The organism is Catenulispora sp. EB89 (assembly GCF_041261445.1).
GTDB lineage: Bacteria > Actinomycetota > Actinomycetes > Streptomycetales > Catenulisporaceae > Catenulispora.
In genome coordinates this window covers 1-54873 of sequence record NZ_JBGCCU010000017.1, presented here as the reverse complement: position 1 = coordinate 54873, position 54873 = coordinate 1, and the positions used below count along the sequence as shown (strand labels likewise).

Here is a 54873-nt window from a genome sequence, read left to right as displayed (position 1 = left end):
CCTCGGCCGCAGCAAGCCGCCCTCCGACGGCGCGACGTGCCTCCAGCTCACCGACGCGGCGACCGCCGTCTCCGGCGTGGCGGCGGGGTACTGGCTGAACGTTGACGCGTATTCGAGTCAGGTGCGGCCGATGATCTGCTGCCTGAAGAAGCTGGGGTTCTGAGCGGGAGCGACCCGCGTGACCTGCTCGGGGCGGGCAGCCTGGCCGCCGCGACGCGCCGCCTGCTCGACGAGCGCCGCTTCGACGAGCTAGCGGCGCGAGCAGCGCAGTGGACACCGGCGATCTCGCTGCCGCACTCACCTGGCTCGGCGAGCGGCTGTACTACCTGGCGGCGATCGGGGTCGAGCCGTTCGCTGACGAGGAGGCCCTGGTGGACGTGCTCACCCACATCTGGATGAGCGTCCTGCACCCCGGAAGCTTCAGCCGCCGCGCGTGAGGTTCTCGATGAGCAGCGACAGCGTGAAGTCGAACCGCTGGTGGCCGTGGCCGGACGTCAGCTCGGTCGCATAACGCCGGGTCTGCGGGAACGTGTCCTCGGGCAGCGCGGTGAGCCGGCCGACCATCTCGTCCTGGCTCAGAACCCACGTCGCGTCCTGGTCCTTCCGCCGCTGCTGCACCAGCGAGACCTCCAGCGCGTAGCCGGCGACGTAGAGCGTCATGCCGTCCATGGCCCACGCCGCGGTCTGCGGCTCGATGCCGCCGGCGAGCAGGATCGCGAAGATGCCCTCGCCGACGCGCAGGATCTCCAGGTTCGTCGAGACCATCGCCAGCGCGGCCTTGGAGACCCCCGGGTACTCCAGGTACAGGTCGCGCATCTGCGCGTAGACGTCCCGCAGTTGCTCCTGCCAGCGCGCCGGGTCCGGTTTCGGCAGCACGATCTGCGAGCACAGCCGGCCGATGATCAGGTCGTCGATGTCGGCCTTGTTGACGATGTGCGCGTACAGCGACGACGGACCGGTGTTCAGCACGTTCGCCACGCGCCGAATGGTCAGCGCGTCATAGCCCTCCGTGGCCACGACCTGCAATGCGGCGTCCGTGATGCGCCCGACGGTGATCGGCGTCCGGGGCTTCGCGGCGGTCGCGTTCTCGGCCGCGTTCTCAGTCGCGTCCTCAGGCTGGGCGTGGCGGGCGGCGCGGCGCTGCTTGGGGTCGGGGGCCATGTGCTCCACTCTACCTCGGTACGAACTAAGTTCGTCACGAGCGGGGCGCCCCTGCCGGTGCTGCCGTCCGCGTCCCGGTGCCACGGCGATTCCCCTTCACCGGATCGTCGCCGCACTGACCGGTCGCAGGGCTTGTCAATACGCCTCGGACGGTTAGGTTACTGACGCGTAGCGCAGCCATCGGAACCGTCTTCACCGGAGGAACCCATGAGCGACCAGTCCGCACGTCCGGAACCCGCACGTCCGGAGCACCACGACGTCAGCCGCCGGGAACTGATAGCCGGATCGGCGGGGGCGCTCGGTGCGGCCGCGCTGGCTGGCGTCGGGGCGCACAGCGGGGAGCCCACCGACGCGCAGAAGAAGATCCTGGACACGGCGCTGGCGGCGTCGGCGAGCGGCGCGGCGAGTCTGAGCGACGTCGAGCACGTCGTGGTCCTGATGCAGGAGAACCGGTCCTTCGACCAGTACTTCGGGACGCTGTCCGGGGTGCGCGGGTTCTCCGACCCGGCGGTGCCGACGCAGACCGTCGGCGGCACGCAGTACCCGGTCTTCAACCAGTTCGGCTTCGCGCCCGGCATCGGCGCCTCCGCGAGCGGGTACCTGCAGCCGTTCCGGCTGGTGAGCAACCCGCCGCTGGAGAACGGGCAGACCACGAACGACGTCTCGCACAGCTGGGCCACGCAGCACCAGAGCTGGAACGACGGCGCCATGGACTCCTTCGTCACCGCGCACCTGGCCGCCGACGGCGCCAGCAACGGCCCGGTGACCATGGGCTATTACACGCGCTCGGATCTCGCCTTTTATCACGCGCTGGCCGACGCCTTCACGATCTGCGACGGCTACCACTGCTCGGTGCTCGGACCGACCGACCCCAACCGGCTGATGCTGATGTCCGCCTCGATCGACCCCGAGGGCACGCACGGCGGCCCGGTGGTGGAGACCTTCAGCAACCGGATCGGCGAGACCGGCAAGCTCAGCTGGGAGACCATGCCCGAGCGGCTGCTGGAAGCCGGGGTCAGCTGGAAGGTCTACAACGACCCGATCGGCCTGCTGGCGCTGAGCCCGCTGCTGTACTTCAAGAACTACGACAACCCCTTCTCCATCACCGGTCTGGAGCTGATCGGGCGCGGCCTGACGCCGAACTACCCCGACGACTTCAAGGCCGACATCGCCTCCGGCCATCTGCCGGCGGTGTCGTGGATCATCCCGCCGGTCGCGCTGTGCGAGCACCCGGCCGCGCCGCCGTACTACGGCGAGTACTTCGTGCAGGAGGTGCTGGCCGCGCTGGTGTCGAACCCGGAAGTGTGGGCCCGCACGGTCGTGTTCGTGGTCTACGACGAGAACGGCGGCTTCTTCGACCACGTCGCCCCGCCGACCGCGCCGCAGGGCACGGCCGGGGAGTGGCTGGCGTCGCTGCCCGCGGCGGCCGGCGGCGTGGACGGCCCGATCGGCCTGGGCTTCCGCACCCCGGCGCTGGTGATCTCGCCGTTCAGCGCCGGCGGCTACAAGTACTCCGGCACGCTGGACCACACCTCGGTGCTGCGGTTCATCGAGTCCCGCTTCGGCGTCGAGGTACCGAACCTGACGGCCTGGCGGCGCGGCGTCACCGGCGACTTCACCGGCGCGCTGAACCTGACCGCGCCGCCGGACACCGGCTTCCCGACGCTGCCGGTGGTGAACATCGGCGACACGTCGGTGGCCGAGCAGGCGGTGCTGAACGCGCTGACGGGGACGTTGGATGTGGGGATCCCGTATCCGCTGCCGACGTCGAACAGCATGCCCGCGCAGGAGAGCACGCCTGCTCGGCCCAGCGTTCCCTAGGTTCTGACTTCCCTAGGTCTTAGAAGCGGCTCCGCGCCTCGCTGCGCGGATCCGCGACCACCCGGTGCGCGTCGTACAGTCCGCTCCGCGCCTCGCGGCGCCACGGTCGCGCGTACCGCACCGCGATCTCCACGGCCGTCGCGCCGTCGTCGATCTCTCCGACAGCGACCGCGGCGGCGGTGGAGGCGGCGCAGCGTGCCGACCAGGTGCCGTCCGGGGCGATCAGGCCCGAGGGGGTGATCGGGCCCTGCGACGCCGCCGCCGCGAAGGCCACCCACATGCCGTTCGCCGCCGCGAGGCCCTGGGCTTCGGTCGCGAAGGCCTTCTCCCAGTCGTCGGTGCCGCTGCCGGTCGTCGCGAACAGGACGCAGTCCACGCCCTGCTGCTCGTACGCCGCGAACAGTTCCGGGTAGTGCACCTCCATCCCGAGCAGGCAGCCGAAGCGGACGCCGTCCACGTCGAAGGTCACGGTCGTCGCGCCGGGCGCGTACATGTGCGTCACCTTGGTCTTCGACAGCAGCCGCTCGTCGTAGCGGCCCTCGACCGTGCCGCGGTCGGAGATCACGTACAGGCTGTTGTGCGGCCGGTTCGGCGGCGTCAGCCGGTGCACGGCGCCGAGCACCGTCCACAGCCGCAGCTCGCCGGCCAGCTTCGCGACCGCCGTCAGCTCCTCGCGCTGCACGTCCCACTCGAAGCGGGACCAGTCCGAGGGGCCGACCTCGTCCGGGAGCGACGACATCACCCGCTTGTTCGGCGCGCACATCGCGCCCTCGGGGAAGAGCACGAGCCGCGCGCCGGCCCCGGCCGCCTCCCGCATCAGGTCCCGTACTTGCGCGCCGGCGGCCCGCAGCGCCGCGACGTCCCGTGGGTCGTCCGCGACGGTGGTCTGCGCCACCGCCACCGAAACGCGCTTCCCGTTGCCTGCCGTTGTTTCTGATCGCTGTTGCGACACCTCAGCTCCTCCTGAAGCTGTACGGAAGTGCCGGAGGGCAGCGGTGTAGGACTCGCCGGTTTTGGCGGCGCGGGAACGCACCCGCTTCTTGAACCTCTTGTTCGCTGTCATCTCGGCCTTCCACGCCCCGAACGGTGATCCCCCAGCGATCCGCCCGGAACGGCGGCACCTCGACAGCGACCTGAGACGGTGGGTCCCTTTGCCTCCGGTGGTCAGGCCGTGCTGGGGACGGCCGCAGGAGGTTCGGCGTAGGTCACGCGCGATCCATGATAGCGACTCACATCCGTGCGTCCATGCTTTCGCAGACGCCGTGCACGTCCTTCACTTCGACGACCGTGCCGTCGGCGGTGCCACCGCCGTCCTTGCCAGCGCTACCACCCCCGGTGCGTAGGGTGCCGGTGTAGCTGCCGAACATCTGGAAGTAGTCGATCGCCACCACACCGAGGTGGTGCTTGACCGTCTTGCGTCCCTCGGGCGTGAAGACGACGTCCAGCCGCCCGTCGGCCGACGCGATCCGCCACGGCGCGCTCGTGCCGCCGGCCTGCTTGGTGAAGCTGATGTTGGACAGCGGCTCGCAGGAGCCCGGCGCCCACAGGCAGGACTCCTCGGGCTGGCCGATGATCTCCGGCCGGTTGACGAAGTTCGCGCCGACCGGTCCGTCCTCTGTCGGGAGCGCGAACGTGCCCCAGACCCAGCGCGTGCGGTAGGGGAGCAGCGAGCGGTGTTCGTCGAGGACGGCGAGATCGCGCTCGGGGAAGAAGGTGACTTTCGTGTCGCCGACGCAGAGCGTGCCCGACACCGGGTACAGGGCTTTGTGCGTGTACATCTGCCCGCCGGGCAGGAGCGAGCTCACCGAGAGCGGCGCACTCGACGCGGTCGCGTCCAGCGTGAGATCGGCGGTGATCGCCGGGGCCTGGGCGGACGCGGCTATGTCGACCTTGATGTGGTGCCGGCCGGTCTGCTCGGAGAAGTCGTAGGCGATCTGGTAGCCGCGTTGGGCGATCGCGCAGCTGTTGTCCATCAGGTTGTGCGGCAGGTTCAGCGAGCCGCCGAGGGCGTTCGCCGCGTGTTGGTGCAGGCGCGCCGAGGCCCGGTCGTAGACGTAGATCTCGGAGCTGGCCAGATAGTGCGCGTCCTGGAGGATCAGCGAGGAATAGATCTCAGGGTGCAGCAGCGTGAAGCCGACCCACTCCTTCAGCCGCAGTCGGCGGCGGGCCCGGGCCAGGCCCTGGTACTCGGCGAGCGGGTCGACGACGGCCGGACGGCTCGGCAGTCGGCCGTACCGTCGGGTGCCGGCGACGACCAGGCGGTCATGATCAGCAGCCATGGGCGCTACTCTCGCCCCGCTCACGAGCTGCGTCAAGGGTCGGGGCGATCACTGTGGCGGGACTATGACCGAGGCGGGAAAGTGTGAGTGCCGCCAACTCCTGGACACCGACTCCCGAGCCCCTACTCCTGCGCGGCCAAAGCCAGCTGCCGCAGCGCCCGGAACTCCGCCGGCCGGTTCATCGCCACGACCCCGACCACCTTGTCCCGTCGCCGGAACACCACCGAGGCGTCGCACGCCGCCGGGTCGCCCTGCACCTCGTGCTCGGTGCCGAGCTCCGGCCGGCCGCAGACCTGGATGGTCACGCCGTGCTGGTCGGACCACGACCAGGGCAGCCGCGGGTAGGGCGTCAGCTGCCCGGCGATCGTCCTGGCCACCGCCGCGCCCTGCTCCATCGCCTCGTTCCAGTGCTCGCCGCGGTGCCGGCCGCCGTGCAGCGTGTCAGGGAGGTTCGCCGCGTCGCCCGCGGCGAAGACGCCGGAGGCGGAGGTGCGGCCGTATTCGTCCACGACGATACCGTCCGCGACCAGCAGCCCCGCGGCTTCGGCCAACGACGTTTCGGGGACGGTGCCCACCGCCGCGACGACGACCGCCGCATGCCATGCGCGGCCGTCCGAAGCGGTCACGCCGTAGCTGCTGCCACGGCGCGCGTTGCGCTCGATCCCGGTGATGGCGACGCCGGTGTGGATCTCGACACCGCGGTCCCAGTGCAGAGCGGCCAGCGGGTCCGCGAGCCAGGCCGGGAGGACGCGGCTCATCGGCCGATCAGCCGCTTCCAGAACGGAAACCGAGCAGCCGAGGCTTCGCGCCGAGGCGGCGATTTCGAGACCGACCAGGCCGCCGCCGATCACCACCACCGAGGGGTGATCGGCCAACGCGGCCGCCAGCGCCTTCGCTGATGCCAGGCTCCTGAGATGGTGCACACCCGGCACGCCGGCCGCCTCCGACAGTTCGCGAGGCTTGCTGCCGGTGGCCAGGACGAGGTTGCGGTAGCCGAGGCCAGTGCCGTCGGCCAGCGTGACGGTCGCCGTGTCGGTGTCGATCGCGGTCACCGTGGTACCGGTGCGCAGGTCGATGTCGTGGTCGCTCCAAAAAGCGTCGGGCTTGAGCCGGATGCGTTCGGTCTTCACAGTGCCGCGCAGCACGTCCTTCGACAGCGGCGGACGCCGATAGGGGGCCTCGGGCTCGGCGCCCACGAGGGTGATCCGGCCCTGATATCCCTCGGTACGCAAGGTCAGTGCGGCGGTCGCCCCGGCGACGCCGGTGCCCACGATGACCGTGTGCTCGGGACGGGCGAAGCGTGCCGGTCGCTGCTGCCCGGGCCGCTCAGGCACGGCTCGTCTCGACCATCGCGAAGTCCGCCTTGGCCGCACCGCAGTCCGGGCAGGACCAGTCGTCCGGGATGTCGGCCCACCGGGTGCCCGGCGGGATGTCCTCGTCCGGCCAGCCCACCGCCTCGTCGTAGACGAAGCCGCAGACCTGGCACTCCCACACTTTGTACGCTTCCTGGTTCATGCCTCGTCCCGCCGCTCGAAATCGATCTTCTCCCGGACCCCGCAGTCCGGGCAGGTCCAGTCGTCCGGCACCTCGGACCAGGCGGTCCCGGCCGGGAAGCCCTCGCGCGGGTCGCCCCGGCGCTCGTCGTAGACGTAGTCGCAGACCGGGCACTGATACGCGCTCATGCCCGGGCCCCGGAGCGTGCTCCAGCCGTCGCCCCGTACTTCGCGATCAGCTTCTCCCGCTTGCGCGGCTGGAGATTCGCCAGCCGTACGTCGCCGTCGAAGTGCGCCACGACCTTCGGGTCCATCACCTTGCGCCACAACGGCGGCACGTACGCCAGCACGATCATCGTCGCGTAGCCGCCGGGCAGCTCCGGCGCGTCGTCGAAGTGCCGCAGCGCCTGGTAGCGCCGGGTCGGGTTGGCGTGGTGGTCGCTGTGCCGCTGCAGGTGGTAGAGCAGCACGTTCGAGGCGATGTTGTTGCTGTTCCAGCTGTGCCGGGGCGCGCAGCGCTCGTAGCGGTCGCCGTTCTTCTGCCGCAGCAGACCGTAGTGCTCCAGGTAGTTCACGACCTCCAGCAGCGAGAACCCGAACACCGCCTGGATCAGCAGGTACGGCACGATCCGCACGCCGAACACCGCGATCAGCGCGGCGAACACCGCGACCGACATCGCCCAGGCGTTGAGCACGTCGTTGCGCAGCGTCCACGGCCGGCGGTCCGAGCGCTCCAGCCGGGCCTTCTCCAGATGCCATCCGGAGCGGAAGCTGCCGGCGACCGAGCGCGGCCAGAAGCGGTAGAAGCTCTCGCCGAGCCGCGAGCTCGCCGGGTCCTCGGGAGTGGCCACGCGCACGTGGTGGCCGCGGTTGTGCTCGATGTAGAAGTGCCCGTACAGGGTCTGCGCCAGCGCCACCTTCGACAGCCAGCGCTCCAGGTCGTCCTTCTTGTGGCCGAGCTCGTGCGCGGTGTTGATGCCGATGCCGCCGACCGTGCCGACGCTGACCGCCAGCCCGATCGCGTCGACGGTGTCGAGGCGGCCGGTGGACCAGATCCAGGCCGCCGTCACCAGCCCCGCGTACTGGAGCGGCAGGTAGAGGTACGTGCACCAGCGGTAGTAGCGCTGGCTCTCCAGGAACGCCAGCACCGAGTCCGGGGGATTGTCGGAGTCCTTGCCGATCGCCCAGTCGAAGAACGGGAAGATCCCGAACACCAGGATCGGTCCGGCGAACCAGGCGACGCCCAGGCCGGTGGCCGCGGCCAGCCCCCAGGCGATCCACGGGATCATCGGGACCAGCAGGCCCAGCGGCCAGAGGTATTTCTTGCCGTCCCGCCAGGAGCTCTCGGCGGGTCCGGACACGGCGATCGCCGTCATGGTCCGCTCCCTCGTGAATCGAGAAGTGCCTTACAAAAGTGCGAGCAGTGTCCAGAAACTAGACAGAAACATTGGGAGTGTCAAGCAGTCGGCGACGGCCCGGAGGCCGGGGTTGAATACAATCGCCAGGGATGACTCGCTACACCGAATCGGTCCGCACCAGCCTGCGGGACCGCGTGCTCGACGCCGCGTACGGCCTGGTCGCCGACGCCGGCTGGGCCGGGCTGCGCATGGCGCACGTCGCCGAGCGGGCCGGGGTGAGCCGGCAGACCTGCTACACCGAGTTCGGCAGCAAGGACGCGCTGGGCCAGGCGCTGGTGATGCGCGAGGTCGACCGGTTCCTGGACGGCATCCGCGAGGTGCTCGACGGACACGGCGCGGACCTGCGTGCCGGGGTCACCGCGGGCATCGAGTTCACGTTGCGCACCGCGGCCGACAACGAGCTGCTGAAGGCGGTCATCACCAGCCAGCGCGGCGGCGACGGCGAGCTGATCGCACACCTGACGACGCGGTCGGAGCCGTTGCTGGACACCGCGACCGCGATGCTCGGCGCCTACGCCGCGCACGCCTGGCCCGAGGTCGACGACTACTCGCGGGAGCTGGCCGTGGAGTGCGTGGTGCGGCTGACGGTCAGCAACATCGTGCAGCCGGTCGACTCCCCGGAGCGGACCGCCGAGCGGATCGCGCGGATCGTCACGCGCGTGGCGCTGCTTCCCGACCGCGAGTAGGTCCGGAGCTTCCGGGCTCTTCTCTTCCTGCCGTTCGCGCCTCTACCCTGCTCGCCAATCATTACCGGTCGGTAGGGAGGGGATTCATGCGTGCCTTGAGAATCGCCGGGGCCGTGGTCGGCGTGCTGGTGGTGCTGCTGGTCACGGCGGTCGGGGCGCTGGCCACGCAGAGCCGGACCGTGGACGGCCACAGCATGGAGCCGACGCTGCGCAACGGCAGCCGGTTCCTGGTCACGCCGGGGTCGGCGGATCAGGTGCACCGGTTCGACGTCGTGGTGTTCAACGAATCGGTCCGGAACACGACGATCGTCAAGCGGGTCATCGGGGTGCCCGGCGACAAGGTCGAGATCCGTTCCTCGACCGACGACGCCTACCAGGTGCTGCTTCAGGAAGCCGGATCAGGCCCCTGGTATCGGGTGCGGGTTCCGGCGTGGGCCGGGCAGGACGCGTTCGGCGGTACGTGCTGCAAGGCCGACGGCTCGGGGTCGACGGTCGCGCAGGTGCAGACCGTGCCGGCCGGGCACTTCTTCTACCTCGGCGACAACCCCGACGGCTCGGCGGACTCGCGGAAGTTCGGGTGGGGCGAGGTCCCGAAGGTGATCGGGCGGGTCTCGATGCACACCTGGCCGCTCTCGCTGTCGTGGGGGATCGGCGGCCGGCCGACGCTCACTGAGACCACGGCTCCGATGTGACACTCGGCAAAGGGAGAGTAAATCGATCTTTTGTTCGTTGGCGGCCTGAAACGCCGGTGACATCGTCCTCTCACCACGCCGGCGGTGGTTCTTCATGGGTCACACGTCTAGGGAGGACCAAGCAATGAGCTCCGAAGCAAAGGGCGTCACCAGATGGCGCCGCTCGGCGATCGTCGGCATGCCGGCGATGGCCGCCGTGATCGGGATGACGCTCGCGATGTACGAGGGCGTGCTCGCCTCGAGCATCTCGCTGACCACCGACTCGATGAACATCAGCTCCGGCCACATCGCCGCGCCCGGCGGCATCGTGGCGCTGCCGGACACTGTCGGCTCGGGCAACGCGGCCAGTAGCGAAGTCGGCATCCCGACCGCGTACATCGAGGGGCTGTGCGTGCACGCGTCGCACACCTTCACGATCGGGACGCTGAGCGTGCCGGTGAACCTGTACATCTACACGCCGAACGACGGCAACACGACGTACGCGACGGTCAACAACGACGCGAACATCGCGAAGTTCTCCGGGCTGGCGCTGAACACCACCAGCCTGAGCCTGCCGTCGGTGACGCTGACGCCGAACTCCAACACCAGCGCCGTGTACCTCGGCGAGGCGGCGGCGAACAACGCGGCGGCCGGCGTGCAGGACGGCGCCGGGCAGTTCGAGCTGGACGCGACCCAGGCGGCCGCGGACGTGAGCGGGCTGAACGCGACGCCGCAGCAGGCCGCGATCACGACCACGACCACGCTGACCAACTTCGGCCTCGGCATCAACAAGCCGGGGAACTCCGCGGGCAGCACGGCGGGACCGGTCTGTAACTGAGGTTCCAGCGGACGGGGTCCGGCAGTCCGGGCCCCGTCACCCTCCCCGACATCGTGATGCGAGGCCTGACATGTCCGATGAACTCGAGACCGATGAACCCGAGACCGATGAACCCGAGCCGGCGGAGCCTGCCCGTGGATTCCGCCACTTCCGGCGCACCAGTCCGCGCTATGCCGCGATCTGGATCGCCGGCACCGCGTGGCTGCTCTTCTACGTGGCGATCAGCCCGTTCGGGAAGCAGCCGGCGATCATCCACCTGTACGCCGCCGCGCTCGCGCTGGCTCTGCTGGTCGCGGGCCTCCTGCTGCCGAACCTGGCGCTGGGCTTCTACCGCTGGTTCCGCGCGTACCGGCGCACCCGGCCGTTCTACGCCGCCGTCTGGATCGCGCTCGGCGGCCTGATCCTGTTCTACCTGACCAAATCGCCGCCGAAGTACCTTCCGCACATCGGCGTCGGCGGCATCTACGGCATGGGTGCTGGCGTCGCGCTGTGGCTGATCGCGGCGCTGGTGTTGGTGATGCCGTCGCAGCGGTACGTCGGCGGGGTCATCGCGGTGGTGCTGGGTGTCGTGTCGTTCCCGCTGTGCAACCTCGGCGGCTTCTTCGTCGGGATGTTCTTCGCGGTGCTCGGCGGGTCGATGGCGTTCGGCTGGATGCCGAAGAAGCCTGAGAAGAAGCGTCGGTGGTTCCGCAGGATCCAGCCGGGAGCCGGGATATGAGCTGGCGGCAGAAGGCGGGGTCGGGGTCGAGGCCCGTGGCGCGGGTCGTCGGCGCGGTGCGCGAGTGGAACCGGCGGATGCTGGAGATGGCCGACGATGGAACGCGGCGCGGGACCCGGTGGGGACGCGGGGCGTGTGCGTTCGTGCCGTCGATGACGGCGATCGGCGGGCTCGGCGCGGAGGTGGCGAGCGGGGCGCTGGCGGTCAACCTGATGGTGAGCAACTCGCAGTTCCAGCTGTACTCCAACGCCGTCTACAACACGAGCGGGTTCGGCGCCGCGCTGGTGAACCAGACCGTGTCCGGAGCCGCCTCCGGCACGCCGATGGCGCGCGTCGGCTTCGCCAAGGCGAGCCTGAACGGGTTCTGCGCGATCGTGTCGCAGAACTTCGGCACGTCCGCGGTGCCGGTCAACGTGGAGCTGGTGCTCAAGGGCGGCGACCAGGTGCTGCCGAGCATCACCGCGTCGCCGCCGACGTTCACCGGGACGCCGCCGGCCGCGGCGAACCCGATCGCGGCGAACGACCTGTTCTTCCAGACCACCGGGCTGAAGGCGCTGGGGACGACGAACCTGGCGAACGCGGTGCTGGGACAGAGTGCTGACACGGTGACCGTCGACGGCGTCCCGCTGGGGACGCAGACCTCGACCGGCCCGGGACTGGCGCCGGTGACGACCGGGGCGTTCGGTGTCTCGGCGGCCACCGGGACGACGGCCGGGGCCAAGGTGGACCTGGCCGGGCTGAACGCCACGGCGTACGACGCGGACATCGTCGGGCAGCTGACGTTGCCGAACCTGACGGTCAACGTCTACACCGGCACGCTGCCGGCGTCGCCATGCTGAGCCGGGCGGGGCGGTCGGCCTTGCAGGGGGCGAACGGCGTCCGGAAGTGGTTCCGCGCCTTCCGCCGGACGCGTCCGTTCTGGGGCGGCGCCTGGATGATGACCGGCGGCTGGGTGATTCTGCACTACGCGATGGCCCCGATCCAGCTGCTGGTCGCGCACGGCCTGACCGGCATGGGCGGCTACCTGTTCGGCGGCGGGCTGATGGCCTGCGGGTTCATCGTGTGGCTGGCACCCAAGCAGCGCTTCACCTTCGGCGCGATCGGTGCGCTGCTGGCGATCGGGTCGCTGATCGGGTCGAACCTCGGCGGGTTCTTCCTCGGGATGTTCGTCGGCGTGGTCGGTGCGTCGATGACGCTGGGGTGGGGCGACAAGAAGCCGAGGCGGCGGGACCGGAAACAGGCTGAAGCCGCAGGGGCGCGCTGATGGTGCCACGTCGTCGGGCCTTGATAATGGCGGCGCTGCTCGCAGTGGTCGGCGTCCTGCCTGGCGCGGCCGCCACGCACGCCGCGACGGCCGCGACCGCGACGTGCGTCCCGGCCACCGGCAGCGACCAGCCCGACTTCGTGCCGAGCCCGCATCCGATGACCATCTCCGCCGACAGCCTCTCCGCGAACAGCCTCGGCACCGTGCAGGGCGTCACGATCACGCTGGCCGGCACCGATTCCACCGGTGCGTGCCTGACCACCAAGCTCAACCACTACACGTTCACCGCGCTGACCGGCGTCACGAACCTGAAGCTGACCACCAGCGACGGCGCGGGCGCCTACACGGTCTCGCTCACCTCGAGCTCCAGCGGCATGACCCTCGGCGCGCCCGGCGTGACGACCGACTTCTGGGGCGCCATCACGCAGGTCTGCATCCCGTGGCTGCACCTGATCATCATCACCTGCTCCAGCAATCCGCCGCCGAACGACACCGGACTGGTCGACGCGGCCTCGTCGTTCTTCAACGTCTCCTCGACGGTGAAGGACTTCCAGGCGACCGTGTACGCGATCCGTTCCTACGCGACCGGCACGACGCCGCCGCCGGACCCGGTCCAGATCCCCGCCGCCACACTGACGGTGACCAGCCCGTGAACCCGGCCGAGTCCGCACCGCCGCCTCGCCGCGGCACGCGCTGGGGCCGCGCGGCGCTGGTTCTCGTCCCGGCCCTGACGATCGCGGCGGGCTTCGGCACGGCGATCGCCACCGGCACGCTCGCCACCCAGGTCAGCGTCGAGGGCGGCAGCGGGACCCTGGCCACCAGCTCGCTCTACGGCACGGACTTCGGGCTCGTCGTCGCCCCGGAGCAGTACACGAAGCCGGACGGCAGCAGCGGGACCCGCGACGTGCTGCGCATGGCGTTCGCGAACGGGCAGATCAACGGCTTGTGCATAGCGGTGCCCCAGACGGTCGGGCCGCTCAGCGTGGTGCTGATGATCACCGCGAACGACAACAACCCCGGTACCTGGGAGATCAAGGCCTCCAACATCGTCATCGACCTCACGAGGGCGACCGGCCAGCTGAACCTCAACGGCGTGGTCGGCACATCCGGCTTCACCAACCCCGAGGTGCTGATCGGCGACGACTCCGCCGCGATCACCGTCGGCACGCCGCCGTTGACCGGCTGGGGCGGCTCCGGCCTCGGCGGCCAGCCGGGCTGGTGGGGCATCAAGGCCGGCGTGGCGAAGTTCGGCCCGGTGACGGCGCAGGTCCAGGAGCTGACCATCCTCGGTGCCCTGCAGGTCCCGAACCTGTCGCTGTCGGTCGCACCGCAGGGTGCGACGTGTCCGGCGCCGGCCGCGCCGGTGGGTGCGCCGGTGGGTGCGCCGAGCTGAGCAGCGCCGAGTCGGACAGCGCCGAGTCGGGCTGAGCCGCATCGAGCAGAACTCAGCCGTCATCGCCAGTATTCGACCGGATCCCCGCACAACGCCAGCACCTGCTTGGCGAACACCGGCAGCAGCGGGTTGTCGGCGTCCTGCCGCCAGGCCAGCGACACCTCCGCGATTGAGCGGACCGGCGTGACCACCGGGTACGCCAGCCCCGGATAGCGCCCGGCCATGCCCGCGCCGGTCAGGGCGACCGCGCCGCCCGCGACGGCGAAGGCCATGGTCAGCGGGTCCTCGCAGTGCTCTGCGATGTCGGGGGTGAAGCCGGCGTCGTGGCAGGCTGCCAGGCAGCGGTCGTAGGTCAGCGGCATCCACACCCGGCGGAAGGCGACGAAGCGCTCGCCGGCCAGGTCGGCGAGGGGGAGCGTGCCGTCGGGGCGGAGTGCGGGGTGGTCCTCGGCGACGACGGCGATCAGCGGGTCGCCGCGCAGCGGGGTGACGACCAGGCCGTCCTCGGACTCCTCGGCGATGCGGCGGTAGAGCGCCACCTCGACGTCGCCCCGGCGGACCGCGGCCAGCTGGTCCTGCGAGGGGATCTGCCGGACCCGGAACCTGGCCTCCGGCACCTCCTCGGCCAGCGCGCGCAGCACCGGATGCAGGATGTCCCAGAAGCCGCCGACCACCACTCCGACCCGCAGGCGCCCGGTGCGCGCGGAGGCCAGGCCGAGCATCGCGTCGGTGGCGTCGTCGACCGCGGCCAGGACGCGCAGGGCGTGGCGGAGCAGCTGCTCGCCGGCCGGCGTGGGGCGCGTGGGGCCGGACGAGCGGACGAACAGCGGCGTCCGCAGCTGGTGCTCCAGGGCCTTGATCTGCTGGCTCAGCGCCGGCTGCGAGACGTGCAGATGCCGCGCGGCCTCGGTGAACGACCCCAGCTCGGCGATCACCGCGAACGAGCGCAGCAAGCGGACTTCGATCACGGCTCCGGCCCTTCGACGTGGCCTGATAAGCGGCGCTTATGCCCCGGCCCGGATCAAGTATTGGACGCCGCCGTGGGCCCGGCGCAAGTCTGGACCGGCGATCGGACATCAGTTCCCGTTCTGTTCTCGCGAATCCCCGAAGGAGAAACGACGATGGCGCGTACCAGGAGAACGGCCGTGGGCCTCGCGGCGGGAGTGTTGTCGGCGGTGTGCTGCGCGATGCCGTCGGCGCAGGCCGCCGCTCCGGCGAACGGCGTGAACGGCGTGAACGGCGCGCACGTCGACGCGACGTTCGAGGGCGTGTTCACCTACCACGCCTGCCCGGCCGGGGACGCGTCCGGCGACTTCTGCCTGTCGGACACGTTGACCGGCGCTTCGCTGCCCGGCGTGGGACCGGTCGTCGGCCACTTCGAGGTCGACATCCACTACGGCGAGTTCGGCGGCGCCGACTGCGGCCCGATCGACAAGCACGGCGACTTCACCGCCGCCGACGGCTCGACGATCCAGGTCGAGGCGATCGGCAGCCTGTGCAAGACGCCAGGCACTGCGCAGTACGTGTACGTGGTGACGGGCGGCACGGGGCGCCTGCGTCACGCACACGGATGCGGCGTGTGGCAGATCCCCGTCGCCGACGCGTACGTGACCGGCGGCGGCTGGGGAAAGGAGATCCTGACCGGCACCCTGCACGTCTAGCTGAGGTTGATCGAGGGGGCGGTTGACCGCGAGGGGGCGGTTAACCGAACCGTGCAACCCACGTGCCTGCCCCCTGGGTTCCGGGCCGGCCGTGGATCATGATGGTGGTCATGCCCACCACGCCACCGCAGCCTGCCGAGGACGCCGCCGCCCCCGAGGCCCCGCACATCGGCTTCGTCGCGGCGGCGCTCTACCTCGTGGCCAGCTCCGTGTTGTGGGCCGTCGCGTTCGTCGGCGTCAGTGTCCTGATGCTGCTCGGCGTGGTGCTCACGGTGACGCCGATCGGGCCCTGGGTGCTCGCGCTCGCGGTGGCGGCGGCGCGCGGGTTCGGGGTGCTGTACCGGGGGCTGGTGCTGCGGCTGTTCGGGGCGCGGCTGGAGCCGCCGGCCGAACGGACCGAGCGCGGGGCGCTGGCCTGGCGCCGTTTCATGCTCGGCGGCGACGGCGGCGGCTGGACGGAGGCCGCGTTCCTGTCCGTACGGCTGCCGATCGCGCTGCTGAACCTGATCGTCGGCGTCGGGCTGTGGTTCTACGGACTGCTGTGGGTGTTCTGGCCGCTGATGCGGAACTGGGACGACCTCTACACGCGCGAACCCGACGGCACCGTCCACCGGGGCCTCCACATCTTCGGGTTCTGGTTCGACACCCTCCAGCGCTCGTTCCTGCTCACGATCGCCGGGCTGCTGGTGGTCGCGCTGGCGGCGTGGACGGCGCGCAAGCTGGTGGCGCTGGACCTGCGGTTCTATCGCGTGGTCCTCGGCTCGGGACGGATGGCGGCGCGCGTGCAGCAGTTGGAGCGGTCGCGCAGCTACGCGGTCGACGACTCGGCGGCGACGTTGCGCCGGATCGAGCGCGACCTGCACGACGGGGCGCAGGCGCGGCTGGTCGCGCTGGGGATGCAGCTGGTGATGCTGAAGGACAGCCTGGACGGCCGGTCGGCCGAGTCGGCGGAGTCGGCGGAGGACGCGCGGTTGGAGCACAGTCGCGGCCTGGTCGACCAGGCGCAGCTCACGGCGAAGACGGCGATAGCGGAACTGCGTGACCTGGTGCGCGGCATTCATCCGCCGACGTTGGACCAGGGGTTGGAGACGGCGCTGCGGACGCTGACCGCCCACGGTCCCATCCCGACTTCGCTGACCGTGCGGGTGCCGGATCCGCGACCGGCCGCAGCGATCGAGACCATGGCGTACTTCTGTGCCGCGGAACTGCTCACCAACGCGGCGAAGCACGCGCATGCCATGTGCGCGACCGTGACGGTCGAGGCCGATGGCCGCCACCTGATGCTGCGCGTCATGGACGACGGTCGCGGCGGTGCGCGGATGCGGCCCGGGGGCGGGTTGGCGGGGCTCGCCGATCGGGTCGGCACGGTGGACGGGACGATCGAGATCGAGAGCCCGGCCGGTGGGCCGACGGTGGTGACGGTCGCGCTGCCGATGAAGGCGTGAGGGCTAGAGCCCGGACATGTCGACGACGACCGGGCCGGTGATCGGCAGCTTCACATCGACCGGCTCGGCCAGCTTCGTGCACTGAATGCGCAGGACTTGGTCCGAGATGAATTCCAGCTGCGTCATGAAGGACTCGCCGAGCCATTCCTCGGCTGAGGTGTTCTGGTCGGCGAGGAACCGGTCGAAGTCGGCCGGCAGGTGGACCCGGAGCGGGTAGCGCTTGATGCCGCCGTCGGGCAGCTCGTGGACGCGGAGGTCGGCGTACTCGAAGACGAGCGGCCTGGTGGCGGGGACTTCGAAGAAGTCGAACTCGGAGTCCGGCTCGCCCGATGGGGAGAGGAATCCCTGGCGGGTGATCAGGATGTGCGCCAGGTACTGCGATCCCGGCGAGAAGACCGGGGTGTCTCCTATTCCGCACTCGTCCCAGCCGCCCACGTGCTCCAGCTGTGGCCGGAGGCGGAACGCGTTGTAGCCCTCCTCGCTCTGGCCGGAGTAGTGGTAGAGGGCCGCGTACTGTTCGTCCGGCGAGACGACGATCTCGGTTCCGCCGATGCCCGCGTTCAGCCAGGCGGCGTCGATCGTGACGACCGAGCGTTTGCCGCCGGCTGCGGTGGCGTCGGCGTAGAAACGCATCTGCGGGGTCCGTTCCAGCGACGACTCGCCGTCCCAGGAAAGCACCGCGCCGTCGATTTCCAACTCGTCCTCGCTCACAGACCGCACGCTACCGTGGAGCCCACCACAGCCACCGCCGTATAACGCCGCACCGAAGGGCGACCACACCGTGCGCATCGTCATCGCCGAGGACACCGCGATCCTGCGGGACGGTCTCGTGCAGCTGCTCAAGTCGCGCGGGCAGGAGGTGGTCGCGGCGGTCGGGGACGCGGAGGCGTTGCTGGCGGCGGTGGACGAGCACGGGCCGGACGTCGCGGTCGTCGACATCCGGCTGCCGCCGGACCACACCGACGAGGGCGTGCGGGCGGCGGTCGAGCTGCGGCGGCGGTATCCGGGTCTCGGCATCCTGATGTTCTCGCAGTACGTCGAGGCGCGCTTCGCGACCGATCTGCTCGCGCACAGCTCCAAGGGCGTGGGGTACCTGCTCAAGGAGCGGGTGGTCGACATCGACGACTTCATCGACGCCCTCAACCGGGTCGCCGCCGGCGGCACCGCGCTGGATCCGGAGGTCGTCACGCAGCTGGTCGGGGCGAACCGGCGGCCCGGGCGCGCCGAACGGCTCACGCCGCGCGAGGCCGAGGTCATGGCGCTGGTGGCCGAGGGCCGGACCAACGCCGCGATCGCCGGGACGCTGGTGATCGGCGAGCGTGCGGTGGAGAAGCACGTCGCCAACATCTTCACCAAATTCGACCTGCCGCAGACCGACGTCGACCATCGGCGCGTGCTGGCGGTTCTGCGGTATCTGGGCGTGAGCTGACGAGCGGGGCCGCGGGGCACTCGGAGGTTTGCGCGGCCGCTGCTTCGGCGGGGCGGTAAGGCTGCGGCCGCGGAGTGCTCGGGCCGCTACTTCTGCGCGGCCTCGCGCTCCTGCTCCAGCCACGCGTCGAACGTCGTCGGCGCGATGTGCGCGCCTTCCCCGGGGAGCAGCGTGTTCCCGGCCATCGCGACGCCGAAGATGCCGCCGTCCCAGGTCGGCACCAGCTTGACGGTCTGGCCGCGGGCCTGGAGGGTGCGGCGCGCCATGTCGACCAGGTCCTGGGTCTCCGGCCCGGCGACGTCGGCGAAGCGGGCCTTCGGCTCGCCGGTGGCGACCATCGCCAGGACGGCGGCGACGTCCGCGGGGGCGATCGGCTGCAGCAGCAGCGGGGCGATCGGGGCGACGCCGTCCTGCGCCGTCCAGCCGGCGACCATGGCGGGGAAGTCGTGGAACTGGGTGGCCGGGACGATCGTCCACGGCACGGTGCCGGCCTGGACCAGCCGCTCCTGCTCGCGCTTGCCGGCGTAGTGGGCGTTGCCCTCGACGCGGTGGACGCCGACGATCGACAGCAGCACGTGGTGCCGCACGCCGGCCCGCTCCTCGGCGGCGAGCAGCTTCGCGGTGGTGCCGCCGAACCAGGCGACGGTCTCCTCCAGCGTGCCGACCGGCCCGTTGCTGGCGTCGACGACCGCCTGCACGCCGGCCAGCGCCTGCTCCAGGCCCGCCCCGCTGACCAGGTCCACGCCCTGCCCGCGGCTGATGCCCACGACCTCGTGCCCGCCGCGCTCCAGCGCCGCGACGGTGAGGGATCCGATGTTGCCGGTGGCTCCGGCGACGGCGATGCGCATGATGGTGCTCCTTTTCGCAAGACCCTGTTGCTCCCGGGATCGTGCCGCCGACTCTATCTCGGACTAAATGGATCCGCAATATCTGAGATAGAATCCCACCCATGAAGCTGCCGACCAGCACCGAATGGGTCCTGCACTGCGCCGCCTCCCTGGCCCAGCTGCAACCCGGCGACACCGCGTCGGCGGCCCAACTGGCCGCGTACTACGACCTCCCAGCCCCCTACCTGGCCAAACAGCTCCAAGCACTGACCCGCGCCGGCATCCTGGCGGCCACCACCGGCCCCCGCGGCGGCTTCCGCCTGGCACGCGCGGCGAAGGACGTCACGCTGCTGCAGATCGTGGAGGCGGTGGACGGCGCGGCCGCCCCGTACGAATGCCGCGAGATCCGCCAACAGGGACGCGGCGCACTGGCCGCAGCGGAGTGCCGCGAGACCTGCCCGCTGGCACGCACGATGGCCGAGGCGCACGCGGCTTGGCGCGCGAGCCTGGCGGCGGTGTCGCTGGGGGACATTGTCGCGGAGCTGCCGTCGGGGGCGCCGGCTCGGACGCGGCGGATTCTTATGGGGTGAGGGGGTTGCGGGGGAGCGGCCGCGCGGTTCGCTGAGCCAGCCAGCCAGCCAGCCAGCCAGCCAGCCAGCCAGCCAGCCAGCCAGCCAGACCGCCAGACCGCCAGACCGCCAGACCGCGGAGTGTCGCGCCGAGCCGAGCTAGCCAGGCCAGCCAGTGCCGCGCTGCGCGAGCCGAGTCAGTCGAGTGCCGCGCTGCGTGAGCCGAGCAGCGGGGTTGCTTGACACCGTGCCAGACCGGAGGTCTGCTCGCGGCGGACTGGCGCGCCGAGCCAGCCGGACTGCTGAGTGCCGCGCCGTACTTGGCGAGCAGCAGGGCGCGCGCGACATCACGCCCGACCAGCAGCTTGCTCGCGGAGGGCCAGCGCGAACCGGTTCGGCACTGAGCCAGGCGAGTCGCTGAGTGCAGCCGAGCCAGCCGGACTGCCGAGCCGTACTTGGCGAGTAGCAGGGCGCGCGACACCATGCCAGACCGGCGGCTTGCTCGCGGAGGGCCGGCGCGAACCGGTTCGGCACTGAGCCAGGCGGGCAGCTGAGTGCTACGCGGCGGCCTGAGTTCCGGTGCCGCGCCGCGTCGCGCAAGTGCTACTTTCGGCGGATCTCGCGTGCCCCGCCCTCGGGTGTCCAGAGCCGGATCACCAGCTCGTCGTTCTCGACCGTCGTGAGGACCACCTCCCGTAGGTCCAGCTCGAAGGCGTCGTCGGGGCCGGCGCCCGGCAGTGCGGTCGCCACGCCTGAGAGCTTGGCGTCGCCGGCGTCCATGGAGCCGTCGCCGGGGTTGGCGTGGAGGGCGAAGCGGCCGTCGCGCTTGAGGTCCTTGCCTTTGCGTGCGTCGGCCATTGAGCCGAGGCGGAGGTGGCCGTCTTCGGTGAGGTCGACTTCGGTGCCGCTGACGCGGGGTGCGCCGTCCTTGCGCAGGGTGGCGAGGACGTGGTGCTTCGTTGCTGTGAGGCGGGCCCGGACCGCGGTGGCGAGGTCGGGGGCGGCGTCTGCGAACTGCTGCCAGGTAGCCATGGGTCAACAGTCTCGTGCACGGCTCTGACAAAGGGGGTGTCGATCACTCATGGCAAACGGCTGACAAGAAGTGCTCTTGGTCTGACAGGGTTGGGGTAGCGGGTGTGTGGCGCGGATGTCCGTGGTGACCATCCGCATCCTGACTCGTTCTTCAACCCGGAGAAGGGAGAGCCCTCGTGCTCGACGATCGCGACCGCCCCGCAGGCGGGCGGGAGGATCTCGAGGCGGCTTTGGTGCTGCACTATTCGCGCCTGGTCCGCATCGCGTACCTGGCGCTGCCGCCGGAAGGCGACCGGCACGGCCGGGTGCTGGCGGCGCACGCGATAGCGCAGCGCTCGCTGTCCGGCCGTGGCGCGGGCCCGGCTGGCCCGGCTGGTTTGCTCGGCCTGCCCGGCCGCTGGCTGCGGCGCTCGTCGGGGCCGGCGGACGGCGACTCGTACGCCACGCTGCGCCAGGCGGTCGTCAACGCGGTGCTGCGCCGGACCTGGTGGCCGCGCTCGCTGCACCAGCCCTATGTCTGGGGCCTGCGACTCTTCCCGCTCGGCGGCGGATCGCAGGAGCTGGAAGTGGACGCCGCACTGCGCGGGCTGAGCGTCACGGCGCGGATGGCCTACGTGCTGCTGGCGCTCGAGGACCTCGGCGCCGACGAGGTGGCCGGGCTGCTCTCCGGTGCCGGCGTGCGCGGCGTGCCGGCGGCGATGGAGACGGCGCAGCGGCTGCTCGCCGAACACCCGGCCGACGTCCTGGAATCGTCCGAGTTCGACCCCTGCACGCTGCGCACCCGCCCCGCCGACGTGTCACGCCGCCGGCGCCAGGCCCGGGGTGCGGCGCTGGCCGGCGCTGCGGCACTGGCGCTGGTGCTGGCCGTGGTGATCGGGGTCAGCGGCTCGGGGTCGACCGGTGCGGACGCCGCCGCCGACGCCGCGAGCGCCGGGCCCGCGCACGCGCCGATCCAGGTGGACGACAGCGCGTGGCAGCAGAGCCCGCGGCTGGACTTCGGCGTCTGGCCGGCGCGCGGTGACGGGACGTCATCCGCAGCCGTCGGCCCGGCCCTCGACGCCTGGACGACACAGCACCCTGATGTCCTCAAGCTCGGCCCCGGCGCCGCCGCCGGCCCGCCGCTCCAACCGGTCCACGTGCTGTGGAACGGACAGCTGGACGGCGCGACCGTCGTCCTCCTCTTCGACTCGACCCGCCTGGCCCGCTACACGCTCCCCGACGCCCCGACCGCCGACGACCCGGTCCGTCTGGACGTGGTCCGCGCCGACGACTCGGACCTGACATCCGCCGGCGCCGTCGTGCTCCGCTCGACGGACGCCGGCGACCGGTGGCTCGTCGCCCCGTGGGTCGACGGCGTCAGTGTCAGGGATCTGCGAACTCCGGCCGTCGCCGCGTCCCCGGCGACCATCTCCGACGGCGTCACCGACGCGCTGCCCAGGCCGCCGGCCTCCGGCTGCGGCTCCTGGCCCGCGCTCCAACTGCACGCCTCCGCGACCGTCGGCGGCCAGACGTTCGCGCTGACGGACCTCGGCGGCGTGACCGGCACCCACCTGCTCTACACCGCACCGCCGAAGGGCGACCCGACCCAGACCCCGCGCGAGGTCGCGACTCCGGACACCTACGGCGCCGAGTCGCGCGTGGCCTGCGATCTGCCGGCGCTCCAGGGTCAGGACGTGAAGCAGATCGACACCTGGGTCTTCGCGCAGCAGCCGCTGCCGGAATCTCAGGGCCTTGCGTCATGGGTCTGCCTGCGCGCCGACCAGTGGTCCGGCAGCGGCTCGGCGGCCAGCGAGTTCCTGCCGCCGTCCGCGCAGGCCCCGGCGACCGTGACCGGCACCGAGGCGAACGGCCGGACCTGCTCGGCGCTCGGCCAGAACGTCGTCGCGCAGGCCCGCTGGCGCGCCCCGGACGGCAAGGTCTACCTGCTGGTGGCGGGAACGCGGCACGTCGTGAAGGTCGCGGTCGCGGACGCCGCCGGAAACGTCCGGCAGACGGTCGCGGCGCCCGAGCACACCGCGGCCGTCGTGCTGACCGGCGCGGCAGCCACCACGGGGAGCGGACTCGGCATCCTCGACGCCGGAGGAGGACAACTACGGCCGATGGATTCCCAGCCGGGCGGTTAGCGGCGCGGAGGAAACAGAAGCTTGATATTCGAGGGGCCGGTGGCGCGGATGCCACCGGTCCCTCAATGTTCGTGCTTTGCCTTACTCGGAGCTGGATCTATCCTCACCACGACGTCTACACGCCGTTGTTCCGGGGGCACCAGTTCTCGGCGTTCGTCTCGGCCGTCACCGCCGACCCGAGCGTCACCGCCGACCCGAGCGTCATCGACACGCTGAACAGCTTCGCGCTGAACCACATCGACCTGCTCGGTGCCACGAACTCCTACCTGCTCTACGGGCAGACCGCCTTCAGCGGGGTGACGATCACCACCTCCTACTGATCTGGCTGTTCTCCCCGAACCACTTGATCCACCGTTCACCTCGGGTCCCCGACGGAGCCCGGGCCGTGCGGCGGAGCCACCACGCGTGGCTCCGCCGTCACTGGTTTCACCATGTGGGCCACGCGCGGTGTTCGGCGTGCCACAATCCTGTCGGGGATTTTATGTAGGACGGGGGAACGGAATGCGGGTCACCATCGCCCACGTGGCGTTGCGGGCCGGGGTCAGCAAGGCCACGGTGTCGCGGGTGCTCAACGGCAAGGGGGAGACGGACGCGGCCACGGAGGCCCGGGTGCGGCGCGTCGTCAAGGAGCTCGGCTACGTGCCCAGCGCCCGGGCGGTGTCGCTGGCCAAGGGCCGGACCGGGGTGGTCGGGGTGCTCGCGCCGACGCTCACGCGGCCGTGGATCGCGCAGGTCATGCAGGGCGTCGCGGACTCGATGGAGCGCAGCGGGCACGGCCTGATGCTGTTCACCCGGGGCCTCGGCGACGACTCCTTCCGCCGCTTCGCCGGCCACGTCGACGCCAACGCCTTCGACGGCCTGCTGGTGATCGAGCCGGAGGAGACGGCGCCCGCGGTGGCCAAGATGGCCGCCGCCGGCCTGCCGGTGGTCCTGATCAGCGACCGCGAGGCCGGCCCGGGCACCCCGGTGGTGGCGACCGGCAACCAGCCGGGCGCCCGCCAGGCGGCGCAGCACCTGCTGGCGCTGGGGCGGCGACGGCCGCTGGTGGTCGGCGGCCCGGAGGGCTACGACTGCGCGGTCTCGCGCATCACGGCCTTCACGGACGCGTTCGCCGAAGCGGGCTTCCCGATACCGCCGCAGGCACGGTTCCCCGGCGACTACTCGGGCGAGTCGGGCCGCGTGGCGGTGTCGAGCGCGGTGGCGGACGGCGTCGAGTTCGACGCGGTGTTCACGCACAACGACCTGTCGGCCTCGGGCGTGCTGCAGATGCTGACCCAGGTCGGCCGGCCGGTCCCGCACGACGTGGCGGTGGCGAGCTTCGACGACGCCGGGCACGCCGCGCTCACGGCACCGCCGCTGACCGCGGTGCGGCGGCCGCTGCGCGACATGGGGGCGGAGGCGGCGCGGTTGTTGGCGGCGGCGCTGGACGGCGGGGCGGCGGCTGCGGCCGCGGCCGCGGGGGCGGTGGACGCGGCGGGGCCGGTGGCGATCGCGACGGAGTTGGTGGTGCGGGAGTCGACGGTCGGGGTGCGGTGAGGTCGGCTGGCGTGGTGCTGGCGGCAGGCGCTGCACCGGATCGCCGCAGCCTCGGCGATTTCACGGGTGCCGGCGGGCCGATATCGCCTGTCGCCGGGCTCCACATGTGCCGGAAAGCAGCAGCCGGGGCAGCGAATCGTCCGCGGCCCCGGCGCTCAGTCGGCTCGCCCGCTCAGCCCTTGGCCACCTCAAGCCGGTAGTAGTACATCCCGCCCTCCTCCTTCACCAGCGCGAACCCGGTCTTGTCCAGCACCCGCTGCGAGGCCACGTTGCTCGCCTCGGTGTCGGCGACCATGGCCCGCACCGCCTCGTGCGAACGGCACATCGCCACCAGGCCCGCCAGGGCCTCGGTCGCGTAGCCGGCGCCGCGGGCGCCGGGGACCAGGCCGTAGCCGAACATCACCTGGCCGTCCTCGTCCGGGGGGCCGTAGAAGCCGATGGTGCCGATCGCGGCGCCGTCGCGGTCGATGCGGTAGCAGCCGAAGGGGCCCGCGTCGTGGCCTGCCTCGGCCGCGGCGAGGAAGCCCTTCACGCCGTCGCGGTCGTCCTGCATCGGGAAGTCCTCGGCCCAGGTGTCGGCGGCGGCGGGGGTGGTGTCCACGATGCGGCGTCCCTCCTCGACCGTGAGCGGGTGCAGGCGGAGCCGGTCGGTGTGCAGGTCGGTCATGCGCGTTTTGCCTCCTTGAGGAATCGCCGCACGGTTTCGCGGGCGTTCTGGGTCACATGCTTGCCGTGGGTGAATGCGGCGATCTCGTAGTCCATCTCGCCGAGGACGTCCGCGGTCTTCTGGTTCAGCTTGATGTCGGTGCAGAAGGCGCGGACGCCCCAGCCCATCTTGCGGACGTTCCAGATCGAGTCGCCGGTGATCAGGACGCCGTCGGCCTCGTGCAGCAGCGCCACGTGCCCCGGCGTGTGGCCGGGGGTGTGCACCACGCGCAGGCCGCCGCCGACCGGTAGGACGTCGCCGTCGGCGAACTCCTCGCCGATGATCACCTTGGCGAACTTGTTGCCCCTGCGGCCGAGCAGGTTCAGGAACTTGCCGCCGACCGTGGAGCCGTCGCGGGGCGGCGCGAAGCCGTCGCGGGCGAACGGGGCGTCGATGGCGCTGATCGAGATGTCGGCGTCAGTGCGCTCCTTCAGCTTCGCGGCGCCGCCGGCGTGGTCGCCGTGCGCGTGGGTCAGCACGATGCGGTGCACGTCCGGCACGCCCTTGCCGATCGCCTTCAGCCCGGCCTCGATCCGCTTCATCGAGCTCGGCATGCCGGTGTCGACGAGCGAGACCCGGCCGTCGTCCTCCACGATCGCGAAGCTGTTGACGAAATCGAATGGTCCGGCCGGAATCCGCCACACCTGGGTGGTCAGCTGGTACGCGGGTTGGCTGGCCATGGTGGAACCTCCTCGACATTCGACAATGTTTTTGCCCATGATGGCGGCACCGGATTGCGCGCGCATTGCGCGGGCGCCGAGTGGGGTCGAAGGGAACGGGGACGTGCGCTACGCGGTGTTGGGGTCTTTGAAAGTCTGGGACGACGCCGGCATTGAGGTTTCGGTACCCGCGGGGAAGCAGAGTTCGGTCCTGGCCGCGTTGTTATTGCGCCCCGGACAGGTCGTCGGGTTCGACGCGCTGGTGGGGGCGCTGTGGGCGGACCGCCCGGTCGCCGGCGCGCGCTCCGGGCTGGCTACGTACGTCTCCCGGCTGCGCGCGGTCCTCGGCCCCGACGGCGCCGCCCGCGTCCGGCACGAAGGCCGCGGCTACCTGTTCGCCCCCGAATCCGGCGACGAGATCGACCACGTGCACGCCGCCGAGCTGGAGTGCCGGGCCCGCGCCGCGGCCGCCGAGGGCCGCTGGTCGCCGGCCCGGGACGCCGCGACCACGGCGTTGGGCCTGTGGCGCGGCGAGCCGCTGGCGGACGTGGAATCGGACGAGCTGCGCGGCGAACACCTGCCGTATCTGGACGAACTACGGATCCGATTGGAGCAGCTGCGGATCGACGCGCACCTGGCCTGCGGCGACTTCGACGCGATCCTGCCCTCCTTACGCGCGTTGTCCGGTACGCATCCCCTGAATGAGCCATTCCACGAGCGGCATTTTCTGGCCCTGTACGGCGCCGGCCGGCACGCCGACGCGCAGGAGTGGTATCGCCAGGTCCGGCTGCGGCTGCGGGAGGAGCTCGGCTCCGAACCCTCCCCGACGCTGCGCCGCTTCTACGAAGAGACCCTGCGCGGCGCCGGTGTCAGTACCCTGGTGGAGCAACTGCTCGGCCCGCGCAGCCTGTCCCGGCCGGTGGTCGCCGTCCCGGAGCTGCCAATGCCGGGGGCGCTCGCCGCGGTCCGCGACGCCGAGCCGTTCTCGACGGACCCGCCGTTCCCCGACCAGCTGCCACCGCCGCCGCGCCGCTTCGTCGGCCGCGCCGCCGAGCTGGCGCGCCTGACCGAGGCGATGGACGGCAACCACCCGCCGGAGCTGCCGGGGCTGACGCTGCTGGTCGGGATGGCCGGCGTCGGTAAATCAGCGTTGGCACTCACCTGGGCCCACCGATCCGCGCCGGCGTTTCCGGACGGCCGGATCTACCTGGATCTGAAAGGGTTCGCGGATCGCGGAGCGCCGCTGACCATCGACGAATCGGTGCGGATCCTGTTGGACTGCTTCGGGATTCCCGAGCATCGGATGCCGGCCACCGCCGCCGGTCGGGTCGCGCTGTACCGCGCGGTCCTGGCCGGCAAGCGGGTGCTGATCGTGCTGGACAACGTCGGGCACTCCGACCAGGTGCGTCCGCTGCTGCCGCCGGCCGGCCCCGCGCAGGTGCTGGCGACCAGCCGGAACGCGTTGGCCAGCCTGGTGACCATCGACTTCGCGCGCAGCGTCAGCCTGGAGCCGTTGGCGGCGCACGAGTCGCGGGAACTGCTGAACCTGCGGTTGGGAGCCGCGCGCACCGACGGTCACGAGGGCGCGCTCGCGGCCATCGCAGAACACTGCGCTCACCTGCCGTTGGCGCTCGTGGTGGCGGCGGGGCGGGCATGGGTCCGGCCGCACACGCCCTTGGAGGAGCTGGCTGCGCAGCTCAGCGAGATCGGCAGCAGCCTCGGCGCGCTGGACGGCGGGGACGCGGCGGTGAACGTCCGGGCTGTGCTGTCGTGGTCGTATCACCAGCTCAGCCCGCAGGCGGCGCGCTTGTACCGGCTGTTGGCGTTGCATCCGGGCCCTGACTCGGCGGTGGGCGCGGCGGCGTCACTCGCCGGGGTGCCGGTGTCCGACGCGCAGGCCACGCTGACTGAGCTGGTGTCGATGAACATGGCGACGGCGGACGCGGACGGCCGGTATCGGCGGCACGGCCTGCTGGAGGCGTTCGCCGCCGAGCGGTTGGCGGCGGAGGAAGGCGAAGGGGAGCGGGACGCCGCGTTCCGGCGGCTCGTGGACCACTACCTGCGCGCGGCGGTCAGCGCGAACATGTTCGGCTCGACGGTCGCGCTGCCGTCTCCGGCGGACCTGCCGCCGCCGGCCCCGGACACGGTGAGCACGTCGATCACCGACACGGCCGGCGGTATCGCGTGGTTCGACGGGGAGCGTGATGTTCTCAGTGCTCTGGTTCCGGCGGTGGCGGCGGCGGGTCTGGACGTCGAGGTGTGGCAGCTGGCGTGCGCGCTGTCGGCTGGTCTGACGCGGATCGGGCGCCTCCAGGAGGACGTCGCCAACGCGCGGTTGGCGCTGGACGCGGCGCGACGGCTGGCGGATCCGGTCGCGGAGGCGCATGTGCACCGGATGTTCGGCCGCGATCTGCCGCGGCTGGGCGATCCCGAGGGCGGGCTGCGCCACCTCGACCTCGCGCTGGAGTTGTACAGCGCGGCCGGGCACGCGCAGGGGATCGCGGAGACCAAGCGGACGGTGGCGAACGTGCGCGTGGTGCAGGGGGATCTGGCGGCGGCGGTGCCGCTGCTGCACGAGTACCTGGCATACGCGGAGGCCGCCGAGGATCCGCACGGGCAGGCGTCGGGGCTGAACGCGCTGGGCTGGAGCTACGCGCACCTCGGGCGATTGCCCGAGGCGCTGGCGTGCTGTCGCAAGGCGCTGAGGCTCAAGCTCGCGACCGGCCGGCTGGACCACATCGGGATGCTGTGGGACAGCCTGGCGCTGGTGCACCACCGGCTCGGCGAGCTGGATGAGGCGCTGGCCTGCTACCGGCGGGCGATCGACGCGTGCCTCGGCGAGGGGGACCGGACGCAGGCGGCGCTGTCGTCCATGCGGTTGGGCGACGCGCTTCGCGACCGGGGCGATCACGGCGCTGCCCGGGCCACGTGGCGCGAGGCGCTGGCGGTTTTCGAGGCGGCTCGGCGGCCGGAGGCGGAGATGGTGCGGGAGCGGTTGGGCGGGATTCCTCGGCAGCGGTCGAGGTCGGGGTGAGGTGCGCGCCTCACCGGCCTCAGGCCGGCGCGAGATGCCGTTCGACGAACGACCGCCACAGCCCCGGAGCATGCTGCGGCGTGTGGCTGTGGCGTCCCGCGAAGGCGTGAAGTTCCTTGTCGGCGCCGGCGAAGGCGTCGAACAGATCGAGTTGGCCTGACCGCGGGAAGAGCTCGTCGTCCCACTGCATGTGGAAGAAGACCGGTGCGGTGATGTGCGCGGCGTCGCGGCGCACGCGGTCCGGAACGTGGAGCGCCGGGTTGAACGCTGCGCTCGATGTCAGGCCGAACTTCCCGAAGACCGCGCATCGCAGCGACGGTCCGAGTGCGGCTGCGGCGGGGAGGCCGAATCGGGTGCCCATCGACAGTCCGACGTATGCCACCCGCGTCCCGTCGGCGATCCCGGCTTCCGCGAGGTGTGCGGTCGTCGCGACCCAGTCGGCGGCGATGCGGTCCAGCACAGCGCCGATGCCTTCGGCGGCGACGCGCGCCTGGTACTCCGCCGGGGTCAGCGGTGCTCGCACGCGTTCGCCGTGGAAGGGCCCGTCGATCGCCGCCGCCGCGTAGCCGGCCGCGGCGAACCGGGCCGCCATCGCCACGATCCGGTCGCTGAGGCGATGGCCGCTGCCGCCGTGCCCCAGCAGGACCAGGGGCGGCGGCGTTCCCGAGCGCCTGGTCGGGGTCCAGACGGTGCCGGGGATTTCTTCCGGCGGGCGGTCGATGGTGAACGAGCGCTGCGTGATGCGCGGGCCGATCTGCCGACTGTCGCGCCAACTCACGCCGCTCACCGCATCATCCCGTCCGCCGCATCTTCCCCTCCTCCAGATCCTGCACCGGGATCCGCCCCTCCCGCACGGCCAGCGCGTGCGCCAGCCGGTCGAACGCGTGCGGGGGAAGCCGGTCGCGCGCGCCGTCGAGGTCGAAGAACCCGTACTCGTCGATCTCGCCGTCCTGCAGCCGGATGCGCGCGATGTCCTCGGCGCCGAGGACGCCGCCGTCGTAGAGGTAGTGGATGAGCGGCGGGCGTTCCCCGTCGCGGGGACGCCAGTCGACCATCAGCAGTGCGCCGGGTTCGGCGTCGAGGCCGACTTCCTCCAGCGCCTCGCGGCGGGCGCCCGCGGCGGGGAACTCGCCCTCCTCGACGCCGCCGCCGGGGAAGCTCCAGGTCTTGTCGCGGCGGTAGGACTGGCGGACCATCAGGACCTTGCCGTCCTCGTCGAAGAACAGCATCGTCGCGCCCACGACCACCTTCGGCAGGGACGCGGCCCACGCCGCACGGTCCTGGCCGGTGCCGATCTCCGACAGCCGTGGTGCGCCGGCCTCCACCGAGCGCATGTAGACCCGCCCGATGTGGTCCCGCAGGACGCGTTCGGGATCGGGGACCACCGTCGCCAGTGCGACCGACGCCGCCGTGATGACGTCACAGAGCTCTGCCGCCAGGTCGGCCGCCGTGTGGCTGCGGCCCTTGCGCGGGTTCTGGCCGGTGGTGCCGATCAGCGCGGCCGCGGCCTCGCCGGCCTCCTCCGCGACCTTCAGCACCCGCAGCGGGACCGCGAGCGCCGGGTCAGTGTCCGGGTGGGAGTCCAGCCAGGCCCTCTGCTGCTGGACCACCTGCCACATCAGCGGCTCTTCCATGCGTCACCAAGCCCTCCTCGTCCGACGAGTGCAGCACCGATGTCCGCACTGCCGTTGCGCCGATCAACACAGCCAGTATCGCGACCAAACCCACCGTCTGGACGGCGACCTGCCGGGCGCGCGGCGCGTAGACGTAGACCAGCCCGATCACCGCGCCGGTCACCAGGCCGCCGAGGTGTCCCTGCCAGGAGGTGAAGCGCGAGGCCAGGACCAGCCAGAGGACGGCGATGATCAGCTGGCGCTGACCGCCGAGGGGATCGAAGTGCAGTTTGCGGCTGAGGACGAAGTACAGGCCGATCAAGCCGAATATCGCGCCCGAGGCCCCGATCGACTGCGTGTAGGGCGCGGTCAGGAAGTAACAGAACACTGATCCGCCGAGCGCCGACAGCAGATACGCCGCGATGTAGCGCACCTTCCCTATCTGCTGCTCGACCACCACGCCGAACATCCACAGCGAGAGCATGTTGAACAGGATGTGCATCGGCCCCAGCGGCGGCTGGTTCGGCAGGATGTGGACGAACGCCGAGGTGATCATCCGGTACCACTCGCCGTGCGCCACGCCGATGGGGTGGTATCCGGGCGGCGGCGACGCCATGGGCTCGTAGAGCGCGTTGTTCGGCCCGCGCAACGCGTCGGAGAGCATGCCGAGCTTGTCCACGACAGAGTGCTGCATCAGTTCCGCCGCGTACACCGCGAAGTTGAGCAGGATCAGCGCGATCGTGACCACCGGCCGCGCGCCGCCGGAGGCCGCCGGCGCTCCGAACACCGTCCGCGCCTGGCGCACGTCCTTGTTCCCGTCCCGTACACACTCAGGGCACTGAAACCCGACTGAGGCGTTGCGCATGCAGTCGGGGCAGATGTACCGGTCGCAGCGCGTGCAGCGGATGTGGCTCTCACGCCCGTCATGCCGGTAACACGTGGTGACCGGCACGGTCGCGTCGGGGACGGTCATCGGCGGGAGTCCTCCGGGCGGAGCATCGGAAAGCAGCGGACGGCGCAACGGGACGGCACACCCTACCGTGCGGCGACCTGCCTGCGGCGGGCACAATGCAGGCCCCCGACCACAAAGCGCGGCCCGTCCGCGCCGGTCGTATGCTGACCGCGATCCCCCTGATGTGATCATGCCGAGAAGAGACCCCCGTGCCCCGTCGTCCCCGCTGGATCGACCGTCTCACCGCCGCCGCGATACGGGGCGTCTGGGACTGGGCCCGGGTGCGCGGCCGCGTCACCTCCACCAGCCCCGGCCGCTACCGCTTCGCGCATCTCGGCCCCGGCGCCGCGCTGTCGTTCCCGCTCGGCGCGCTCTACAACGAGCAGTACATGGCGATCGGCGAGGGCACGCTGGTCGGGGAGGGCGTGAGCCTGGCGGTGGGCTGGCCGGGGGAGGACTTCGGCGAGGAGATCGTGCTGCGCATCGGCCGCGGCTGCTCGATCGGGCGCGGCAGCCACATCGTGGCGCACCTGCGCGTGGACATCGGCGACGACGTCTTCTTCGGGCCGTACGTGTACGTCACCGACCAGAACCACGCCTACACCGCGCTGGACACCCCGATCGGCCGCCAGGACCCCGAGGACAAGCCGGTGACCATCGGCGACGGCTGCTGGCTCGGCGTCGGTTCGGTGATCCTGCCGGGGACCACGCTCGGGCGGAACGTGGCCGTGGCGGCCGGTGCGGTGGTGCGCGGATCTTTCCCCGACCACTGTCTGATCGGCGGTGTGCCGGCCCGGATCCTGAGGCGGCACCACGGGGACGACGGCTGGCGCGGCACCCTGTAGCCGATCCCGATCCCGATCCCGATCCCGATCCCGATCCCGACCCCGACCCCGACCCCGACCATGGCACCCGGCGAGCGAGCCGATCCCCTTACGCCGAGCGGGCGACCCCCGTCGACTCGCGCACGATCAGCCGCGGTGAGACGTCCACGTGCCGGGCCGGGGCGCTCGGATCGCGCACCAGATCCAGCAGCGTCCGCACCGCCAGCTCGCCGACGGACTCCTTCGGCGGCGACACCGCGGTCAACGCCGGCCGCGTCAACGCCGAGAACTCGTCGTCGTACGCCACGATCGAGATCTCGCGCGGCACCGCGAAGCGCGTCGCGAAGCCGTTCTGCAGCAGCGCCAACGCGTCTTCGTCCGAGTGGACCAGCAGCGCGGTCGCCTCGGATGCGCGCAGCCGCTCGGCGAGCGCGTCTATCTGCTCCGGCCCCCACTTCGGCCAGCCCTCGAGGTCCGTGCTGCCGATGATGCGCGGCATCTCCGGCAGCGACAGCGCTGCCGAGGCCTGCTCGAAACCGCTCAGCACGCTGCGCGAGGTCGGCGTCTCGCCGCGGGCGAACATCGCGATGCGGCGGTGCCCGAGCTCGTGCAGATGCCGGACGGCGAGCCCGGCGCCGGTCTCGTGGTCGGTGCGGACCCACGACGTGGTCGCGGCGGCGGGGCCGTACGAGCGCCGCTCCACCAGCACCGTCGGCACGCCCAGCGCGCCGGCCCACTCCACCTCGTCGGTCGGCGCCAGCAGCACGGCCCGCGCCCCGGAGTCCACGAGCCCCATCGCCAGCGAGAGGTCCTGCCCGGACTGGTAGTCCGAGACCGCGACCAGCAGCCGCCCCTCGGGCTCGCGCAGCACCCGGCGCATCCCGTCGACGACCCGGTTGAAGTAGTACGAGGACTTCGGGATCAGGGCGCCGACGACCGGCAGGTCGGTCTCCTCGGCCGGGTCCTGGGCGGGCCGCGCCGGGGCCGCCGGCTCGGCGGAGGCGGGCAGCACCGCGCCGCCGTGCACCTTGTCCAGCTGTCCGGCCTTGGCCAGCTGGTCCAGGTCGCGGCGGACGGTCACGTCCGACACCCCCAGGATGCCGACCAGCTCGGCGACCTGCACCGACCCGCGTTCGCGGGCCAGGCGAAGGATCAGGGCGTGCCGTCTGGCGGCGAGCACGGACCACCTCCTGGAGCAGAAGCTATCAGTCAGAACCGTTCACAGCATGGGGGTGCGTTGGCGTTCCGGCAAGTCCGAGTTACGTTTTTGTTTGTTTCTCATCGATTCTCATCGAACGTATTGACTTCCGGTTACCTTGTTCTGACACTGGTCCCCGTTGTTCGTTTGCCGTCAGATCCGAAAGGCGCCACCGCAGCATGGATCGTCCGACCGTCGTCCTGGCCATGCGCCCGGCGCTGCGTCCGCTGCTGTTCGACGCGGCGGCCGAGGCCCGGCTGGCCGGGCTGGCCGAGGCCGATCCGGGGCTGGTGGTCACCGACTTCGGCGATCCTCGGGCGGCCGCGGCGCTGGAGCGGGCCGAGGTGCTGGTCACCGGCTGGGACTGCCCGGTGCTGGACGAGGCGGCGCTGGCCCGGATGCCGGCGCTGCGCGCCGTCCTGCACTCCGGCGGCAGCGTGAAGCACCACGTCACCGAGGCCGCGTGGGCCCGCGGGCTGGTGGTCTCCTCGGCGGTCGCCGACAACGCGGTCCCGGTGGCCGAGTACACGCTGGCGATGGTGATCAGCGCGGGCAAGCGGCTGCCGGAGATGGAGCGCGCGTTCCGTGCGGGCCGGGACGGCCGGGACTGGCAGCACTGGTCGCTGGACTTCGGCCCGGTCGGCAACCACCGGCGGGTCATCGGGGTGGTCGGGCTGTCCCGCGTCGGCCGCCGGGTCGTGGAGATGCTGCGGGTCCTGGACGCGACCGTCCTCGTGCACGACCCCTACGTGCCGGACGAGGAGGTCCTCAAGCTCGGTGCCGTACCCGCCGGGCTCGACGACCTGGTGGCGTCCTGCGACGTGGTCAGCCTGCACGCGCCGAGCAACGCCGAGACCCGGCACCAGATGGACCGGCGCCGGCTGGCCCTGATGAAGGACGGCGCGACGCTGATCAACACCGCGCGCGGCGCCCTGGTGGACACCGCGGCGCTGGCCGACGAGCTGCGGGCGGGCCGGCTGTTCGCGGTCGCCGACGTCACCGACCCGGACCCGCTGCCCGCCGACTCCGAGCTGTTCGACCTGCCGAACCTGACCCTGACCCCGCACGTGGCCGGCTCGATCGGCGGCGAGGTGCGGCGCCTGGGCGACTTCGTGCTGGCCGAACTGCTGCGCCTGACGACCGGGCAGGACCTGCTCGGCCTGGTGCGACCTGAGACCCTGCCGTCCATAGCGTGACAGCATCTTGATAGATCTTGTGTGCCACCCTCACCAGAGAGCGAGACCCGATATGCGTACCAGTAAGAACGTCCACCGAGCCGGCGTCATAGCCGCCGCGGTGGCCGTCTCGGCCGCGAGCCTGTCGGCCTGCGGCAGCTCCAGCAAGCCCGGTACGTCCTCCGGCGGCCAGGCCTCGGGCAGCACCTCGTTCACCTACTGGTCGATGTGGCAGCAGAACGAGCCGCAGGCCAAGGTGATCAAGAAGGCCGCCGACGACTTCACCGCCGCCACCGGCATCAAGGTGAACATCCAGTGGCAGGGCCGCGACGTCATCACCAAGCTCACCCCGACCCTGCGCACCGGCTCCGCGGCGGACCTGGTCGACCAGTCGGTCAACGCGCTCGGCGCGCTGGTCGCCAAGGACGCGACCGCCGACCTGAGCACGCTGTACAGCACGCCGGTCACCGGCGAGTCGCAGACCATCGGGCAGATCATCCCGGACAGCTACAAGCCGTTCCTCAACGACAAGAACGGAAAGCCGTTCATCGCCCCCTACGAGGTCTCCTCCGAGGGCCTGTGGTTCGACGCCTCCAAGTTCCCCGACCTGGCCGCGAACCCGCCGAAGACCTGGGACGACCTGCTGGCCCTGTTCGCCAAGGCCAAGGGCATGGGCATGACGCCGGTCGCGGTCCCCGGCGACGACAAGTACTGGGTGCTGCTGACCCTTCAGCGCGAACTCGGCACCGACGGCCTGAAGAAGCTGGCCAGCGACAAGACCGGCGCCGCCTGGGACGACCCGAAGGTGCTCAAGGCCGCGCAGCTGGTCCAGGACCTGCGGGACAAGGGCGACTTCCTCAAGGGCTACGAGTCCAGCAAGAGCATCGACGAAGAGGGTGACTGGGCCAAGGGCCAGGCCGCCTTCTACCTGTCCGGCACCTGGGTGCCCTCGGAGGCCGCGCCGAACGCCACCGCCGGCTTCAAGTTCGACAGCATCCAGCTGCCGGCGCTGGACTCGGGCAACACCGACACCGGCATCAACTTCTTCGGGTTCGCGGTCCCCAAGACCGCCAAGCACTCCGACGCCGCCGAGAAGTTCATCGCCTTCTTCATGAAGAAGGAGGAGCTGTCCGGCATCTCGACGCAGGCGCTGAACCTGACCCCGCGCACCGACATCGACCCGCCGGCCCAGCTGGCCTCCATGAGCAAGGCGCTGACCGGCACCGTCTACGCCGACCAGGCGCACCTGTCCGTGGACTACGCGGACTGGACCAACAAGATGCTGAACCCGGAGATGATCCGGCTGGTCACCGGCCAGGACAACGCCGCGAAGTTCGTCGCCAACGGCAAGCAGGGCACGATCGACTACTGGAAGTCCGCGTCGTGACCAGCGCCACCGTCGGTGTCCGGCGGGGCCGGGTCCAGGGCTCGCCCCTGGCCCGGCGCCGCCGGCGCGTCTTCGGGCCGTTCCTGGCGCCCGCGCTGATCCTGTACACGGTGCTGTTCATGGTGCCGACCGTGTACTCGTTCTACGCGAGCTTCACCAGCTGGGACGGGTTCTCGAACCCGCGGTGGAAGGGCACGCTGAACTACGACCACCTGACGCACGACCCGGCGTTCAAGGACGCCTTCTTCAACACCATGAAGCTGCTGTTCGGGTGCGGCGTCTTCCTGTTCGTCCTGAGCTTCGCCTTCATGCTGATGCTGCGGGAGATGAAGGGCCGCAAGTTCATCCAGGGCTTCATCTTCCTGCCGCACATCGTCTCCGGCGTGGCGCTGGCCGCGTTCTGGGACTTCCTGCTGAACCACGACGGCATGCTGAACAAGGGCCTGCACTCCTTCGGCGTGGGCCCGGTGGACTGGCTCAAGCCGCAGTGGCAGTTCAACGCGATCCTGCTCGCCATCGTCTGGATCAACACCGGGTACTACGTGACGATCCTGATGGCCGGCGTGGACCGGATCCCGCCGTACTACTACGAAGAGGCCAAGCTCGCCGGGACCAACTCCTGGCAGCGCTTCCGGCACATCACGCTGCCGATGTCCTGGGACGTGGTGGGGACCGCGGCGGTGCTGTGGACCATCGGCACGGTGAAGATCTTCGAGTTCATCCTCGCCTTCTCCGGCTCGCAGGGGAACCTGCCGACCACCAACCAGTGGACGTCGGCGATGTACGTCTACGGCGAGACCATCGGCGGCACCTCCCCGATCTACGACTTCGGCCGGGCCTGCGCCGGCGCGGTCGTCACGCTGGTGGCGGTCGTGCTCGTGGTCGTGGTGCTGCGCCGGGCCACCAGCCGCGACCGGCTCGAACTGTGAGGGAGGGCGGGACGACCATGAGCACCGCAACGACCGGGTCCCGTGCCGAGAGCGCGGAGCGGGACCCGAAGAACCCGGCGGCGGCCCCCGCCGGCCGCCGCCGGGTGCCCTGGGCCCGGCTCCCGGGCGCCGCGCTGATCTGGGTGTTCGTCGCCTTCTGTGCGTTCACGTTCCTGTTCATCCTGCTCAGCTCGCTCAAGTCCAGCTACAACGTGCTGAACCACCCGTTCCGGCTGCCGACCGAGCTGAAGTTCTCCAACTGGAGCAAGGCCTGGCACGACGGCGGCTTCGGGCCGGCGTTCGTGAACTCGGTGGTGGTGGTCGTGGTGGCCGCGGCCGGGACGGTGCTGTTGGCCTCGCCTGCGGCGTACGTGCTGGGCCGGAACCAGAACCGGATCTCCGGCGGCGTGAGCATGTACTTCGTGCTGGGGCTCGGCATCCCGATGCAGATCATCGTGCTGCCGCTGTACTCGATCATGGCCAAGATGCACCTGATCGACAACCTGGCCGGGCTGATCGTGCTCTACATCGTGGTGAACCTGCCGTTCACGGTCTACCTGCTGATGTCGTTCTTCGCCTCGCTCCCGGGCGAGCTGGAGGAGGCGGCGGCGCTGGACGGCGTGGGGCCGGGGATGACGTTCTGGCGGATCATGCTGCCGCTGGCGCGCGGCGGGCTGATGACGGCGCTGACGCTGGTCGCGATCGCGTGTTGGAACGAGACGTTCCTGGCGCTGATGTTCCTGCAGACCAACGACAACTTCACGCTGCCGCTGGCGTTGGTCAACTTCCTGACACAGCAGCAGTTCACCGGCGAGGACTTCGGCGTGATGTTCGCCGGGGTGTCCATCGCGGTGCTGCCCATGCTCGCGCTTTATGCGTGGCTCGGGCGCCGGATCACCGAGGGCCTGACTCTCGGAGCGGGGAAGTAAGTCCCCTATTCACGCACCACCATCCCACTGGAGGTACGTACCTGTGAAAGCGCAACTGCGCGCTTCGCTCTCGGCGCTGGGGGCGATGGCCCTCGGCGCCGTCGGCCTGCTGGCCGTGACCGTCCCGACCGCACACGCGGCCGGGACCGTCTACTACGTGGACTGCTCGGCCGCCTCCGACGGCGACGGGTCTGCGGGATCGCCGTGGAACGCCCTCACGGATCCTGACGGACACGTCTTCGGCGCCGGCGACACGCTGTCCTTCAAGGCCGGGACGACGTGTGACGGCACGCTGACCCCGCAGGGCTCCGGCGCCTCTGGCTCGCCGATCACCATCAACGCCTACGGTTCCGGCGCCGCGCCGGTGATCGAGGGCGGCGGCGCGACCGAGGCCACGGTGCACCTGGTCGACCAGAGTTACTGGACCATCAGTGGTCTGAAGGTGCAGAACTCCTCGTCCACCCGCGCGCAACACGAGGGGATCCTGGTCGAGGTCGCGGGTTCGGCGAACCAGGCCGGGATCTCCATCACCGGCAACGAGGTCGCGAACGTGGCCGGCTGGGGCGACAAGACCGGGACGAACGCGTCGTGGTTCTCGTACTCGGGCGGCATAGCCGTGCGGGTGGCGACCGGGTCCGGGGTGTTCAACGGCGTGTCCGTGACGAACAACGACGTGCACGACACCGGGGGCGGCGGGATCAAGGTCGAGGGCGAGACCTCGGCGATGAGCACCGGCGTCTACATCGGGCACAACACCATCACCGACGCCGGCGGCGACGGGATCGTGGTGCACGACAGCGACGCGCCGCTGGTGGAGTACAACACGGCGACGGACCTGGGGCTCGGGGCGTACCCGTTCACGGCCGGGAACTTCGCCGGGATGTGGCCGTACCACTCGAACAACCCGACGTTCCAGTACAACACCGTGGGGTCGCAGACCGGGGTGGTGAACGACGCGACGGCGTGGGACTGCGACATGAACAACACCGGGACGTGCCTGTACCAGTACAACTACTCGTACAACAACGCCGGCGGGTTCTACCTGGACTGCCTGTCCGGCTGCGGCGGGTCGGCGACGACGACGAACGCGGTGCTGCGGTACAACATCTCGCGCGACGACTGCCGATTCACGAACTCCAGCACCGGGAGCGGGACGCACTACATCTACAACAACACGTTCTTCTGCCCGGGCAAGCCGATCACGGACACGCTCGGCGGGAACGTGGTGTGGCAGAACAACATCTTCGTGGCTCCGACGGCGTCCTGGGCGTCGGATTCTTCGGCGCGGTTCGCTTCCAACACGTATTTCGGAGGCGTGGCGGCGCCGTCGTCCGGCGACTCGGCGGCCCATACCGCCGATCCGCAGCTGATCAACGACGCGGCGGGGACGCTGGCGATCAAGCTGCACACGACGTCACCGGAGCTGGGCAGCGGCGTGGTCGTGGCGAACAACGGCGGCAAGGACTTCTTCGGTAACGCGGTGTCCGCCACCGCCGCCCCGAACCGGGGCGCTTACAACGGATCCGGGGATGACAGTGTTCTGTCGTTCTCGGCGGCGTTGAACGACACGGCGGTCACTTCCGACGCGAACCGTTGGGCGGGAAGCCTGAACTCGGCGACGCAGAGCGGCAAGAGCTTCTCGGCGACGGCGCTGGCCAACGCTGGTCTTAGCGCTGGCGCGGATGTCACGGCGGCGGGTGTCGACTTCGGGCCCTGGCACCCGCAGGCCCTGGACGCGACCGACAATGTCATCGCCAGCGGCCAGACCATCGCGGTCCCGGCCGGCGGGACCGGCACGAAGCTCGGCTTCCTGGGCTTCAGCACGACGCACGGGGTCAACGAGAGCGGGACGCTGCACTTCACGGACGGCACGTCGCAGCCCTTCACGCTGACGCTGTCGGACTGGACGGACACCACCCCGGCGGCCGGCGACACGGCGGTCGCGACGGCGACGTACGCGAACCAGCACACGTCGGCGTACAACGGGAGCACGACGACGGCGAGCGGGTCGTTCTCGGTGTGGGCGTACACGGTGGCGCTGCCGTCGGGGAAGACGCTGGCTTCGGTGACGCTGCCGAACCTGGTCGCTTCGGGGGCCACGTCGCAGCACCTGTTCGCGATCGCGGTGGGCTGAGCGACGCCGCGTCAGGTGGCGTTCGCTCTGTAGTCCGCGACGCGCCGGCACCGGCTCAAGCCGGCAACACCAGTTGCCGGTGCCGGTGCCGGTGCCGGAGCCGGTGCCGTTTGGCGCGCGGCGCAGGGGGCGGGGATCAGGGGTGGTACTTCTCCTCGACCGACGCCACGTCGCCGGTCTTCCGGTTCATGGTGACCCGGACTTTCACGCTGGCGGTCTTCGCGGCGGTTTCCAGCTGGTCCTCAGTGCACTTCGTGGTGCCGTAGCCGTCCCCGCCGATGGTCACATTGCCGTCGGGGCCGCCGCAGATCGCGGCCGCGCCCAGGATCCGAGTGGCATCCGAGACGTAGAACCCCTGGTCCGTGCTGCCATCGTCGGGGTGGACGAGGAACTTGCCGGGCGCGAGGTACTGCAGCGTGCCGACGATCGTGACGTGGTCACCCGCGTTGGCGACGCCGCCTGGGTTCGATGCGGTCGAGCTGCTCCTGGCGCTGGGCTGGGTGGTCGGCGGGGCGGACGGCGGGGCGGACGGCGACGTGGTGGCGGCGTTCGCTGCCGTCGTACTGGTGGCGGCGTTCCCCGGTGCCGTCGTGGCCGACGACACCGGCGCGGCCTGGTTCGTCGACGTACTGGTGGCGGCTGCCGCCGTCGGCTTCGAGCTGCTGCTGCCGCACGCGGCAAGGCTCCCGGCCAATGCGGCTACTGCGATGATCTCAGCGATACGCATCCGCGCCATGACAACCCCTTCGTGATGGATTCTGCTCACATCGACATGACGGGTTGAGCGAAGACTGGTTGTCATAGGGCTGATAACGAATCGGTCACGATGCCCCGCGGCGGGGTCGGCGGTGAACCCTCAGGCCGCCGAAGCAGGCGTCTGGGGTTCGGCCGCGATCGCCGCCGCCGTGCCGCGCGTCCGCTGCAGGATCTCCTCGCGCGTCAGGTACACGTCCGTGTACTCGAAGTCGCGCAGCGACGCCGCGCGCTCGGCCTGGAAGCCGGTGCGGACGAAGTCGTCGCCGACCAGGGAGTTCAGGAGCCAGCCGGCGGCGGTGCGGAAGCGGGCCGCGAAGGTGCGGAGCGCCATGATGTGGTAGCCCCGGGCCACGACCTGCGCAGGCAGGCCCGACAGGGGGATGCCCATCGGCTTGCTGACCGCCTTGAGGCCGCCGAGGTCCACGACCAGGCCGAGGTCCTTGTGGCGGTAGTCCTTCAGCGGGAAGCCGCGGACCGCCGCCATCACGTTCTCCGCCGCGGCCCAGCCCTGGCGCATCGCGTGCTGGGCGGTCGGGGGGCAGATCGCGTCGCCGCCCTTGGCCAGGTCCGGGACGGCTGCCGCGTCGCCGAGGGCGAAGACGCCGGGCAGGTCCGGGACCGTCAGGTCGGCGTTGACCACCAGGCGGCCGCGGTTGGTGGGGGCGCCCATGGTGGCGATCAGCGGGCTGGGGGCCACGCCGGCGGTCCAGATCAGGGTGCGGCAGGGCAGGACGCGGCCGTCGGTCAGGGTGACGGTGTCCTCCGTGCACTCCGCGACCGAGACGCCGAGGGAGATGTGCAGGCCGCGCTTGCGCAGGATCTTCAGCGCCTTCTCGCCGAGCTTGTCGCCGAGTTCGGGCATCAGCTTCGGCGCGATGTCCACCAGGTGCCACTTGACCAGGCTGCCGTCCAGGTTCGGGTAGCGCTTCACCGCCTCGGTGGTCAGCCGCTGCAGGTATGCCGCCGTCTCGGTGCCCGCGTAGCCGCCGCCGACCACCACGAACTGCAGCCGGGACTCGCGCTCCTCGTCCGTCGTGGCCACCGCCGCCAGGTCCAGCTGGGCGATCACGTGGTCGCGGATCCAGGCGGCCTCGGCCAGCGTCTTCACGCCGACCGCGTACTTGTCCACGCCGGGGATGTTGAACTGGCGCGTCACACTGCCCGGGGTGAGCACCAGGTAGTCGTAGCGCTCGACGATCTCCTCGCCGTCGATCTTGCGCACCACCACCGACTTGGTCTCGGTGTCGATGCCGATCGCGCCGCCCGGGATCAGGACCGTCGTCTTGAGCATCCGGCGCAGCGAGACCGCGACCGCCTGCGGGGTCAGCACGCCGGAGGCGACGTGCGGCAGCAGCGGCAGGTACAGCTGGTGGTTGACCGCGGACACCAGGCGGATCTCGGCGTCGTCGAGCGAGAGCTTCTTCTCCAGCTTGTGCGCGCACTCGGTGCCCGCGAAGCCACTGCCGACGACGAGTATCTTGGGGCGGCTCATGGCGGTTGTCTCATCTCCCGTGGCGGTGGGCGGGGCGGTGCCGGCCGGACTTGCGTCCAGCGTGGAACGTGCGGCGGACCGGCGCATCTCGACCAGGGCGATTTGTGCCGGATGGGTGAGATGATCACTTTACTCCGGGCGATCTTGCCCCGGCCGCCGGGGTCCCCCGACTGTACGCAGCCCGATGTGTGGCAGGCGCGCAGGTCCGCCATCTGGTCGGTGAACGCTCGGCGGACGGCTTTCGATCACCCGGTCGGTGGGACCATGACGAGCATGTACCCAGCACCGCCGCCCGCACGCGTGTCCGACGCCGAGATCCGCGATCTCGTCGCACGCTACCTCGCGCAGTCCCCGGACCAGGCCGAACGCCTCCGGCCGGTTACCGACGCGCTGGCCACGAGCGCCGACCTCACCCACCGCCGCACCCTCCCGGGCCACGTCACCACCGGCGCCTTCGTCGTCGACGCCGACGGCCGCCTCCTGCAGATCGCGCACAAGTCCCTCGGCCGCTGGCTCAATCCCGGCGGCCACACCGAGCCGGAGGACGCCAGCCTGGCCGCCGCCGCCCGCCGTGAGCTGCTGGAGGAGACCGGCCTCGGCGCCGAGCACGTCACCCTCCTGGGCGACCCGGACCTGCCGCTGGCCATCGACGCGCACCGGATCCCGGCCAACCCGGCCAAGGACGAACCAGAGCACTGGCACTTCGACTTCCGCTACGCCTTCCGCCTCAACGGGATCCCCGGCACGGCGACCGTCGAGCTTCAACTCGACGAGGTCGACGACCACCGCTGGATCCCCTTCGACCAGGCCGGCCTCGGCGAGGACACCGCCCGGCTGGCCGCCGTGCTGGCAGGCGCTGTCACAAACCGCGCTGCCGAGAGGTCATAGCAACGACCGCAAACGATGCGGGCGTGTGACCGATAGGGGACGGCAGTGGACAGCACCGAATGGCTCGCCGAGCGCTTCGAGGAGAACCGGCGCCATCTGCGGGCCGTCGCCTTCCGGATGCTGGGCTCCCTGTCCGAGGCCGACGACGCCGTCCAGGAGTCCTGGCTGCGCCTGAGCCGCCAGCAGGGCGCCCGCGCCGACGCCATCGACAACCTGACCGCCTGGCTCACCACGGTCGTCGCCCGCGTCGCCCTCACCATGCTGAAGGCGCGCAGCCGCGAGGAGTCGCTGGACGCGGTCCACATCCCCGAGCCGATCATCTCGCCGGAGGACGGCCTGGACCCCGAGCACGAGGCGCTGCTCGCCGACTCCGTCGGCCTGGCCCTGCTGGTGGTCCTGGAGACGCTGCAACCGGCCGAGCGCCTGGCGTTCGTGCTGCACGACATGTTCGCCGTCCCCTTCGAGGAGATCGCGGTCATCGTCGACAAGAGCCCGGCCGCCGCGCGCCAGCTGGCCAGCCGCGCCCGGCGCCGGGTCCAGGGTGCCGACGCGGTGCCGGACCCGGACCTGAGCCGGCAGAAAGAGGTCGTCCGGGCCTTCTCCGCGGCCTCCCGGGGCGGCGACTTCGCCGCGCTGGTCGCGGTGCTGGACCCGGACGTCGTGCTGCGTGCCGACTACGGCAGCCTCCCGGCGGGCCTCAAGCTGCTTCGCGGCGCCGAGGCGGTGGCCAGGCAGGCGCTGATGTTCGCCCGCTTCGCGGCCCACGCCCGCCCGGCGCTCGTCAACGGAGCCCCGGGGCGGGTGACGGTCGTGGACGGCAAGCCGGCTGCGGTCATGGGCTTCACCGTGGTGGACGGCCGGATCAAGGAGATCAACATCCTGGCCGATCCGGAGCGGCTGGCGGAGCTGGACCTGACCTTCTTCGAGGTCTGATCCGCGATCGCAGGGTTCTGATCGTCGCGGCTACGGCCAGACCAGGTTGTACGTGAACGCCACGGCCAGGAAGGACACGGCGCCGAGCGCGGTCAGCGAGTACGCGATCCGCCCGGCCGGCCGCCACCAGCCCAGCTTCCAGGCCGCGGCGCTCCCGGCGATCAGCCCGACGGTGCACAGGGTCAGCAGCGCGTTCACCACCAGCAGCAGGGTCAGCGTCGAGGACCCGAGGATGAGTTGTTCGTAGAAGGCGTCGCTGTCCCCGGTCACCGTCACGAACCCGGCGACGAACAACGTCGCCAGCCCGCCGGCGACCCAGGCGAGCATCCGCGCGCCCCGGGCCCACCGGGAGTGCGTCGGCCGCTGCCGCACGCGCCGTACCAGCGCGAGGATCGGGAAGCCGAGGAAAGCGGCCGCGAGGATCCCGGCGCCGCCGTAGAGCATCGGCAGGTGCAGCGCGGGGGAGTTGTACCAGTCCAGTTTGTAGTAGGCGTCGGTGGGATCGATGGACGTCGCGAGGTGGCCGTGGCCGTCGAACACCAGCCGGTCCTGGCCGCCCTGCTCGGCGAATTCTCCGCTGCCGAGCGGGATCCAGCGCTGGTCGCCGATCTTCGGGTTCTGCGACAGGCCGTTGGTGGTGATGGTGCCGTCGCCGTTGGCCGACACCGTCACCGAGGACACCAGCCCCGCGACCCGGGTGACGTCTTCCCGGCTCACCTGGTCGCTGCGGTAGGTCCCGGCGTAGCTGCCGAGTTTCGGGTCCTTGGCGGCGGTCGGGGCGCTGGTGGTATTGGGGAAGCCCGTGCTATGCGGAAAGGCCGTGTCGACGATCTGGTTGATCAGGGCTTTGCCATCCCACTGCGCGATCCGGTCGGTGCCGTCACCGTTGTAGACCACGTATATGCCGATGTCCTTGTCCGGCAACAGCGCCATGTCGCTGTGGAACCCGGGGACGTCGCCGTCCTTGAACAGGATCCGCTGGCCGTCCCGCGGCCGTTCCTCGAAGAGGTACGCCATGCCGGGCAGCCGCGGGTCCATCGTGAAGTGCCGCTGCTGCATCAGGTCCGCGACCCCGTTGCCCAGCCGCGGGTCCTTCGCCAGCTGCGCCATCATGAACTTGCCCATGTCGGTCGCGGTGGCGGCGGTGCCCGCGCCGGTCGGGGACCAGCCGCCGTACTGGCCGTCCTCGGCGACCCAGCCTCCGCCCTCCGGCCGGTAGCCCTTCGCCAGGTTCGCGTCGTAGCCCGCCGGATGCGGCTGCTGGAAGGTCGAGGCGTCCATCTGCAGCGGCTGGAACACGTGGTCCTGGACGTACTGCGCGAACGGCTCGCCGGAGACGGTCTGGACCAGGTAGCCGGCCAGGGCGACGCCGTAGTTGTCGTACGCGGCGAGCGTGCCGGGCGGACGTACCCGCGCGGGCCTGGAGTCCTGGAGGAACTGCCCGAGCGGCGGCACCTTCTTCGGGTCGCTCACGGCCACGCCGAACGGGTCCGCGTCGAAGCCGGCGGTGTGGGTCATCAGGTTCTGCACGGTCACCGGGTGGCCCGGGAACGTGTCCGGGATCTTGAAGTCCTTCAGGTACGTGTTCACGTCCGCGTCCGGATCGAGCTTGCCCTGCTGGACCAGCTGCGCGACGGCGGTGGCGGTGAAGACTTTGGCGACCGAGCCGGTGAAGAACTCGGTGCGCACCGGGTCGACCGGAGCGTTGGTGGCGGTGTCGGCGACGCCGTAGCCTTGCGCGAACACGGTCTGCCCGCCGGCCACCACGACCACGGCCGCGCCGGGAATCTTGTCCTTCGCGAGCTGCGCGGTGACGGTCTGGTCTATGAGCGGACCGACGCCCGAGAGGTCCGGGGCGGCGTTGGCGGCGTTGGCGGCTGCGGCGTGCGCGACGGAGCCGGACAGCGCTGAGGCGGCGAGGGCGATGCCGGAAACGATGGTCGTCCACATGCCCCACAGCCTCGCCGGGCGGGGCACCGGCGGTCACGGGCTGTAGTACCCCTCCTGGAGGTGTAGGTAGGTACACCCCACACTGGGTGTGTAAGCCCCTCGCCCCGCCGTGGCCCGAACCCGAGACTTGAGGACATGACGAACACCACCAACAAGCGATGGAGCGCCGTCCTGGAGGGCGGGTTCTGGTTCTTCGTGATGCTGGTCCCGATGCTGCTCGGCTACGTCGCGCTGGCGCTGGTGGCCGGTCTGGCCGGCATCGGGCTCGGCCTGCTCCTGATCCCTCCGGTCGCGGTCTACCTGCGCTGGCTGGCCGACATGCGCCGCAGGAAGGTGCGGGCCTGGCGGGGGATCGAGATCCCCGAGCCTTACCGGGCCGCCCCGGAGTTCGGCACCGGGTTCTCCGGCTACTGGGAGAAGGTCAAGTTCCACGGGACCGACCCCGCGTTCTGGCGGGACGCCGCGTGGGCGATGACCGACCCGGTCGTCGGGGCGCTCCTGGCCGTGCTCCCGATCGCCCTGGTGGCCGAGGGCCTGTACGGCTTCGTCATCAGCGCCCTCTGGAACGTGTTCGTCCAGCACGGCTTCAACGACTGGTTCGGCTTCATCCACGTGCACCACGGCAACGAGGGCCTGCGCTGGGCCCCGGCGGCGCTCGGGGTCCTGGAGATCGCCCTGGGCGTGGCCATCGCGCCGAAGATGCTGGAGTGGCACGCCCGCTGGTCCCGCGTCCTGCTGGCCCCGACGCCGGCGCAGGTCGAGGCGCGGATGCAGCACCTGACCCAGACCCGGGCCGACGCGGTCGACACCCAGGCCGCCGAGCTGCGCCGGATCGAGCGCGACCTGCACGACGGCGCGCAGGCCCGGCTGGTCGCCATGGGCATGCACCTCAACGCGGCCTCGCAGCTGCTGGAGCGCGACCCCGAGGCGGCGCAGAAGCTGCTGCTGGAGGCCCGCGACTCCTCGGCCAAGGCCCTGTCCGAGCTGCGCGACCTGGTCCGCGGCATCCACCCGCCGGTGCTCGCCGACCGCGGCCTGGTCGACGCGGTGCGGGCCACGGCCCTGGACTCGCCGCTGGACGTCGAGGTGCACGCCGAGGTCCCCGGCCGGCTGGACGCCCCGCTGGAGTCGGCGGCGTACTTCGCGATCAGCGAGGCCCTGACCAACGTGGCCAAGCACGCGCACGCCTCGCACGTGTGGATCGACATGCGGGTGGCGTCCGGCCTGCTGAAGATCACGGTCAGCGACGACGGGATCGGCGGCGCCGACGCCGCCCGCGGCAGCGGACTGCACGGGATCGAGCGCCGGCTTGCTACCTTCGACGGGATCCTCGCCCTGAGCAGCCCGCAGGGCGGACCGACCGTAGTGACCATGGAGCTGCCGTGCGCGTCGTCCTCGCCGAAGACCTCTTCCTCCTCCGGGACGGCATGATCCGCCTGCTGGAGGCGTACGGGTTCGAGATCGCGGCGGCCGTCGGCGACGGCCCCGCACTCGTCGAGGCGCTGGTGACCCAGCGCCCCGACGTGGCGGTGGTGGACGTGCGCATGCCGCCGACGTTCACCGACGAGGGACTGCGCGCGGTGCTGGAGGCCCGGCGGGCCGTGCCGGGCCTGCCGGTGTTGGTGCTCTCGCAGTACGTCGAGCAGCTGTACGCGGGAGAACTGCTGGCCGACGGCGCCGGCGCGATCGGCTACCTGCTCAAGGACCGAGTGTTCGACTCCGACAGCTTTGTCGACGCGGTGAAGCGGGTTGCGGCCGGCGGCACCGTGATGGACCCCGAGGTGATCTCCAAGCTGCTGGCCCGCGGCGCCCGCAAGGAGCCGCTGGCGGAGCTGACCGACCGGGAGCGCGAAGTGCTCTCGCTGATGGCCGAGGGGCGCTCGAACGCGGCGATCGCCGAGCGGCTGGTGATCACCGAGCGGGCGATCGCCAAGCACACCTCCAACATCTTCATGAAGCTGGGGTTGCCGGAGTCCTCGGACGACAACCGGCGGGTGTTGGCGGTGCTGGCTTATTTGAAGGCGTGAGCGGGGGCGGTTGGTCCTGAGGCGCGCCTGGAGGCGTGTCCTATATATAAGGACTCTCTCTTAGTCTCTCTTAGCCTCTCTTAGCCCGCCTCGCCGGATCAGAGCATTGAGCCGCCCGTCGCGTCGACCACCCGGCCGGTGACCCAGCGGCTGTCCTCCCCGGCCAGGAACGCCACCACCGCGGCGATGTCGTCCGGCTGCCCGATCCGGCCGAACGCCGAGGCTTGCGCGGCCCACTGTTCGGCTTCGGCGTTGCCTCGCAGCCAGCCGGCATTGACATCGGTGTCGACGATGCCCGGCGCGACCGAATTCACCGTGATCCCGCGCGGGCCCAGGAGTTTGGCGAGGTTGAGGGTGAGGTTGTCCAGGGCCCCCTTGGTCGCGCTGTAGGCGAGGATCTCGGGCATCGCGATGCGGCTGACGCCGCTGGAGATGTTGACGACGCGGCCGTGGTCGCGCAGCCGGGGCAGCGCGCCGCGGACGACGAACAGCGGGGCGCGGACGTTGACCGCGAAGACTTCGTCGAACTCGTCCTCGGTCAGGGCGTCGATGTCGGAGCTGCGGCCGATGCCGGCGTTGTTGACGACGATGTCGACGCCGGCGTGGCCGGTCGCCGCGTCGTAGGCCTGCCAGAGCCGGTCGGCGTCGCCGTGGCTGCCGAAGGGGGCGTGCAGGGCCATCGCCTTCCCGCCCTTCTTCTCGATGCCGGCCACGGTGTCCTCGGCCGCTGCGTGGTCGCGGGCGTAGGTGAGGACGACGGTGGCGCCGTCGTGCGCCAGGCGCTCGGCGATCGCCCGGCCGATGCCGCGGCTGCCGCCGGTGACCAGGGCGTGCTTTCCCTGCAAGGACATGGTCTCCCCTTTCTTGAGTGACTGACCAAGAAGTCGTTGCGCGGCACGCTAGCACAATTTTTGGTCGGTCGTTCTACAATGGTTCGGTGAGTACTTCTTCCGCCGGTTCCCGTCGCGGTCGGCCGCGCGGTTTCGATCGCGAGGCCGCCGTGACCGCTGCGACGCGCCTGTTCTGGGAGCGGGGGTACGAGGCGACGTCCATCAGCGACCTGACAGAGGCGATGGGCATCCGCTCCGGGAGCCTCTACGCGGCGTTCGGGGACAAGCCGGCGTTGTTCCGGGAGGCGTTGGTCGCGTATGGGGAGTCGCCCTACGGCGCGTTCGTGAACGTGGCCTTCGCCGAGGAGGCGACGGCCTTCGGCGCTGTAGCGCGGATGTTGCGCGAGGCGGCTCGGGTGTTCCCGGACCCGGTGCATCCGGCCGGGTGCATGACGATCAACGCCGCCACGAACGTCTCACCGGCGAACGTCGAGGTGCAGGAGATGCTGCGGGATCAGCGGAACCGGAACATCGCGATGATGGCCGACCGGTTGCGCGCGGGGCAGCGTGACGGGGAGCTGCCGGCGTCGGCGGACGCCGATGCGCTGGCCGCGTATTACGCCGCCGTGTTCCAGGGGATGTCGCAGCGCGCGCGGGATGGCGCGAGCGAATCAGAGCTCTCGCAGACGGCGGAGTTGGCGTTGGCGGTGTGGCCTCGCGGCTGAGGCCTGCTTTTACTGGACTTATTTGGTGCCGGGGTCGGCGTAGCCGTGGGTGAAGGCGTACTGGACGGCCTGCGCGCGGTCGCGGCAGCCGGTCTTGGTGAAGATGCGGTTGATGTGCGACTTCACGGTCGCCTCGCCGACGAAGAGCTTCTTCGCGATCTCGCGGTTGGAGTGTCCGGCGGCGATGAGGCGGAGGACGTCGGCCTCGCGGGGGCTGAGGTCGTCGGCGGTTTCGGGGTCCGCGCCGGGGGATTTGGCGGCGCCGTTGGTGGCGGCTGCGGCAGCGGTGTTCGTGGCGCCGCCGGTCGCGGCCGCGAGCAACTGCCGCTGTACGGCCGGATCGAGAATCGCCTGCCCGGCCGCCGCCGCCTTCACCGCACGCTCGATGTCGGCCCGCGTGGCGGCCTTGGTGAGGTAGCCGAGCGCGCCGGCCCGGAGGGCGCCGACGATGGAGGCGTCGTCCTCGTAGGTGGTGAGGACGACGACGCGGATGTCCGGGTTCGCCGCGAGGATCGTCGAGGTCGCCGCGATGCCGTCGGCGCGCGGCATGTTGAGATCCATCAGCACCACGTCGGGAGCCAGCTCCGCGGCCAGCGCCGCCGCCTCCAGCCCGTCGCCGGCCTGCCCGACCACGCTCACCTCGGACATGGTCTCCAGCAGCAATGCGAGCCCTTCGCGGACCGCGGCTTGGTCGTCGGCGATGAGTACACGGATCTCGGTCACCGTGGGATTGTCCCGCAGATGGCCGCGCGGCGCGCGGTCGGGCTCATCGGGCGGGGAGAGTGCTCGCGCTCGGGTCTCGGCACGGACCGGCCGCAGCCCCGGCTCTGTACGGACCGGCCGCAGCCCCGGCTCTGCACGTAGGTCAGCCGTTGCGGTGCTTGCGTTCGGCCCCGAGTCGGCCGCCGCGATCGCTGCGCGTCTGCGGAGCCAGCCGCCACCCACCACCCACCACCCCTCAGTCCGGCACGACCGCCCGCACCAGCCAGTCGTCCCCCTCCCGCCCCGCGTCCAGGCTCCCGCCGGCCAGCTCCATCCGCTCCCTCAACCCGCTGAGCCCGAAGCCGCCGCCGGAGTTCGTCAGCGGGCGCGCGGCGTCGGCCTCGGCGAGCTCGTTGGTCACCGTCAGCCGGACCGCGTCCGGGTCGTAGCGCAGGTGCACCTCCGTGGCCTTGCCCGGGGCGTGCTTGCGCGCGTTCGTCACCGCCTCCTGCGCCGTGCGGTACAGCGCGAGCGAGGCGTCCGCCGGGAGCTTGCGGGGTTCGCCGACCGTGGTCATCGTGCCGCCGTCGGCCTCGACCATCGTGCCGATCATCTCCGACAGCGGGCCGATGTCCTCGCGCAGCGCGTGGACCGCGCGGCGGCTCTCGACCAGGCCCTCGCGCGTCAGCTGGCCGGCGCGCTCCACGCAGCGGACGGCCTTCTCGATGTCCGGGTTCTCCTGCGTCAGCAGCGCCTGTGCGGCCTCGACCTGCATCGCCAGCGCACCGAGCGAGTGCGCCAGGATGTCGTGGATCTCGCGGGCGATGCGGGTGCGCTCGCTCAGGACCGCCGCCTCGGTCTCGGCCGCCGACGCCCGGAGCGACTGCTCCAGCAACTGTTCCGCCTGGTTCGCGCGCTGGGCGATGGCGTAGCGGATCATGCCCATGGCCAGGGCGGTGCCCAGGATGACGGTGAAGCCCAGCACCGCGGTCGTCGATCCGCCGATGATGAGCGCGGACACGGTCAGCGAGAGCGCCCCGGCCACCGTGATCGCGGTCGAGATCTGCGGCTCCAGGTTCGAGCCCGCGGAGAAGGCGGCTACCGCCGGGACGACGATCGCCGGACCCTGCTGCAGGATCGAGAGCAGGCCGCCGCTGACCGACAGCAGCGCCAGCGGGTACTGCAGCGGCCACTTGCGGATGTCGAAGGTGATCATCCCGATCCAGGCCACCGCCACCACGGCCAGGGTGATCGTGATGGCCAGCCCGTGCCCGTGCAGCCCCGGCTTGGGGTTGATCCCGAACAGGGTCAGGCTCAGCGCCACCAGACCGCCGGTGCGCAGCGCCTGGATGCCCCAGAAGTAGGCCTTGCGGTCCATCATGTTCACGTTCAGCGCTGCCATGCCCCGATCTTCCCGCCTCCCGGCCGTCCGACGCTTCCAACCGGGGGTGGAATGTGGGTGGAAAGCCCGGCGGCGGCCTACTGTGCTCAGTGTGGGCAAGCGTGGCGTTCTCCCCGGTGTGTTCTCCCACACCCGGCATTACCAAGCGGTAGCTTGGCGAACTACGCTGGCCCTGAACCCCATCGCGGCGCCGACCGCGCGGCCCTGAAGCCGGCAGGCGACCCGGACCCCTTCGCAAGGAGTGACCTTTATGCCCGAGGCAGTGATCGTCTCCACCGCGCGTTCCCCGATCGGCCGCGCCTTCAAGGGCTCGATGACCTCCATCCGGCCCGACGACCTCACCGCGCAGATGGTGCGGGCCGCGCTGGACAAGGTGCCCGCGCTGGACCCCCGCGAGATCGACGACATGTACCTGGGCTGCGGCCTGCCGGGCGGCGAGTCCGGCTACAACATGGGCCGCGTCGTGGCCACGCTGCTGGGCTACGACCACCTCCCGGCCGCGACCATCACCCGCTACTGCGCGTCCTCGCTGCAGACCACGCGCATGGCCTTCCACGCCATCAAGGCCGGCGAGGGCGACGTCTTCATCTCCGCCGGCGTCGAGACCGTCTCGCGCTACGTCAAGGGCTCCTCCGACGGCCTGCCGGACACCCAGAACCCGCTGTTCACCGACGCCGTGAACCGCACCAACGAGTTCGCCGCCGGCGGCCAGGTCTGGCACGACCCGCGCGAGGACGACACGCTGCCGGACGTCTACATCGCGATGGGCCAGACCGCCGAGAACCTGGCGCAGCTCAAGGGCATCTCGCGCAAGGAGCAGGACGAGTTCGGCGTCCGCTCGCAGAACCTGGCCGAGAAGGCGATCGCCGACGGCTTCTGGGAGAAGGACATCACCCCGGCCACGCTGCCGGACGGCACCGTGGTCAGCAAGGACGACGGCCCGCGCCCCGGCGTCACCTACGAGAAGACCTCGACGCTGGCGCCGGTCTTCCGCCCCGACGGCACCGTCACCGCCGGCAACTGCTGCCCGCTGAACGACGGCGCCGCGGCCGTGGTGATCATGTCCGACACCAAGGCTCGCGAGCTCGGCCTGACCCCGCTGGCCCGGATCGTGGCCACCGGCGTCACCGCGATGTCCCCGGAGATCATGGGCATCGGCCCGGTCGAGGCCACGCGGAACGCGCTGAAGCACGCCGGGATGTCGATCGGCGACATCGACCTGGTCGAGATCAACGAGGCGTTCGCCGCCCAGGTCATCCCGTCCTACCAGGACCTGGGCATCGACCTGGACCGGCTGAACGTGAACGGCGGCGCGATCGCCGTGGGCCACCCCTTCGGGATGACCGGCGCGCGGATCACCAGCACCCTGATCAACTCCCTGCAGTGGCACGACAAGCAGTTCGGGCTGGAGACGATGTGCGTCGGCGGCGGCCAGGGCATGGCGCTGATCCTGGAGCGGCTGAGCTAGTTCAGAGGGCTCTGCGCAAGGCGGTCGTGCTTCCCAGCACGGCCGCCATCGCTTTCTCCGCCGGGACGCGTCCGTCGCCGGGCGTCCAGATGAGGGTCTCGCGCGGGTCCTTCAGCGCCCGGTAGGCGGCCACCAGGTCGTTGCCGACGACCGCGATCTGGTCGCCCAACGCGAACACCCCCAGCGTCGGCAGGTCCCGCCAGCGCGGCGGCTGCGGACTGTCCCAGCGCTCTATCCCCTGCGCGACCATGGTGACCTGCGCGGCAAGCCAGTGGCCGGCCTGCGCGCGGTCGCCGTAGGGCTCCAACCGGAGCGAGAACTTCGAATGCGGCAGCCGACGGTAGCCCTCGGCGAGCCGGGTCAGTTCCTCCGCCAGGACCTCCGCCGGCGAAGCATCTTTGTCCGCACTGTGTTCCCCCGGTTTGGTGCTGGAAGTCATCCGGGAAGGATACGGGTGGCGAATGCCGCGGGAACGTCGCGGCACGTCACCGACCGCCCGGATTCACCTGGCGACGGAATCGCCAGGTCCCGTTCCTCTTGCCAGTCGCCCGACCCTCAGGCACGCTGGCGCACACGGACCGTATGCCCAGTCCATTCGCGGAGGCGCCCGTATGACGATCCACCACTCCGAACAGACCCATCGCAACCTGCTCGCCCGCATCCCCGCAGCCACCGGCCGCAGCCTGGACACCTGGTTCCAGCTGGTCAACGAAGGCCCGTCCCTCCCCCGCTTCGAGGAGCGCGTCAGCTGGCTCCGTGCCGAGCACGACCTCCCGCGTGGCTACGCCAACGCGATCGTCCACGAGATGGACCTGAAGCGCGCAGCGCGCGCGTTCGGATAAAAGCCCCCCACCGGAGAACCCACAGAGCCCCCGGCGGGAGCCGCGGGCTCTGTAACTGCGCGCGAAAACACGTCGCGCGACATCGCTCCGCCCCGCGGCGGCCCGCGCCGCGAACCCGGAGTCCCCTGAATGCCCCCGCACCCGCCGAACCCTGCCCCGAGCCACACGAACACCGCTGGAACGCGAACCGGAAGTCCGGTGAAAGTCCTCTCCCCGCTGCGCGCAGCGCCCCTTGCGACCTGCGCCCGAACAGGACCTTCAGCGGACCAGCGCTGGAACTCGATCACGCATTCGCGGAGTTCTCGCTACGCTGAAGCCCGAAGGATCATCCCGGGTGATCGCTTCGGGCCCAGATGGTGGAACAGGCAGACACAGCGAGCTTAAACCTCGCGGCCTTTATGGCGTTGCGGGTTCGACTCCCGCTCTGGGCACTCGCGGTGAAGCGGCGGGACCGGCGTCCGCCGCTGGCGGAAATCGGCCGCCTCTATATCGGTATTCTGCGATACCCGATCGACGTGGTGTTGGCCGGCCGGCATCCGGACGGCCTCAAAGCACCAAAGGTACAAACTACGTCCGGCCGCCCAGGTATATGACAATCTTCTCAGTTTGCATCGTCACCACAGCACGCTCGACGACCGGTACGTGAAGTTGGCTGCGATGGCCTACCTCCACAACGCCATGACCTGAACAGCGACCAGGGAACTGTTCGCCGCACTCGGTGTGCCGAGGGTGCCGCAGGACTAGATGAGTGATGTGGGTTGGTGGCGTGGGGCTGGCGTGTAGCCGGTTCGGCTGACGACGGCAGGGAGCGTGTCCAGCATCGGTGTTGACGAGGAACCCTTTGGCCGGGGAGTCAACGTGAACACCGATCTGGACACGCTCCTGACTGCACTGTATGTCGCGCTGACTGATCGCATCATCCCCTCCCGTAAGGTTCGCCCGGATTCGCCAGGC

55 protein-coding genes, 1 tRNA gene and 1 pseudogene (1 of these 57 only partly in view) are annotated in these 54873 nt (G+C 70.9%); 33 read left to right on the top strand and 24 right to left on the bottom strand.

Annotation, left to right across the window (positions count from 1 at the left end; translation table 11 throughout):
* On the top strand, positions 1–163 hold the end of the coding sequence (locus tag ABH920_RS31090) for a hypothetical protein (RefSeq protein ID WP_370352758.1). The gene continues 845 nt to the left of window position 1, outside the view; 163 of the gene's 1008 nt are visible here — the last part of the coding sequence; the start codon falls outside the window, past its left edge; the stop codon is at positions 161–163.
* 94 nt (positions 164–257) lie between these two features.
* A pseudogene (locus tag ABH920_RS31085) lies at positions 258–437 on the top strand (hypothetical protein); the annotation flags it as partial.
* On the opposite strand, the gene ABH920_RS31080 reads toward ABH920_RS31085, so the two are convergent.
* Positions 421–1161 (bottom strand): TetR/AcrR family transcriptional regulator, encoded by a 741-nt coding sequence (locus ABH920_RS31080; protein WP_370352757.1) that lies wholly within the window; start codon positions 1159–1161, stop codon positions 421–423. The pseudogene ABH920_RS31085 and the gene ABH920_RS31080 overlap by 17 nt on opposite strands.
* A 207-nt stretch (positions 1162–1368) precedes the next feature.
* Between ABH920_RS31080 and ABH920_RS31075 the strand changes: the two genes are divergently transcribed.
* Complete coding sequence (locus tag ABH920_RS31075; RefSeq protein WP_370352756.1) at positions 1369–2982, top strand: phospholipase C; 1614 nt, start codon at positions 1369–1371, stop codon at positions 2980–2982.
* A gap of 19 nt (positions 2983–3001) precedes the next feature.
* Here ABH920_RS31075 and ABH920_RS31070 read toward each other — a convergent pair whose 3' ends face one another.
* From ABH920_RS31070 to ABH920_RS31045, 6 genes are all read right to left on the bottom strand, one after another.
* Entirely contained in the window at positions 3002–4045 is a 1044-nt protein-coding gene (locus ABH920_RS31070; RefSeq protein WP_370352754.1) for a carbon-nitrogen hydrolase family protein, read from the bottom strand.
* A 166-nt stretch (positions 4046–4211) separates the two neighbouring features.
* Positions 4212–5261: a DUF2804 domain-containing protein gene (locus ABH920_RS31065; protein WP_370352753.1), complete on the bottom strand. Its 1050-nt coding sequence runs from the start codon at positions 5259–5261 to the stop codon at positions 4212–4214.
* Positions 5262–5383: 122 nt separating this feature from the next.
* Positions 5384–6595, bottom strand: a complete 1212-nt coding sequence (locus ABH920_RS31060; protein WP_370352752.1) for an NAD(P)/FAD-dependent oxidoreductase — start codon at positions 6593–6595, stop codon at positions 5384–5386.
* Positions 6588–6776 carry a rubredoxin gene (locus ABH920_RS31055; RefSeq protein ID WP_370352751.1) on the bottom strand — a complete coding sequence of 63 codons (189 nt, stop codon included), beginning with the start codon at positions 6774–6776 and terminating at the stop codon, positions 6588–6590. The genes ABH920_RS31060 and ABH920_RS31055 overlap by 8 nt, the downstream gene beginning before the upstream one ends.
* Positions 6773–6943 (bottom strand): rubredoxin, encoded by a 171-nt coding sequence (locus tag ABH920_RS31050; protein WP_370352750.1) that lies wholly within the window; start codon positions 6941–6943, stop codon positions 6773–6775. Before ABH920_RS31050 ends, ABH920_RS31055 begins: the two co-directional genes overlap by 4 nt.
* On the bottom strand, positions 6940–8130 hold the full coding sequence (locus ABH920_RS31045) for an alkane 1-monooxygenase (RefSeq protein ID WP_370352749.1): 1191 nt from the start codon (positions 8128–8130) through the stop codon (positions 6940–6942). Before ABH920_RS31045 ends, ABH920_RS31050 begins: the two co-directional genes overlap by 4 nt.
* Before the next feature lie 131 nt (positions 8131–8261).
* Here ABH920_RS31045 and ABH920_RS31040 point away from each other — a divergent pair, with 131 nt between their 5' ends.
* From ABH920_RS31040 to ABH920_RS31005, 8 genes are all read left to right on the top strand, one after another.
* Positions 8262–8858: a TetR family transcriptional regulator gene (locus ABH920_RS31040; RefSeq protein WP_370352748.1), complete on the top strand. Its 597-nt coding sequence runs from the start codon at positions 8262–8264 to the stop codon at positions 8856–8858.
* 86 nt (positions 8859–8944) lie between these two features.
* Positions 8945–9550 (top strand): signal peptidase I, encoded by a 606-nt coding sequence (gene lepB / locus ABH920_RS31035; protein WP_370352747.1) that lies wholly within the window; start codon positions 8945–8947, stop codon positions 9548–9550.
* A gap of 124 nt (positions 9551–9674) precedes the next feature.
* Positions 9675–10367 carry a hypothetical protein gene (locus tag ABH920_RS31030; RefSeq protein ID WP_370352746.1) on the top strand — a complete coding sequence of 231 codons (693 nt, stop codon included), beginning with the start codon at positions 9675–9677 and terminating at the stop codon, positions 10365–10367.
* Positions 10368–10437: 70 nt separating this feature from the next.
* Entirely contained in the window at positions 10438–11085 is a 648-nt protein-coding gene (locus ABH920_RS31025) for a DUF6114 domain-containing protein (protein ID WP_370352745.1), read from the top strand.
* The gene (locus ABH920_RS31020) at positions 11082–11924 is read left to right on the top strand and encodes a DUF6230 family protein (RefSeq protein ID WP_370352744.1); all 843 of its coding nucleotides are present in this window, start codon (positions 11082–11084) and stop codon (positions 11922–11924) included. Before ABH920_RS31025 ends, ABH920_RS31020 begins: the two co-directional genes overlap by 4 nt.
* Complete coding sequence (locus ABH920_RS31015; RefSeq protein WP_370352743.1) at positions 11918–12349, top strand: DUF6114 domain-containing protein; 432 nt, start codon at positions 11918–11920, stop codon at positions 12347–12349. Before ABH920_RS31020 ends, ABH920_RS31015 begins: the two co-directional genes overlap by 7 nt.
* Positions 12349–13002 (top strand): hypothetical protein, encoded by a 654-nt coding sequence (locus tag ABH920_RS31010; RefSeq protein ID WP_370352742.1) that lies wholly within the window; start codon positions 12349–12351, stop codon positions 13000–13002. Before ABH920_RS31015 ends, ABH920_RS31010 begins: the two co-directional genes overlap by 1 nt.
* Positions 12999–13742, top strand: coding sequence for a DUF6230 family protein (locus ABH920_RS31005; RefSeq protein ID WP_370352741.1), 744 nt, complete (start codon positions 12999–13001; stop codon positions 13740–13742). The genes ABH920_RS31010 and ABH920_RS31005 overlap by 4 nt, the downstream gene beginning before the upstream one ends.
* 59 nt (positions 13743–13801) lie before the next feature.
* Here ABH920_RS31005 and ABH920_RS31000 read toward each other — a convergent pair whose 3' ends face one another.
* Complete coding sequence (locus ABH920_RS31000; RefSeq protein WP_370352740.1) at positions 13802–14710, bottom strand: LysR substrate-binding domain-containing protein; 909 nt, start codon at positions 14708–14710, stop codon at positions 13802–13804.
* Positions 14711–14863: 153 nt separating this feature from the next.
* On the opposite strand from ABH920_RS31000, the gene ABH920_RS30995 reads away from it, so the two are divergent.
* Positions 14864–15403, top strand: a complete 540-nt coding sequence (locus ABH920_RS30995; RefSeq protein WP_370352739.1) for a hypothetical protein — start codon at positions 14864–14866, stop codon at positions 15401–15403.
* A gap of 110 nt (positions 15404–15513) precedes the next feature.
* Positions 15514–16848 (top strand): sensor histidine kinase, encoded by a 1335-nt coding sequence (locus ABH920_RS30990; RefSeq protein ID WP_370352738.1) that lies wholly within the window; start codon positions 15514–15516, stop codon positions 16846–16848.
* Between the two features lie 3 nt (positions 16849–16851).
* On the opposite strand, the gene ABH920_RS30985 is transcribed toward ABH920_RS30990, so the two are convergent.
* Positions 16852–17559, bottom strand: coding sequence for a hypothetical protein (locus ABH920_RS30985; RefSeq protein ID WP_370352737.1), 708 nt, complete (start codon positions 17557–17559; stop codon positions 16852–16854).
* A 70-nt stretch (positions 17560–17629) separates the two neighbouring features.
* Between ABH920_RS30985 and ABH920_RS30980 the strand changes: the two genes are divergently transcribed.
* The gene (locus ABH920_RS30980) at positions 17630–18277 is read left to right on the top strand and encodes a response regulator (protein ID WP_370352736.1); all 648 of its coding nucleotides are present in this window, start codon (positions 17630–17632) and stop codon (positions 18275–18277) included.
* A gap of 86 nt (positions 18278–18363) precedes the next feature.
* Here the strand turns inward: ABH920_RS30980 and ABH920_RS30975 are convergent, their stop codons facing one another.
* On the bottom strand, positions 18364–19125 hold the full coding sequence (locus tag ABH920_RS30975) for an SDR family oxidoreductase (protein ID WP_370352735.1): 762 nt from the start codon (positions 19123–19125) through the stop codon (positions 18364–18366).
* A gap of 101 nt (positions 19126–19226) precedes the next feature.
* On the opposite strand from ABH920_RS30975, the gene ABH920_RS30970 reads away from it, so the two are divergent.
* Positions 19227–19694: an Rrf2 family transcriptional regulator gene (locus ABH920_RS30970; protein WP_370352734.1), complete on the top strand. Its 468-nt coding sequence runs from the start codon at positions 19227–19229 to the stop codon at positions 19692–19694.
* 582 nt (positions 19695–20276) lie between these two features.
* Here the strand turns inward: ABH920_RS30970 and ABH920_RS30965 are convergent.
* Complete coding sequence (locus ABH920_RS30965; RefSeq protein ID WP_370352733.1) at positions 20277–20705, bottom strand: pyridoxamine 5'-phosphate oxidase family protein; 429 nt, start codon at positions 20703–20705, stop codon at positions 20277–20279.
* Between the two features lie 176 nt (positions 20706–20881).
* Here ABH920_RS30965 and ABH920_RS30960 point away from each other — a divergent pair, with 176 nt between their 5' ends.
* From ABH920_RS30960 to ABH920_RS30950, 3 genes are all read left to right on the top strand, one after another.
* Complete coding sequence (locus ABH920_RS30960; protein ID WP_370352732.1) at positions 20882–22828, top strand: hypothetical protein; 1947 nt, start codon at positions 20882–20884, stop codon at positions 22826–22828.
* A gap of 65 nt (positions 22829–22893) precedes the next feature.
* Positions 22894–23148, top strand: a complete 255-nt coding sequence (locus tag ABH920_RS30955; RefSeq protein ID WP_370352731.1) for a hypothetical protein — start codon at positions 22894–22896, stop codon at positions 23146–23148.
* 181 nt (positions 23149–23329) lie between these two features.
* Positions 23330–24364 carry a LacI family DNA-binding transcriptional regulator gene (locus ABH920_RS30950; RefSeq protein ID WP_370352730.1) on the top strand — a complete coding sequence of 345 codons (1035 nt, stop codon included), beginning with the start codon at positions 23330–23332 and terminating at the stop codon, positions 24362–24364.
* Positions 24365–24536: 172 nt separating this feature from the next.
* Here ABH920_RS30950 and ABH920_RS30945 read toward each other — a convergent pair whose 3' ends face one another.
* Together ABH920_RS30945 and ABH920_RS30940 are read right to left on the bottom strand one after the other, a co-directional pair.
* Positions 24537–25031: a GNAT family N-acetyltransferase gene (locus ABH920_RS30945; RefSeq protein ID WP_370352729.1), complete on the bottom strand. Its 495-nt coding sequence runs from the start codon at positions 25029–25031 to the stop codon at positions 24537–24539.
* Positions 25028–25750, bottom strand: coding sequence for an MBL fold metallo-hydrolase (locus ABH920_RS30940; RefSeq protein WP_370352728.1), 723 nt, complete (start codon positions 25748–25750; stop codon positions 25028–25030). Before ABH920_RS30940 ends, ABH920_RS30945 begins: the two co-directional genes overlap by 4 nt.
* Positions 25751–25853: 103 nt before the next feature.
* Between ABH920_RS30940 and ABH920_RS30935 the strand changes: the two genes are divergently transcribed.
* On the top strand, positions 25854–28763 hold the full coding sequence (locus tag ABH920_RS30935) for a BTAD domain-containing putative transcriptional regulator (RefSeq protein ID WP_370352727.1): 2910 nt from the start codon (positions 25854–25856) through the stop codon (positions 28761–28763).
* 19 nt (positions 28764–28782) lie between these two features.
* Here the strand turns inward: ABH920_RS30935 and ABH920_RS30930 are convergent, their stop codons facing one another.
* The 3 genes from ABH920_RS30930 to ABH920_RS30920 are packed head-to-tail and all read right to left on the bottom strand — an operon-like array spanning position 28783 to position 31349.
* Positions 28783–29550 carry a dienelactone hydrolase family protein gene (locus tag ABH920_RS30930; RefSeq protein WP_370352726.1) on the bottom strand — a complete coding sequence of 256 codons (768 nt, stop codon included), beginning with the start codon at positions 29548–29550 and terminating at the stop codon, positions 28783–28785.
* Positions 29551–29554: 4 nt separating this feature from the next.
* Positions 29555–30397 (bottom strand): NUDIX domain-containing protein, encoded by an 843-nt coding sequence (locus ABH920_RS30925; RefSeq protein WP_370352725.1) that lies wholly within the window; start codon positions 30395–30397, stop codon positions 29555–29557.
* On the bottom strand, positions 30327–31349 hold the full coding sequence (locus ABH920_RS30920) for a rhomboid family intramembrane serine protease (RefSeq protein ID WP_370352724.1): 1023 nt from the start codon (positions 31347–31349) through the stop codon (positions 30327–30329). Before ABH920_RS30920 ends, ABH920_RS30925 begins: the two co-directional genes overlap by 71 nt.
* Before the next feature lie 188 nt (positions 31350–31537).
* Between ABH920_RS30920 and ABH920_RS30915 the strand changes: the two genes are divergently transcribed.
* The gene (locus ABH920_RS30915) at positions 31538–32173 is read left to right on the top strand and encodes an acyltransferase (RefSeq protein WP_370352723.1); all 636 of its coding nucleotides are present in this window, start codon (positions 31538–31540) and stop codon (positions 32171–32173) included.
* Positions 32174–32261: 88 nt separating this feature from the next.
* Here the strand turns inward: ABH920_RS30915 and ABH920_RS30910 are convergent, their stop codons facing one another.
* Positions 32262–33332 carry a substrate-binding domain-containing protein gene (locus ABH920_RS30910; protein WP_370352722.1) on the bottom strand — a complete coding sequence of 357 codons (1071 nt, stop codon included), beginning with the start codon at positions 33330–33332 and terminating at the stop codon, positions 32262–32264.
* 197 nt (positions 33333–33529) lie between these two features.
* Here ABH920_RS30910 and ABH920_RS30905 point away from each other — a divergent pair, with 197 nt between their 5' ends.
* The 5 genes from ABH920_RS30905 to ABH920_RS30885 are packed head-to-tail and all read left to right on the top strand — an operon-like array spanning position 33530 to position 39904.
* On the top strand, positions 33530–34546 hold the full coding sequence (locus tag ABH920_RS30905; RefSeq protein ID WP_370352721.1) for a hydroxyacid dehydrogenase: 1017 nt from the start codon (positions 33530–33532) through the stop codon (positions 34544–34546).
* Between the two features lie 52 nt (positions 34547–34598).
* Positions 34599–35912, top strand: a complete 1314-nt coding sequence (locus ABH920_RS30900) for an ABC transporter substrate-binding protein (protein ID WP_370352720.1) — start codon at positions 34599–34601, stop codon at positions 35910–35912.
* Positions 35909–36841, top strand: coding sequence for a carbohydrate ABC transporter permease (locus tag ABH920_RS30895; protein ID WP_370352719.1), 933 nt, complete (start codon positions 35909–35911; stop codon positions 36839–36841). The genes ABH920_RS30900 and ABH920_RS30895 overlap by 4 nt, the downstream gene beginning before the upstream one ends.
* 17 nt (positions 36842–36858) lie before the next feature.
* On the top strand, positions 36859–37770 hold the full coding sequence (locus tag ABH920_RS30890; RefSeq protein ID WP_370352718.1) for a carbohydrate ABC transporter permease: 912 nt from the start codon (positions 36859–36861) through the stop codon (positions 37768–37770).
* Positions 37771–37813: 43 nt separating this feature from the next.
* Complete coding sequence (locus tag ABH920_RS30885) at positions 37814–39904, top strand: hypothetical protein (protein ID WP_370352717.1); 2091 nt, start codon at positions 37814–37816, stop codon at positions 39902–39904.
* Between the two features lie 136 nt (positions 39905–40040).
* Here ABH920_RS30885 and ABH920_RS30880 read toward each other — a convergent pair whose 3' ends face one another.
* Positions 40041–40631, bottom strand: coding sequence for a hypothetical protein (locus tag ABH920_RS30880; protein ID WP_370352716.1), 591 nt, complete (start codon positions 40629–40631; stop codon positions 40041–40043).
* A 129-nt stretch (positions 40632–40760) separates the two neighbouring features.
* Positions 40761–42152 carry an NAD(P)/FAD-dependent oxidoreductase gene (locus ABH920_RS30875; RefSeq protein WP_370352715.1) on the bottom strand — a complete coding sequence of 464 codons (1392 nt, stop codon included), beginning with the start codon at positions 42150–42152 and terminating at the stop codon, positions 40761–40763.
* 273 nt (positions 42153–42425) lie between these two features.
* On the opposite strand from ABH920_RS30875, the gene ABH920_RS30870 reads away from it, so the two are divergent.
* Together ABH920_RS30870 and ABH920_RS30865 are read left to right on the top strand one after the other, a co-directional pair.
* Positions 42426–43040 (top strand): NUDIX hydrolase, encoded by a 615-nt coding sequence (locus ABH920_RS30870; RefSeq protein ID WP_370352714.1) that lies wholly within the window; start codon positions 42426–42428, stop codon positions 43038–43040.
* 45 nt (positions 43041–43085) lie between these two features.
* Positions 43086–43973, top strand: a complete 888-nt coding sequence (locus ABH920_RS30865) for a sigma-70 family RNA polymerase sigma factor (protein WP_370352713.1) — start codon at positions 43086–43088, stop codon at positions 43971–43973.
* Positions 43974–44003: 30 nt separating this feature from the next.
* On the opposite strand, the gene ABH920_RS30860 is transcribed toward ABH920_RS30865, so the two are convergent.
* Complete coding sequence (locus ABH920_RS30860) at positions 44004–45923, bottom strand: serine hydrolase domain-containing protein (protein ID WP_370352712.1); 1920 nt, start codon at positions 45921–45923, stop codon at positions 44004–44006.
* A 135-nt stretch (positions 45924–46058) separates the two neighbouring features.
* Between ABH920_RS30860 and ABH920_RS30855 the strand changes: the two genes are divergently transcribed.
* A complete protein-coding gene (locus tag ABH920_RS30855) occupies positions 46059–47354 on the top strand; it encodes a sensor domain-containing protein (protein WP_370352711.1) in 1296 nt (431 codons plus the stop codon).
* Entirely contained in the window at positions 47306–47950 is a 645-nt protein-coding gene (locus tag ABH920_RS30850) for a LuxR C-terminal-related transcriptional regulator (RefSeq protein ID WP_370352710.1), read from the top strand. The genes ABH920_RS30855 and ABH920_RS30850 overlap by 49 nt, the downstream gene beginning before the upstream one ends.
* 98 nt (positions 47951–48048) lie before the next feature.
* Here ABH920_RS30850 and ABH920_RS30845 read toward each other — a convergent pair whose 3' ends face one another.
* Entirely contained in the window at positions 48049–48801 is a 753-nt protein-coding gene (locus ABH920_RS30845) for an SDR family oxidoreductase (RefSeq protein WP_370352709.1), read from the bottom strand.
* An 86-nt stretch (positions 48802–48887) separates the two neighbouring features.
* Here ABH920_RS30845 and ABH920_RS30840 point away from each other — a divergent pair, with 86 nt between their 5' ends.
* A complete protein-coding gene (locus tag ABH920_RS30840) occupies positions 48888–49505 on the top strand; it encodes a TetR/AcrR family transcriptional regulator (protein WP_370352708.1) in 618 nt (205 codons plus the stop codon).
* Positions 49506–49523: 18 nt separating this feature from the next.
* Here ABH920_RS30840 and ABH920_RS30835 read toward each other — a convergent pair whose 3' ends face one another.
* The gene (locus ABH920_RS30835; protein WP_370352707.1) at positions 49524–50228 is read right to left on the bottom strand and encodes a response regulator; all 705 of its coding nucleotides are present in this window, start codon (positions 50226–50228) and stop codon (positions 49524–49526) included.
* Positions 50229–50463: 235 nt separating this feature from the next.
* Positions 50464–51609 (bottom strand): sensor histidine kinase, encoded by a 1146-nt coding sequence (locus ABH920_RS30830; RefSeq protein ID WP_370352706.1) that lies wholly within the window; start codon positions 51607–51609, stop codon positions 50464–50466.
* A 250-nt stretch (positions 51610–51859) separates the two neighbouring features.
* On the opposite strand from ABH920_RS30830, the gene ABH920_RS30825 reads away from it, so the two are divergent.
* A complete protein-coding gene (locus ABH920_RS30825; protein ID WP_370352705.1) occupies positions 51860–53077 on the top strand; it encodes an acetyl-CoA C-acetyltransferase in 1218 nt (405 codons plus the stop codon).
* Between the two features lies 1 nt (position 53078).
* On the opposite strand, the gene ABH920_RS30820 is transcribed toward ABH920_RS30825, so the two are convergent.
* The gene (locus ABH920_RS30820; protein ID WP_370352704.1) at positions 53079–53516 is read right to left on the bottom strand and encodes a hypothetical protein; all 438 of its coding nucleotides are present in this window, start codon (positions 53514–53516) and stop codon (positions 53079–53081) included.
* A gap of 172 nt (positions 53517–53688) precedes the next feature.
* Here ABH920_RS30820 and ABH920_RS30815 point away from each other — a divergent pair, with 172 nt between their 5' ends.
* Positions 53689–53919, top strand: a complete 231-nt coding sequence (locus ABH920_RS30815) for a DUF4287 domain-containing protein (protein WP_012784872.1) — start codon at positions 53689–53691, stop codon at positions 53917–53919.
* A gap of 347 nt (positions 53920–54266) precedes the next feature.
* Positions 54267–54350: transfer RNA gene (locus ABH920_RS30810), tRNA-Leu, on the top strand.
* Positions 54351–54873 lie beyond the last annotated feature (523 nt).

Excerpts from the sequence above, each read along its gene's own strand:
- ABH920_RS30940 (WP_370352728.1), bottom strand. The coding sequence starts at position 25,750 with ATGGCCAGCCAACCCGCGTACCAGCTGACCACCCAGGTGTGGCGGATT.
- ABH920_RS30875 (WP_370352715.1), bottom strand. The coding sequence starts at position 42,152 with ATGAGCCGCCCCAAGATACTCGTCGTCGGCAGTGGCTTCGCGGGCACC.
- ABH920_RS31015 (WP_370352743.1), top strand. The coding sequence starts at position 11,918 with ATGCTGAGCCGGGCGGGGCGGTCGGCCTTGCAGGGGGCGAACGGCGTC.
- ABH920_RS30815 (WP_012784872.1), top strand. The coding sequence starts at position 53,689 with ATGACGATCCACCACTCCGAACAGACCCATCGCAACCTGCTCGCCCGC.
- ABH920_RS30955 (WP_370352731.1), top strand. The coding sequence starts at position 22,894 with ATGTTCGTGCTTTGCCTTACTCGGAGCTGGATCTATCCTCACCACGAC.
- ABH920_RS30890 (WP_370352718.1), top strand. The coding sequence starts at position 36,859 with ATGAGCACCGCAACGACCGGGTCCCGTGCCGAGAGCGCGGAGCGGGAC.
- ABH920_RS30905 (WP_370352721.1), top strand. The coding sequence starts at position 33,530 with ATGGATCGTCCGACCGTCGTCCTGGCCATGCGCCCGGCGCTGCGTCCG.
- ABH920_RS30965 (WP_370352733.1), bottom strand. The coding sequence starts at position 20,705 with ATGGCTACCTGGCAGCAGTTCGCAGACGCCGCCCCCGACCTCGCCACC.
- ABH920_RS31045 (WP_370352749.1), bottom strand. The coding sequence starts at position 8,130 with ATGACGGCGATCGCCGTGTCCGGACCCGCCGAGAGCTCCTGGCGGGAC.
- ABH920_RS30845 (WP_370352709.1), bottom strand. The coding sequence starts at position 48,801 with ATGTCCTTGCAGGGAAAGCACGCCCTGGTCACCGGCGGCAGCCGCGGC.
- ABH920_RS31075 (WP_370352756.1), top strand. The coding sequence starts at position 1,369 with ATGAGCGACCAGTCCGCACGTCCGGAACCCGCACGTCCGGAGCACCAC.
- ABH920_RS30880 (WP_370352716.1), bottom strand. The coding sequence starts at position 40,631 with ATGCGTATCGCTGAGATCATCGCAGTAGCCGCATTGGCCGGGAGCCTT.
- ABH920_RS30870 (WP_370352714.1), top strand. The coding sequence starts at position 42,426 with ATGTACCCAGCACCGCCGCCCGCACGCGTGTCCGACGCCGAGATCCGC.
- ABH920_RS31010 (WP_370352742.1), top strand. The coding sequence starts at position 12,349 with ATGGTGCCACGTCGTCGGGCCTTGATAATGGCGGCGCTGCTCGCAGTG.
- ABH920_RS30900 (WP_370352720.1), top strand. The coding sequence starts at position 34,599 with ATGCGTACCAGTAAGAACGTCCACCGAGCCGGCGTCATAGCCGCCGCG.
- ABH920_RS31070 (WP_370352754.1), bottom strand. The coding sequence starts at position 4,045 with ATGACAGCGAACAAGAGGTTCAAGAAGCGGGTGCGTTCCCGCGCCGCC.
- ABH920_RS31080 (WP_370352757.1), bottom strand. The coding sequence starts at position 1,161 with ATGGCCCCCGACCCCAAGCAGCGCCGCGCCGCCCGCCACGCCCAGCCT.
- ABH920_RS30995 (WP_370352739.1), top strand. The coding sequence starts at position 14,864 with ATGGCGCGTACCAGGAGAACGGCCGTGGGCCTCGCGGCGGGAGTGTTG.
- ABH920_RS30975 (WP_370352735.1), bottom strand. The coding sequence starts at position 19,125 with ATGCGCATCGCCGTCGCCGGAGCCACCGGCAACATCGGATCCCTCACC.
- ABH920_RS30855 (WP_370352711.1), top strand. The coding sequence starts at position 46,059 with ATGACGAACACCACCAACAAGCGATGGAGCGCCGTCCTGGAGGGCGGG.
- ABH920_RS30920 (WP_370352724.1), bottom strand. The coding sequence starts at position 31,349 with ATGACCGTCCCCGACGCGACCGTGCCGGTCACCACGTGTTACCGGCAT.
- ABH920_RS31065 (WP_370352753.1), bottom strand. The coding sequence starts at position 5,261 with ATGGCTGCTGATCATGACCGCCTGGTCGTCGCCGGCACCCGACGGTAC.
- ABH920_RS31025 (WP_370352745.1), top strand. The coding sequence starts at position 10,438 with ATGTCCGATGAACTCGAGACCGATGAACCCGAGACCGATGAACCCGAG.
- lepB (WP_370352747.1), top strand. The coding sequence starts at position 8,945 with ATGCGTGCCTTGAGAATCGCCGGGGCCGTGGTCGGCGTGCTGGTGGTG.
- ABH920_RS30950 (WP_370352730.1), top strand. The coding sequence starts at position 23,330 with ATGCGGGTCACCATCGCCCACGTGGCGTTGCGGGCCGGGGTCAGCAAG.
- ABH920_RS31050 (WP_370352750.1), bottom strand. The coding sequence starts at position 6,943 with ATGAGCGCGTATCAGTGCCCGGTCTGCGACTACGTCTACGACGAGCGC.
- ABH920_RS30925 (WP_370352725.1), bottom strand. The coding sequence starts at position 30,397 with ATGGAAGAGCCGCTGATGTGGCAGGTGGTCCAGCAGCAGAGGGCCTGG.
- ABH920_RS30830 (WP_370352706.1), bottom strand. The coding sequence starts at position 51,609 with ATGGCAGCGCTGAACGTGAACATGATGGACCGCAAGGCCTACTTCTGG.
- ABH920_RS30990 (WP_370352738.1), top strand. The coding sequence starts at position 15,514 with ATGCCCACCACGCCACCGCAGCCTGCCGAGGACGCCGCCGCCCCCGAG.
- ABH920_RS30860 (WP_370352712.1), bottom strand. The coding sequence starts at position 45,923 with ATGTGGACGACCATCGTTTCCGGCATCGCCCTCGCCGCCTCAGCGCTG.
- ABH920_RS30970 (WP_370352734.1), top strand. The coding sequence starts at position 19,227 with ATGAAGCTGCCGACCAGCACCGAATGGGTCCTGCACTGCGCCGCCTCC.
- ABH920_RS31020 (WP_370352744.1), top strand. The coding sequence starts at position 11,082 with ATGAGCTGGCGGCAGAAGGCGGGGTCGGGGTCGAGGCCCGTGGCGCGG.
- ABH920_RS30945 (WP_370352729.1), bottom strand. The coding sequence starts at position 25,031 with ATGACCGACCTGCACACCGACCGGCTCCGCCTGCACCCGCTCACGGTC.
- ABH920_RS30825 (WP_370352705.1), top strand. The coding sequence starts at position 51,860 with ATGCCCGAGGCAGTGATCGTCTCCACCGCGCGTTCCCCGATCGGCCGC.
- ABH920_RS31040 (WP_370352748.1), top strand. The coding sequence starts at position 8,262 with ATGACTCGCTACACCGAATCGGTCCGCACCAGCCTGCGGGACCGCGTG.
- ABH920_RS31055 (WP_370352751.1), bottom strand. The coding sequence starts at position 6,776 with ATGAACCAGGAAGCGTACAAAGTGTGGGAGTGCCAGGTCTGCGGCTTC.
- ABH920_RS31030 (WP_370352746.1), top strand. The coding sequence starts at position 9,675 with ATGAGCTCCGAAGCAAAGGGCGTCACCAGATGGCGCCGCTCGGCGATC.
- ABH920_RS30820 (WP_370352704.1), bottom strand. The coding sequence starts at position 53,516 with ATGACTTCCAGCACCAAACCGGGGGAACACAGTGCGGACAAAGATGCT.